Source organism: Streptomyces sp. NPDC001796, from assembly GCF_042892355.1.
GTDB lineage: Bacteria > Actinomycetota > Actinomycetes > Streptomycetales > Streptomycetaceae > Streptomyces.
Genome location: NZ_JBIAUC010000011.1, coordinates 110399 through 164746 on the forward strand (window position 1 = coordinate 110399; position 54348 = coordinate 164746).

Genomic DNA, 54348 nt, shown 5'->3' on the forward strand with positions numbered 1-54348 from the left:
AGTTCGACGCCGTCGCGGACGACGTACGTGCCGTTCTCGGCGACGAACACCATGCCGTCGGCGGCGTCGGCGAACTGGCGGGCGAGCGTGGCGTACTGGCGGCCGCTGGCGGGGCTGAACAGCACACCGCGGCGGCGCAGCTCGGCGAGGAGGGGCCACAGACCGTCGGGGATGCGTCCGCTGCCGTCGAGGAGCGTGCCGTCCATGTCGGTCACGACGAGCCGGATGTCGACGGGGTCGCTCGGCAGCTCGGGGGCGGTGAGGAGGCAAGCGGGCGTGGCGGACATGTCCTGCTTTCTGTGTGAGGCCGAAGGAGGGGACTCGGCCGGGGTCTGCTGTCCTCGGCGCCATTGCCTCGTCGGCACCCGATGATAGTCGGCGCTCTTCTTCGAGGTGGTCGAGGGTGCTCCAGGGGGCCGGGAGCCCGATGCGACCTCGGCCGGGATACCGAACGGGCCAGGCTCTAGGCTCGGGCGCGCAGGACGTCCCTCTCACACGGCTTCACACGACCGCCGTTTTTCCGGAAGACTTCTGCAAAGTTTCGAGAGTGCGTCCCGGAGCAACGGAGGTGGGGCAAGTGGCAGCGCACGAGGCCGACGCGGAGGAGGCACACGAGGAGCGCGGCAAGGTCACGATCACGGAGATCGCCCGGCAGGCGGGCGTCTCGGTGCCCACCGTGTCCCGTGTCGTCAACGGACGCTCCGACGTGGCCCCGGGGACCCGTGCCCGGGTCGAGGACCTGCTGCGCCGGCACGGCTACCGCAAGCGCGCCTCGGCTGCCGGCACCCGCGCCGCCCTGCTCGACCTGGTCTTCAACGACCTCGACAGCCCCTGGGCGGTGGAGATCATCCGGGGGGTCGAGGAGGTGGCCCACGCCGCCGGGGTGGGCACGGTGGTGTCGGCGATCCACGGGCGCTCCGGCGACGCCCGGGAGTGGATGCAGAACCTGCGGGCGCGGGCCTCCGACGGGGTCATCCTCGTCACCTCGGTGCTCGAGCCGGTCCTGCACGAGGAGCTGCGCATCCTGGGCGTGCCGATCGTGGTCGTGGACCCGGCCGGCTCCCCCGCCCTGGACGCGCCCACCATCGGCGCGGCCAACTGGTCGGGCGGCATGGCGGCCACCGAGCATCTGCTGAGCCTCGGGCACCGCCGCATCGGACTGGTCGCGGGCCCGCCCCGGCTGCTGTGCTCGCGGGCCCGGCTGGACGGCTACCGGGCGGCGCTGGAGGGCGCCGGGATCGCCGTGGACGAGTCCCTCATCGTGCCCGGCGACTTCTACCACGAGTCCGGGTTCACCGGCTGCAACACCCTTCTCGACCTGCCCGGGCCGCCGACCGCGATCTTCGCGGCGAGCGACCAGATGGCGCTGGGCGTGATCGAGGCGCTGCGGCGGCGCGGGCTGCGGGTGCCGGAGGACATGAGCGTGGTGGGTTTCGACGACCTTCCGGAAGTCCGCTGGTCGGCTCCGCCGCTGACCACCGTGCGCCAGCCGCTGGCGGAGATGGGCAAGTTGGCCGTGCGTACGGTGCTGCGGCTGGCCCGCGACGAGCAGCCGGACTCGCCGCGCGTGGAGCTGGGCACGGAACTGGTGGTGCGGGCCAGCACGGCGCCGCCGCGGAAGGTGGGCTGACACGTGTGGCCCGGCGGTGCGGACACCGCCGGGCCACGGCGCGGTACGCCCCTATTTCCCTCCCAGCTCCTCCCGGAGCGCGAAGTACGCCGGCTTGGGCCGCAGTTGCTCGTCCCACGGCAGGGCGGCCCCCTCGCCGGGGAAGAACGCCGGGATCCACGAGTACTTGTCCGTGTAGTCCCACACCGTGATCCCGACGCAGCGGCGCACCGCCAGGCACGCCTTGGTCAGGTCGCGGTACCAGTTCGCCTGCTGGGCCAGCTTCTCGTCGGTGGCGGGCAGTTGCATACGGACGTCGACCTCGGTGAGCGCGGTGTCCAGACCGAGCCGCGAGAAGCGGCGAAGGTTGTCCTCCAGCGTGGACGGATAGCCGTACTGCAGGGCGAGATGGGCCTGGAAGCCGATGCCGTCGAGCGGGACGCCCCGCGCCTTGAGGTCCTGGGCGAGCCGGTGGTAGGCGTCGCTCTTCGGGCCGGTGCCCTCGATGTTGTAGTCGTTGAGGTACAGCTTGGCGTGCGGGTCGGCCTGGTGGGCCCAGCGCAGCGCGTCGGCGATGTAGCCGGGCCCGAGCGTCTTGTACCAGATGGTCTCGCGGTAGGTGCCGTCCTCGTTGAACGCCTCGTTGACGACGTCCCAGGAGTAGACCTTGCCGCGGTAGTGCCGTACCTCGGTGGTGATGTGCTTCTTCAGCACGGCGCGCAGTTCGCCGGGCGTCCAGTCGCGCGAGGTGAGCCAGTCCGGCAACTGGCTGTGCCAGACCAGGGTGTGGGCGCGGACACGCTGGTGGTTCCTCCGGGCGAGGTTCACGATCTCGTCGCCCTTGGTCCAGTCGAAGACGCCCTGCTCGGGCTCGGTGGCGTACCACTTCATGCCGTTGCCGGGAGTGATCATGTCGAACTCGCTGCCGAGGAGCGCGGTGTAGGCGCCGTCGGTCAGTTCCGGGTTGTCCGTCGCGCTGCCGAAGTAGCGGCCCTGCCGCTGGGCGAGTTCGGCCAGGGTCGGCGGCTTCTCCTTCGCCTGGGCCGCCGGGCCGGTGGCGAGGCCGACGCCCACCAGGAGCGCGGCGAGGGAGCCGGCCAGTCCGAGCCGGGTGCGGGACGGGGTGGTGGTGCGCATGGTGCGACTCCTCACAGTCAGGTGTGTGCTTGAGCCGTACGTTCGCGGGACGGGTGCCTCATCCCTTGGTGGCGCCAGTGGCGAGGCCGCCGACGAGCTGGCGTTCGGCGACCGCGTAGAAGGCGAGGGCGGGGACCATGGCCAGGACGAGGTACGCGAAGACGCGCGCGGTGTCCGAGGCGTACTGGCCCTGGAACTGCTGGACGCCGACAGGGATGGTCCACCACGTGGGCTCGTTGAAGACGAGCAGCGGCAGCAGGAAGTTGTTCCAGCTGCCGACCACGGCGAGGACGGAGACGGTGCCGAGCGCGGGTCGCGCCATCGGCAGCAGCACCCGCCAGAAGAAGCCGAACGGGCCGCAGCCGTCGAGGGTGGCCGCCTCCTCCAGTTCGCCGGGGATCTCCCGGAAGAAGCCGCGCAGGATGACGATCGTCATCGGCAGTCCGAAGGCCGCCTGCGGGAGGATCACGCCCAGTGGGTTGTCCAGCAGGTCCATGGAGCGCAGCAGCAGGAACAGGGGCAGGACCGCCACCGCGAAGGGGAACATCAGCCCCACCGTGAACAGCGTGAACAGCACCTCGCGACCGCGGAAGGCGAACCGCGCGAAGGAGAAGGCGGCGAGCGCGGAGACCGCGACGACGAGGACGGTCGTCGCCACCGCGATGAACGTACTGCTGCCGACCATCCGCCAGAACGCGCCCGAGCCGAGGATGCCGGTGTAGTTGGACGTCACCCAGGGGGCGGGCAGCCCGATCGGGTTGCGGGAGAGCTGGTCGGTGGACTTGAAGCCGGACAGCAGGGCGTACAGCACGGGCACGGCCATCACCGCGCCGACGACGACCAGCACGGCGTGCACCGGCAGGGTGCGCGCCCGGGTGGCGCCCTTGCGCGGTGGCCGGGTGGTGGAACCGGCCTTGGTCAGCGTCATGCGCCGTCTCCTCGCATCGTGGTGGTGGCTCCCTCCAGGTCTCGGCGGAGGACGAAACGCTGGTAGGCGACGGCGAAGACGAGGCTGATGCCGAACATGACCACGCTGATCGCGCTGGCGTAGCCGACCTGGTACCGCTTGAAGCCGTACTGGAACATGGTCACGGCCATCGTCTCCGAGTGATGGTCGGGGCCGCCCGTGGTGACCACCCACACCAGGTCGAAGAGCTGGATCGAGCCGATGACCGACAAGAACGCGCTGATGCGCAGTGTGGGGGCGAGCAGCGGCAGGGTGACCATGCGGAACCGCTGCCAGGGGCCCGCGCCGTCGATGAGCGCCGCCTCGGTCAACTCGGCCGGGATGGACTGCAGTCCGGCCAGGTAGAGCATCATGTGGAAGCCGAAGTACTTCCAGGTCATGACGAGGAACAGGGTCGCCATGACGGTGGAGGGGTCGGAGAACCACTTCCCGCCGAGGCTGCCGAGGCCGATGTCGCTCAACAGGTGGTCGGCGAGGCCGTCGTCCGGGGCGAAGAGCATGCTGAACAGCACGCCGGTGATGGCCTCGGACAGCACGTAGGGGGCGAAGAACAGCATCCGGTAGACGGCCCGGCCGCGCAGGCTCTGGTTGAGCAGGACGGCCATGGCGAGCGCGAACGGCAGCTGCAGCGCGAGCGACAGGACCACCAGCATCAGGCAGCGCCACAGGTCGCCGAGGAACAACGGGTCCTGGAAGAGCCTGGTGAAGTTGTCGACGCCGACGTAGTCGGAGGGCATGCCGAAGCCGCCCCAGCGGAAGAACGCGGCGTACACGGCGAACAGCAGCGGCAGCAGGACCAGTACGCCGAACAGCACCAGGGCCGGCAGCTGGAAGGAGACCGCGGTGAGCCAGTGCAGCGCGCGCCGCCGGGCCCGCCCGCGGGCCGCGGCGGCGGCCGGGGGCGGGACGACGACACCGGGGCCGGACCGCTTGTCCGGGAGATAGGTGGAGGTCATCGGCGGCTACTGCTCTTCCTTCGCGACCTTGGTGATCGACTGCGCGACCTGTTCGGGCGACTTGGAGCCGGCGATGAGGGCGGCGACGCTGTCGTTGACCTCCTGGCCGACGGCGGGCGCGTAGGCCTGGTCGAGGTAGAGCTGGAAGCCGGTCGCGTTCTTCAACTGCTGGTTCACCGCCTTGAGGTTGGGATCGGCCAGGGCGTCCCCGGCCGCGGTGACCACCGGTATGACCCCGGTCTTGGTGACCAGGGTGCGGTCGGTGGTTGCGGAGGCGAAGAACTTCAGGAAGTCGATCGCGGCCTGTGGGGCGCCCTTGCGCACGGCGTGGCCGCCGCCTCCGCCGAAGACCTCGGTGAGGGAGCCCTTGCCGCCCTCGACCGTGGGGAAGGGGAAGAAGCCGAGATCCTTGCCGATGCCCTTGCCTTCGCTCTTCTCCGTCTGGGGCGCCCACTGGCCCATCAGTTCCATGGCTGCTCTGCCGTTGCCGACGGCCGCGGCCTGGCCGGTGGGGGTGGAGTAGGCGGCGCCCAGGAAGCCCGTCTGGAACGGCTGGAGTTGGACGAGGTCCTTCAGGTGCTGCCCGGCCTCGACGAACCCGGCTCCGGTGAAGTCCTTGCTGTCACTGGCCTTCCGGAGCGCGTCGAGGCCGGCGGTACGCATGGCCAGGTAGGCCCAGTAGTACATGCCGGGCCACTTCTCCTTGCCCGCCAGGGCGATGGGGGTGATGCCGGCGGACTTCAGCTTGCGCACGGCGTCGAGGAAGGCGCTCCACGTGGTCGGCGGCGCGCTGATGCCCGCCCGCTCGAAGAGCGCCTTGTTGTACCAGAAGCCGACCATGCCCATGTCGAACGGGATGCCGTAGGCCTTGTCGTCCAGCAGGTACGGCTGCCGCGCGACCTGCAACAGCGAGCCGCTCCACGCCTTGGTGCCGTCGGTGAGGTCCTCGACCAGTCCGGCGTCGACCTGCTGCTTGAGGACACCGCCGCCCCAGGTGTGGAAGATGTCCGGCAGCTTCCCGGACGCGGTCAGCGCGGTCATCTTCGACTTGTACGCCTCGTTCTCCAGCGCGACGATCTTGATTTTCACCTTGGGGTTCTGCGCCTCGAACTGCCGGGCGAGGGAGGCCCAGACGCCCTTCGCGGGGTCTGTGGTGGTGATGTTCCACCACTCGATCGTGGTCGTCCCCGACGACCCTCCGTCCGAGCCGCCGCCTCCGCAGGCGCTCAGTGCCGTCATTCCGAGACCGGCGGCGGAGGCGGCCAGGAAGCCGCGGCGGGACAGAGCCGGGTCGCCCATCATGAGCTCCTTGGGGTACGGGACGGAACGTCCACATCCGTCCGATGATGTGATCACGACAGCCAGGACTGAAAAGTTTCCGAAACGCTCCGGAAATGGGACTGCTGCCGCACCCTAGAGACAGCCCACGAAACGTGGCAACCCCCTGTACCCCGCGAATTCCCACCCAACTGAGAACGCTCGCCGGAGCGTTGACAGCCCCCTGGGCGCCCCGTAACTTCCGAGCACATCCGTCCGAGAATTTCTGACGGATTCCGGAAACCCCCCTGGGATCAAGGAGTTCCATGGTCCAGCCCTGGCAGGACACGACGCTGCCCGCTCCCGTACGCGCGGCCCATCTGCTGGCCCGGATGACCCTGGAGGAGAGACTGGCCCAGCTGTACAGCGTCTGGCTCGGCACCTCCGCCGACGGCGAGGATGTGGCGCCGCTGCAGCACGAGGTGGCCGAGGACGTTGATCTGGATGCTCTGCTCCCCCATGGACTCGGCCAGCTGACCCGCCCGTTCGGCACCGCCCCGGTGGCGCCGGAGAAGGGTGCCGTGCGTCTGGCGAATCTCCAGCGCAGGGTCGCGGCGGCCAACCGCTTCGGCATCCCCGCGCTGGCCCACGAGGAGTGCCTCACCGGCTTCACCGCCTGGCGCGCCACGGTCTTCCCGACGCCGCTCGCGTGGGGCGCGTGCTTCGATCCGGCGCTCATCGCGGAGATGGCGGCAGGCATCGGCGACGGCATGCGCGAGGCCGGCATCCACCAGGGGCTCGCGCCCGTGCTCGACGTGGTGCGTGATCCCCGCTGGGGCCGTACCGAGGAGTCGATCGGCGAGGACCCGTATCTGGTCGGAACCATCGGCACGGCCTATGTACGCGGCCTGCAGTCGGCCGGTGTCATCGCCACCCTGAAGCACTTCGCGGGCTACTCCGCCTCACGCGGCGCCCGCAACCACGCGCCCGTGTCGATCGGTCCTCGGGAGCTCGCGGACGTGATCCTTCCGCCGTTCGAGATGGCGGTGCGCGACGGCGGGGCACGGTCGGTGATGCCCGCCTACAACGACCTGGACGGGCTGCCCGCCCACGCCCACACCCCTCTGCTGACCGAACTGCTGCGGGAGGCGTGGGGGTTCGAGGGCACGGTCGTCTCCGACTACTTCGGCGTGTCCTTCCTCGAGTCCGCCCATCGCGTGGCGGACTCGCCGGGCGCGGCCGCCGCGCTGGCCCTGACCGCGGGCGTCGACGTGGAACTGCCCGCCGTACGCTGCTTCGGCACCCCCCTGCTCGAGGCGGTCCGCTCCGGAGAGGCGCCGGAGCCGGCGGTCGACCGGGCCGTGCTGCGCGTGCTGACCCAGAAATGCGAACTCGGGCTCCTGGACCCCGACTGGGAGCCGCAGCCGCCGCCGGTCCTCGACCTGGACCCGCCGCGGCTGCGCGAGTTGGCGGCGCGGGTCGCCGAGGAGTCGGTGGTGCTGCTCGCGAACGCCGGCGGTGTGCTGCCGCTCGGCGACGGGGGGCGGATCGCCGTCGTGGGCCCGCTCGCCGACGATCCGGCCGGGATGATGGGTTGCTACGCCTTCCCGCGCCATGTCGGCGTGGAACACCCGGACGTGCCGATGGGGGTGACGGTGCCGACGGTACGGGAGGCGCTGGCGGCCGAGTTCCCGGACGCCCGGCTCGTCGACGACCCCGCCGGGGCGGATCTGTGCGTCGCGGTGCTCGGGGACCGCTCCGGACTGTTCGGGCGCGGCACCTCGGGCGAGGGCTGTGACGCACCCGACCTGCGACTTCCGGACGGTCAGGGCGAGTTGCTCGACGCCCTGCTGGAGGCCGGGACCCCGGTGGTCCTGGTCCTGCTCACGGGGCGGCCCTACGCGCTGGGCCGCTGGGCCGACCGGCTGGCCGCCGTGGTGCAGGCGTTCTTCCCCGGGCAGGAGGGCGGCCGGGCCGTCGCGGGGGTGCTGTCCGGACGGGTCAACCCGTCCGGGCGGCTGCCGGTGAGCGTGCCGCGGGACCCCGGTGGGCAGCCGTGGACGTATCTGACCCCGCCGCTGGGACAGGTGAGTGGTGCCAGTTCCATCGACCCCACGCCGCTGTTCCCGTTCGGGCACGGGCTGTCGTACACGCGGTTCGACTGGGAGGCGCCGCAGGTCGACGATCCGGCTCCGGCCACGGACGGCGAGACGTCGCTGCGGCTCACGGTCCGTAACGCGGGGGACCGGGCCGGCACGGAGGTCGTGCAGATCTATCTGCGCACCCCCGTGGCCCGGGTGGCGCGTCCGGTGACTCGGCTGATCGGTTACGCGCGGGTGCCGCTGCGGCCGCAGGAGTCCGCGGTGGTCCACGTCACGGTCCCGGCCGACGCGGCGGCGTACACGGGCCCCGACGGCTCACGAATCCTCGAGCCGGGGCCCCTGTTCGTCGATCTGGCCACCTCCAGCACGGACACCCGCCACACGGTCGAGCTGACGCTGACGGGCGAGAAGCGGGTGGTCGGGCACGACCGCCGGTTCGGGTGCGAGGTGAGCGTGAAATAGCCGGGCCCTTCCGGCCACTTGGGTGGAACGATGGCCGCGGGGCCACATCGTCGGCAAAAACGGGAGGTGCCCTCGTGAAGTTCGTCCTCGAGGTCGACATGGGCGACAGCGGCTGGGACGGGAACGCCGCCGAGGAGCTGGGGCGGATCCTGCGGTACTGGGGCGGGAACCTGAAGCACTACGGGATGAAGCCCGGAGACGAGTCGTCCGTATACGACTCCGCCTACCGGGAGGTGGGGCGCTGGGCCGTCGAGGCCGAGTGATTCCGGGGGCCGGCCGGCAGCCCCACTCTGTCCGGCCGGCCCCCGGCGGGGGATCGCGTGGCGTGTCGCGACAGGGCTCGCACTCCCCAGTCACGAGCCTTGGATCCATGCTCGCGTCAGTCCGCGCGACCCCGGTCTGTCAGAACTCGAAGACGGCGGTCCCGTACGAGTTCTTCACACACTCGTTGGCGAAGGTGCGCTGGTAGTCGACGCGCTTGCCCTGCCAGACGCCCTGCACGGTGACGACCACCGGGTTGTACAGCTTGGTGCACATGACGCCCTCCTGGTACGGCAGGGCGTCCAAGTCGCCGCCGACGGCGCGTAGTTCGGCGCAGGCATCGGGGGCATCGGGATGACTGCCGGAGGCGGTCGGGGCGCAGTTCAAGGTGACGGCGCGCTCAGGGGTGGCGGTGGCGGCCTGCTGACCGTGGCCCATGGTCAGCACGAGCGCCGACGGGGCGTAGAGGGTCGCGGGGGCGGCGGTCGGGGCGGCGAGCGCGGACCCCGTGAGGGGGCCGCAGACGGCGGTGGCCGTCAGGGTGAGGGTCGCTGCCCAGCGCGCGGTGTTCGGCATTGTGTGCATCCTTCCGCTCGGGTCGGGTCGCCGGCACGGCCCCGATGGAGCCTGTGCCGGAGCCGTCCGGTCGGGTGCCGGTTCGGCGAGCGCGAGTCTGCCGACTCCTGACACGAAACTCACATCGACCCCTCACATTTCAGTAACTTTGAGTGTTGAATCAGTGGCGTGATGTCACAGAAATCGAACGCTCCAGGCCGGAAACTGAGCGGGTGAGGGTCGCGGGAATCGGTCGGATGGCTGGATTCCCCCGCCTCGGCAATCGGCCTGAAACATTCCGCTTATCGGCTTGAGCAAGCGCTGTCATCTGACCGGCGAACGGCCGGTCGGCCCGGAAAGGGGCCGAACCCCCGGGTCCGGCCCCCTCCTGAACGGAACTCCCGCGTCACCCAGCGGCGGGATCGCCCCGTTCGCTGCCGGCCCGCTCCCCGGCGCTCTCCTCGTCGACCCGGGTCGCGCCGGACGGCGGCGGTCCCGCGACGGTCACGCGCGCCGGGCGCAGCAGGCGGTCGCCGACCCGGTAGCCGGGCGTCAGGATCTCCGTGCACATCAGGCGGTCGGCGTCGGGGACGACCACATGCGTGACCGCCTCGTGCCACTCCGGGTCGAAAGGCTCGCCCTCCTCCCCGAACGGCTGCAGGCCGACCGAACCCAGCTGGGTCCGGAGGACCTCCGCGACGGCTTTGAGGCCCGGCGTCATCGCCTCCTGCCTGCGGGCGGCCTCGACGGCGTCCAGCACGGGCAGCAGTGCGCGCAGGACGTTCTCCACGGCGATCTCGCGCACCGCCATGCGGTCGCGCCGCACCTGCTTGCGGTAGTTGTCGTACTCGGCCTTCACCCGCTGCAGGTCGGCGGTGCGCTCGTCGAGCAGACGCCGCAGCTCCGTGCTCTGCGGCCGGCTCCGGTCCATGGTCAGCCCGCCCGTGACGTGTCGTCGTCGTCCACGATCTCGGCGTCCACGACCTCCTCCTCCGCCTTGGCACCGCCGCCCGCCGCGGCACCCTGCTCCGATGTCGTGCCGCCCTCGGCGCGCGCCTTTTCGTACATGGCACTGCCGATCTTCTGGGCCGCGGCGGCGGCCTTGTCGATGGCCTGCCGGATCGCCGCGGTGTTGTCGCCCTTGAGCTGCTCCTTCAGTTCCGCGACGGCACTCTCCGTCTCGCTCCTGGCGTCGGCGGGGATCCGGTCCGCGTTGTCGGCGATGAGCCGCTCCGTCTGGTAGACGAGTTGCTCGCCCTGGTTGCGGGTCTCGGCGGCCTCCCGCCGCTTGCGGTCCTCCTCGGCGTGCTGCTCGGCCTCGCGGACCATGCGGTCGATGTCGTCCTTCGGCAGGGCGGAGCCGCCGGTGACGGTCATCTTCTGCTCCTTGCCGGTGCCGAGGTCCTTCGCCGTGACGTGCATGATGCCGTTGGCGTCGATGTCGAAGGACACCTCGATCTGCGGCACTCCGCGCGGCGCCGGCGGCAGACCGGTCAGCTCGAACATGCCGAGCTTCTTGTTGTACGCCGCGATCTCGCGCTCGCCCTGGAAGACCTGGATCTGCACGGACGGCTGGTTGTCCTCCGCCGTCGTGAAGATCTCGGACCGCTTCGTCGGGATCGTGGTGTTGCGCTCGATCAGCTTGGTCATGATGCCGCCCTTGGTCTCGATGCCCAGCGACAGCGGCGTGACGTCCAGCAGCAGGACGTCCTTGACCTCGCCCTTGAGCACACCCGCCTGCAGCGACGCGCCCACGGCCACGACCTCGTCCGGGTTGACACCCTTGTGCGGCTCCTTGCCGGTCAGCTCCCGCACCAGGTCGGTCACCGCGGGCATCCGGGTGGAACCGCCCACGAGGATCACGTGGTCGATGTCGGACACCTTGATTCCGGCGTCCTTGATCGCCTGGTGGAACGGCCCCTTGCACCGCTCCAGCAGATCGGCGGTCAGCTGCTGGAACTGGGCGCGTGTCAGCTTCTCGTCCAGGTGCAGCGGTCCCTCCGAAGAGGCCGTGATGTAGGGCAGGTTGATGGTGGTCTCGGAGGAACTCGACAGCTCGATCTTGGCCTTCTCCGCGGCCTCGCGCAGCCGCTGCACCGCCATCTTGTCCTTGGACAGATCGACGCCGTACGCGTTCTTGAACCGCTTGACCAGGTGGTCGACGATCCGCTGGTCCCAGTCGTCGCCGCCCAGGCGTGTGTCGCCGTTGGTGGCCTTGACCTCGATGACGCCTTCGCCCATCTCCAGCAGGGACACGTCGAAGGTGCCGCCGCCGAGGTCGAAGACGAGGACGGTCTGGTCGTTCTCCTTGTCGAGTCCGTAGGCCAGCGCAGCCGCCGTCGGCTCGTTGATGATCCGCAGGACGTTCATCCCCGCGATCTCCCCGGCCTCCTTGGTGGCCTGCCGCTGGGTGTCGTCGAAGTACGCGGGGACGGTGATCACGGCGTCGGTGACGTCCTCACCGAGGTAGGCCTCCGCGTCCCGCTTCAGCTTCTGCAGCACGCGCGCGGAGATCTCCTGGGCCCGGTACTGCTTGCCGTCGATGGTGCCGCTCTCCGGGAAGCGCCAGCTCTGGTCGTCCATGTGGCGTTTGACGGAGCGCGCGGTGCGCTCGACGTTGGTCACCGCCTGCCGCTTGGCCACCTCGCCGACCAGCACCTCGCCGTTCTTGGCGAAGGCCACGACCGACGGTGTGGTCCGGGCGCCCTCGGTGTTGGTGATGACGGTGGGCTCGCCGCCCTCGAGGACCGCGACCACCGAGTTCGTGGTGCCGAGGTCGATACCGACCGGACGTGCCATGGGGCTTCCCTCCTCGTCGTCCGTCTTCCTCCAGCGGGTCAGAGGGGCCGTTCCACCCGGACCGGGCCCGCGCGCAGGAGGGGCGCCCGTGCCGGGATCCGGCCCGTGGCCGTCGTCACGACGGCCGTGACACCACGCACCGGCGCGGGGGCTGCAGCGGGCGCGGCGCGCCGCCGGCGGTCCAGGGCCGCGCGTGCGGCGGGGTCACGGAGCGTCTCGTAGGCGGCGAGCACCCGCGCGAGCGCCTCCTCGGTCACCTCGTCCGACCGGGTGTCGGGGTGCAGTCGGCGCACCAGGCGCCGGTAGGCCGAGGTGATCCGCTCGGGCGAGGCCGAGGGATCCACCCCGAGGACGTCGTAGGGGTCCGGCGCGTCGCCGGCCCCCCTCCGCGTGTCCACCGTCCCACCTCCTCGCCCACTGCGAGCGGCCCGACGGGTGCCCCTCCGGGCTGCGGGTTTGCACCTACTTCTTCACTAGTCTGGATAAAACTTGAGTCGCCTGTTGTCAAGCCTGGTCTGCCGAGGCGCGGGGTGTCCGCGGCCACCGGGGAGCGCCCACCGGAGCGGGGGTTCTTTCATCGTCCGCTTCGATGCGCCGGGCGTCGATCCGGAGTCCGTCGACGTGAACGTGGAGCGCGATCCTGACCGCAGGCGCCGGGTGTCCCGCCGCCGACGTCTCGGAAATCGCCACGTGACCGAAACCGGGCGCGGCACGCCATCCCGTGCCGCTGCCCGGCAGCTCCGACGCTCCGCGCAGCCCGGCGCCCGGGGACGGCAGCCACCGCCCGGAGCGGCACGACGCGCCGCTGCCGGCCGACTCGCACCCTCAGCCGGAGGCGGCTCCAGGCCTCTCGTCCGGGTGACCGTCGGCCCGGCTCCGGTCCCCGGGCGGGGCGGCCGCGGCGCGCGCGGCGGCCAGGTGCTCCTCCAGGACCCCCACCCGCTCGCGCAGTGTCAGGACGCGCCGCACCCCGGCGAGGGTGACCCCTTCCGCGGCCAGGTCCATCACCTCGGCCACCCGGTCGATCTCCCGCCGGGAGTAGCGGCGCTGGCCGCCCGTGGAGCGGGCCGGGACCACGATGCCGTGGGCGTCCAGCCGCCGCAGGAATGCGGGCTGGACGCCCAGCATCTCGGCGACCTGGCCGATCGTGTACAGCGCGGCATCGGCATCGTCGATGGAGAGGGCCATCCTCGACTCCTCGGTCCGACGGACCAGACCTCCACCTCAGGTTACAGATTTCCTGTCTGCACCAGAACAGGTGGAAGGCCGTCGGGTCGCACGGCCCGTGTACGGCCCGAAGTGGATGAATCATCCACCGAGCGCTCCCGGATTGGATGAAGAATCCTCTGGTGCGGGCCGAGTCCGCGGATCTAGCGTCAGCGAATCCCCATGGGACGGCTTCCTCGCGCACCGCACACCCCTGCGTGGCCCGGAGCCGTCCGGCCCCGCAGCGCCACGAACGCGCTCCACCGTCCCTCCCCCGCTGGAGCCCCGTTGCCCGAGAATTCCGCTCCCTCCCCCTCCGCCTCCGCCGCCGCGCCGCCCTCCCTCACCGAGGTCGAGGCGTACGGCGTGGAGCGCATCCCGGACGCCGACCGCACCGCCACTCCGCTCGACCTGTTCCGGGTCGCCTTCGGCGGCGCGAACACCTTCTCGACCTGCGTCCTCGGTGCCTTCCCGATCCTGTTCGGCCTCTCCTTCTGGCAAGGACTCGCAGCGACGGTGCTCGGCGTGGTCGCCGGTGCGCTGATCCTGTGCCCGATGGCGGTGTTCGGCCCGGTCAACGGCACGAACAACGCGGTCTCCTCGTCCGCGCACCTCGGGGTGCACGGCCGTGTGGTCGGCTCTTTCCTGTCCTTGCTCACGGCCATCGCGTTCTTCTCGATCTCGGTGTGGAGCTCCGGCGACGCCCTGGTCGGCGGCGCGCACCGGCTGTTCGGGCTCGAACGCGGTACACCGTCGTACGTCGTCGCCTACGCGCTGTTCGCGGGCCTGGTGCTCGCGGTGTGCGTGTACGGCTTCCGGTTCATGCTGTTCGTCAACAAGATTGCGGTGACGTCGGCGACCGTACTGTTCCTGCTCGGCGCCATCGCGTTCGCCGGGGACTTCGACCCGTCGTACGCGGGTGCCTTCACCGCTTCGGCCGATCCGTCGACCAAGGCGCTGTTCTGGCCGTCCTTCATCGGCGCCGCGCTGATCGTGCTGTCGAACCCGGTGTCGTTCGGCGCGTTCCTCGGCGACTGGTCGCGTTACATCCCCGCGGACACGCGGCGCCGGAAGGTGGTCGGGGCCGCGTTCCTGTCGCAGATCGCGACGCTGCTGCCGTTCGTGTTCGGACTCGCCACCGCGAGCATCATCGCCAAGCAGGCGCCGAAGTACGTCGACCCTTCGGCCCCGGACTTCGTGGGCGGACTGCTGGCGATCTCACCGACCTGGTTCTTCCTGCCGGTGTGCCTGCTCGCGCTGATCGGGGGCATGTCGACGGGCACGACGTCGCTGTACGGGACGGGCCTGGACTTCTCGTCCGTCTTCCCACGGCTCACCCGAGTGCAGGCGACGCTGGTGGTGGGCGTGCTGTCGATCGCGTTCATCTTCATCGGCCGTTTCGGGCTGAACCTGGTGCAGTCGATCTCCACGTTCGCCACGATGATCATCACCTGTACCACTCCTTGGATGGTCGTGATGATGCTCGGCTTCTGCACCCGGCGCGGCTGGTACGACCCGGACGCGCTCCAGGTCTTCAACCGCCGTCAGCGCGGCGGCCGTTACTGGTTCGCGCACGGCTGGAACTGGCGGGGCATGACCGCCTGGTGGGTGGCGGCGGTGATCGGCGTGCTGTTCACGAACATCCCGGGCCAGTTCGTCGGCCCGCTCGGAAACCTGGCGAACGGCGTCGACATCAGCCTGCCCCTGTCACTGGCCGTCGCCGCGGTCCTGTACCTGGCGCTGCTGTGGCTGTTCCCCGAGCCCCGGGCGGTCTACGGGCCCGAGGGTGCGCGGCTGGCCCGTACCGCCGAGGTGCCCGTGCCGCCGATCACCGGTCCGGGCGCGCCGCAGGGCGACTCCGCTCCGGCACTCGCGGCCGAGGGGCCCTGATGGAGTCCTGGCTCGACCTGTCGGTGCCCGTGGTCACCGGGATGCCCGTGTATCCCGGTGACCCGCAGGTCGAGGTGGAGCGGGCGCTGCGGGTGGCCACGGACGGGGTCAACGTGCTGGCGCTGCACCTGGGTTCGCAGTCCGGCACGCATGTCGACGCGCCGTACCACGTGGACTCGGCGTGGCCCGCGCTGGACGCGCTGCCGCTGGAGCGGTTCGCGGGCCCGGCGGTGGTGGCGGACGTGAGGGGCCTGCCGGCCCGGACGCCGATCACACCCGAGCTGCTCGCGCCCGCGCTGAGCCTGCTGCGGCTGCGCCCCGGGGCGATCCTGCTGGTGGCCACGGGCTGGTCGGCGTACTGGGGCACGGACGCCTACCTGGCCCATCCCTGGCTGACGCCGGAGGCGATGGAGGCGGTGGTGGGCGCGAGCGTCCGCACGGTCGGCGTGGATGCGCTGAGCGTGGACGCCACCGGCGATCCGGACCTGCCCGCGCACCGGGTGCTGTGCGGGGTGGGCGGCGTGATCGCCGAGAACCTGAGGGGCCTGGACCAGGTCGTCGCCGCGCAGGCGGCGGGCCGCCCGGTGGACGTGTTCTTGTTCCCGCTGCATCTGCCGGGCGCGGACGGCGCGCCGGTCCGGGCGGTGGCCCGTGTCGGTGCCGGGGCCGGGGCGTGAGGCCCGTCAGGGTCTGAGCGTACGGGCGATGTCCAGGGTCAGGCGCTGCCAGGGGTCGCGTGGGTCACGGGACGTCAGGGTGTGCACGCGGCGCAGGCGGTAGCGCAGGGACTGGGGGTGGAGGTGGAGGGTGCGGGCCGCGGCGGTGGCCGAGCCCGCGTCGATGTACGCCGTCAGGGCCTGGAGCAGGTGGCGTTGCCCCGGGTCGGTGAGCGGGCCGAGGACGAGACGGGCGATGTGGTCCGGGGCGGCCGCCGGGTGGCCGGCGAGCAGGGCCAGCACGTGTGCGTCGGCGTCGTCGAGGACGCGGCCGGGCCGGTGGGCGTGGGCGGGGGCCGTGTCGAGGGCGTCGGCAGCCAGTCGGTGCGCGACGGCGACCCGGTCCAGGCCCTCGCCCGTGATCGCGCAGGCACGCCACGCCCGGGCGTCCAGGAGGGCCGGTGCCCGGCCGACGGCCGTGGCGGGCAGCAGCAGGACCGCGCGGGAGCCGCGCACCGTCGACAGCGCCCCGGGGCCGCCGCCGAGCGCACCGAGCAGTCCGGCGGCGGCCTCGTACGGCATGTCGGGGCCGCCACCCGTCGCGGGCTCGGCCACCAGCAGGCAGTACGGGTCGGGGAGTTGGACGCCCAGCCGGGCCGAGCGGTCCGTCAGCGCGCCCACCGAGGCGTGCCGTCCGGCGATCAGGTCGTCGAGCAGCAGTCGCAGCGCGCGGTCCCGGTCCCCGGCCAGGTCCTCGGTGGTTGCCGCGTACGCCGTGGCCATCTCCTCCGACAGGGTGTCCAGGGCCGTCAGCAGGACCCGGGCCAGTGCGAGGCCGTCCGCCGCCGTGAGAGCGCGCCCACGGGCGGCGACCTCGTCGGTGAGGACGGCCGCGGCCACCCGGTAGGCGCGCAGCACGGCCTGCACGGGGCGGCCGTCAGCCGCGCGGGCCGCCGCGATCCCGCGGAAGCGGCGCAGATCGGCCGGTCCCAGGGTGGCGTCGGTGGCCCACAGGTGCAGCAGCCGGTCCACGCCCCAGGCCGCGATGGCCCGCACCTCAGGCAGCCGGCTGTCGTCGAGCGCGGCGTACACCGGCACCGTCGCGTGGACGGCGGCGACGACCGCCTCCACGACCAGCGGGTCGGCGGCGATCTCCGCCCGGACGGCGCTGCGGGCCTTCAGCGGCTGGTTTGTCACAGGGTGATGATTCCAGCAGTGCGATGTGCGCAGCACGGTGGACGGACGTTGTCACGGTCGCCAGGATCATCGGCGTACAGCGTGGTCGTACCGCGCGGTCTCAAGGACGAGAGGCGGGACGTACGGGATGGCGAGGCACTGGGCGGACTTCCAGTACGAGATCTATCTCAACGGCATGACGGGCGCCGTACCACGGCTGCCCACCGATCTGACCCGGCTGGAGGCGCTGACCGAGCAGCGGCTCGGTCCCGGCCCGGTCGGCTATGTGGCGGGCGGCGCGGGCACCGGCAGCACCGCCCGGGCGAACCGGGCCGCGCTCGAGCGGCGCCGGATCGTGCCGCGCATGCTGCGGGACGTGCACGACCGCGACCTGTCCGTGGAGGTGCTGGGGCTGCGGCTGCCCGCACCGCTGGCCCTGGCTCCGATCGGCGTGCTGTCGATCATGCATCCGGACGCCGAATCGGCGGCGGCGCGGGCCGCGGCCGCGCAGGGCGTGCCGTTCGTCCTGTCGTCGGCCTCCAGCACGCCGATGGAGCAGGTCGCGGAGGCGTCGGGTGACGGTGAGCGGTGGTTCCAGCTGTACTGGGCCAAGGACCGCGAGGTCACCCGCAGTTTCCTCGCCCGGGCGAAGGCGGCCGGGTTCACGGCGCTGTTCGTCACGCTGGACACCCCGCTGCTGGCCTGGCGGCCCCGCGACCTCGACCAGGCGTATCTGCCGTTCCTGCACGGGGTGGGCACTGCCAACTACTTCACCGACCCGGCGTTCCAGGCGGGTCTGGCGAAGCCGGTGCACGAGGATCCCGACGCGGCCGTGCTGCACTTCGTGAACATGTTCGCGGACCCCGGGAAGACATGGCCGGACCTGGCGTTCCTGCGGAAGCACTGGGACGGTCCGATCGTCCTGAAGGGCATCCTGCATCCCGACGACGCCCGCGCGGCCGCCGACGCCGGGATGGACGGGGTGGTGGTCTCCAACCACGGCGGCCGGCAGGTGGCCGGTTCCGTGGCCGCCGCGGACGCGCTGCCGCGGGTGGTGGAGGCGGCCGGGGACCGGCTGACCGTGCTGTTCGACAGCGGGATCCGCACCGGCGACGACATGTTCAAGGCGCTCGCGCTGGGCGCGCGGGCGGTGCTCGTGGGACGGCCGTACGCCTACGGTCTCGGGCTCGACGGCCGGGCGGGCGTCGAGCACGTGATCCGCTGTCTGCTCGCCGAGTTCGACCTCACCCTCGCCCTGTCCGGGCACGCCCGCCCCGCCACGCTCGGCCCCGCCGACCTGATCGAGGAAACCCGATGACCCACACGACCGGCACCACCGACGCCGACAACGCCACCGACGTCCTCGCCGTCGTCTCACCGCACGTCGGCGGGCGGCAGGCGGGTGCCGCGCTCGCCACCGTCTTCCCCGGCGAGGCCCGGGTGACCGTGGTGGAGAGGACCGACGAGGATCCGGCGGCGCTGCGCGAGGCCCACGTCATCGTCACCGGGCTCGGCCCGGTCACCGCTGAACACATCGCCGCCGCACCGGAGTTGAGGCTGATCCAGTGCGCGAGTCACGGCTTCGACTACGTCGACCTGGACGCGGCTCGCGCCCGGAACATCCCGGTCTGCAACATCGGCTCGAGCGGCGCCGAGAAGCAGAACGTGGCCGAGCAGACCTTCGCGCTCATGCTCGTCCTGGCCAAGCAGCTGGTCCCGGCGCACACCGCGCTCGTCGACGCCGACTGGGCGCTGCCCCGGCTGCAGCAGTCGATCACGGAGCTGTCCGGAAAGACCCTCGGCATCGTCGGGCTCGGCCACATCGGCCAGGAGGTGGCGCGTCGGGCGGTCGCCTTCGACATGTCGATCGTGTACACGGGCCCGGAGCCGTTGGACGCGCAGACGGAGGCCCGGCTCGGGGCCCGGTACGTGGGCCTCGACGAACTGCTGCGCACCTCCGACTACGTGACGCTGCACGCGCCCCTCACCGATGCGACCCGGCATCTGCTGAACGCCGAGCGCCTCGCACTGCTGAAGCCCACCGCGTTCGTGATCAACACGGCGCGGGGCGCTCTGATCGACCAGGACGCGCTGGCGGACGCGCTGGAGACCGGCACGCTGGCCGGGGCGGGGATCGACGTCTTCGACCCCGAACCGCCCACCCCGGCCCTCAGGTTGCTGAAGGCGCCGAACGTGGTGCTGTCGCCGCATGTCGCCGGTGTCACCCGGGAGACGCTGGTACGGATCGCGCTGGCGGCGGTCCGCAACGCGGCGGACTTCCTGTCGAGCGGGGAACTTCACGACGTCGTTTCCTGACATAACGTCAGGAGACCGACTCGCCCTGGGTGTGGCGCACGCACTCCAGGACGACGTCACGCAGGCTACCGGTCCGCTCCATGAGTTCCCGCTGCACCCGGGCACCGTTTCCCCGCTCCAGCAGCCCGGTCACGGCCTGGTCCGCCCGGTCGAGGTCACCGGTGCCGGCCAGCGCGTCACCGACGTGGTCGAGCAGGTCCCGCACCACCGACTCCGCCGGCATGCGGCGCATCGTCCTCGGGTGCAGCAGCTCACGCGCAAGGCCGGCCCTGGCCGCCTGCCAGGCGGCCAGCCGCAGCAGACTCACGCTGTGGTCCACCGGCTCCCGGCCGGCCCGCCACTCGCGCGCCGCGGTCTCCACCAGCCCGCGGGCGAGGGTGGCGATCAACTGTGCGGTGTCCGCGTGCAGGCAGACGTCGGGGACCCGGATCTCCACCGTCGGGTACCGCTCGGACAGACGCGCGTCGAAGTAGACCATCGCCTCGTCGAGGATGACTCCGGTGGCGACCATGTCGGCCACCCGCCGGTGGTACCGCTCGGGCGACCCGAACAGCTCGGTCGGCCCCGCGGAGGGCCAGCGCCCCCACACCCGGCTGCGGTAGCTGTCGTAACCGGAGTCCCTGCCCTGCCAGAACGGGGAGTTGGCGCTCAGGGCGACCAGTACGGGGAGCCAGGGCCGCACGCGGTCGACCACCGCGACGGCCTCCTCGTCCGACTCGACCGAGACGTGCACGTGACAGCCGCAGACGAGCTGTTCCCGCGTGGCGATGCCGTACTGCTCGGCCATCCACTGGTAACGGCGGTTCATGCTGATGGACGGGCTCACCGGCAGCGGTGAGGTGGCCAGCGCGGCCACGCCGCAGCCGATCCCCCCGGCGTGTTCGGCCGCCTCCCGGCGGCAGCGGACGATCTCGGCGCCGAGTTCCGCCATGTCCGTCTGCGGATGCGTGGCGAACTCCAGCATCTGACCGTAGAGCTCCTTCTCGAACAGGCCCTCGTCCGCCTCGTCCTGCGCGGCGCGGGCGAGCACCGCGGCCGACAACGCCTTCGGCTCACCGGTCTCCGGGTCGACCAGGAGGAGTTCCTCTTCCACTCCGACGGTCCGCACGTGATGCCGCCTCTCTGTCCGTCTGCCGCGACCACTGGTGATCACGAGGTCATCCGCCCACCCCGACTACCCTCCCGGACGGACGGTAGTCGGGCATGAGGACGCGGCCCTCGGGTCGCCGGTGTGTCGCCCGGAGCGGAGCGGTGGCTCAGACGGGATCAAGGGTGGGTCCGTCCGCGGCCGCCCGCTGCCCGTACGAGCGGGGGTCGGTCGCCCACCGCTGGGCGTCGGAACCGTCGCGGTCCTTGACGACGACGTCGGCGTCCGAGTCGGGGCTCGCGGGCGTGACGGCGAGGCCCGCGCCCCACCGCGGGAGCAACTCGCCCCCCACGGTCAGGTCGTAGCGGACGTCGTCGGCGTGCGCCCGGCCCGCCTCGACGCACGGGGCGAGCGTGACAGCTCCGTCGATGGCGTGGGAGTCGAGGCACAGGCCCGGGTCGGCGACACTGCGCAGCAGGCCGTCGCTCTCGTACGACCACACCTGGGTCCACGCCGACGAGCAGGTCGCGAGGCGGGTGCCCGCACCGGCCCTGACCGTGCCGCGGATGTCGAGGCAGAGGCCGGCGGCGACGGCGCGCAGCCGGGTCTCCTGCGGGGCCGCGGGCAGCCCGGCCGTGTCGGACGGCGCTTGGGCGCCGGAGCGGGGCGAGGGGGAGTTCGGGCCGCCGGTCGCGCTCGTGGAGGCGACCGGGTCGGCGCCGCTTCCGTCGTCGGTCCAGACCCCGGTGACCAGCAGGGTCAGCAGGACGGCGACGGTGGCGAAGCCGACGCCGGTCAGCAGCGTCCTCGACCGCCGCTCCCCCGCGGTGATCCTGCGGCCCGCCGCGGGGATCCGGGTGAGCAGCCGGTGGCGTCCGCCGCCGCCCGGGCGCCGGCCCCGGGAGCCGGTGCGCGCGGGTTGCGGGGTGCGGCCGTGCCGTGAGTCGAGGTAGCGCCGGGCGCCCCAGCCGAGGATCGCCTCGGCCAGCAGTGCGCCGAGGCCGTCCTCGCACCGGCGCAGTTGTTCGGCGGCGGCACGGCAGTGGTGGCACTGGAGGACATGCTGGTACACCTCGGGCAGCAGGTCGCCGCCGCGGCGGAGGGGGATGTCGAGCAGCCGGTTGTGGAAGCGGCATTCGGCGCTCGGCGCGAGTTCCCGGTGGGCGCGTACACAGCCCGCCCGGAATTCCTCGCGTGCCTGTTCCAGTGCGGCCGCCGCGGTCTCGGAGTCCATGCCGAGCAGAACGGCAGGGACGGATATGTGTTCGGCTTCGACCTCGGTGTGCCACAGCAGAGACTGGGCGAATGGGGACAGAGCGCGGAAAGCGTGTTCGGCGAGGGCACTGTTTTCGGGTGTCAGGAACTTCGCGGCGCGCATACCGCGACCCCCCGCGGGTTTCCTCAACTCCGGCAGAACACCGGATATCCGCTCCTCCGCCGCCCATTCCGCGACCGTGTCCCGGACCGCGACGAGAAGCCCCGGACGCAGCGCCACCGCGGAACGGGAGCGGGTGAGGTCGCCGAGGACCCGGTGGAAGGCGGCGGCGGTGACCATCGCGGCGACGTTGCGCGAGGAGGCGAGGCAGATGACCGCGTAGTCGTACGCCGCCTGCCAGTGTCTGGCCATCAGCAACGCGACCGGCAGGGTGGTCTCGCCCACGGGCCGGCCCCTGAGTCGGGCGGCCAGGTTCTCGTTGGATTCTTCCGGTGCCGCTCCGGGACGGGGCGGGTAGGGCGGACGCGGGGGTGGGGTGTGCACTGAGCGGGTTCCTTCCAAGGCACAAGGTCGCACACGAAGTTCTGCTGCCCGAAAGGACCCGGCCTTTGGGCCTTTTCGGCGCCGCGCCGGGAATAGGTCACGGGTAACGGCTGCACGGCGATCGTCCGGTGGATGAGCCTTTTGAGCTCGCCGACGGCCCGGAATAGCGGGCACGATGCCGCCCCTGGCCATTGCCCCTGCGCAGACAGGTCACCTTTGCACAGGTCACTGATGGCCAACAAGGCACTTGAACAACATCCGCACCAGGAATAGGACGGTGGGAGCCCTCGGCGCCAACTCCCCGTTTGTGCAACCGTTTTCCCCGGTCCCACGTGCCCCGTGTGAACCGCGCGCCCACGCCGGCGCCGCTCGCACGCTCCCGCCGCGGCGGGGCTCCGTAGTCCACTGGAGCCGGCCTTCTCTTCGGCCCCGCGCGGCACGGCGGCACTGCCGCGCGCAACGGGCCGCCGACCCTGATCTCCCGCCCTCGGTCGGCGGCCCAGAAGGCGGGCGGGACGGGGGATGCGGGCGGCCTCAGATCTGCCAGGACCGCAGTCGGTCCGCGGCACCGTAGACGTCGGCCTTGCCGGAGATCAGGTCACGGGTGAGGTCGACGAGGGCGCCGTAGGGCGGGTCGATGCCGACGCCGCTGACGAACATGTACGCGACCGCGGTGGCGCAGGCGAAGCGGGCGTTCGCCGACGGCAGCGGCTTGAGCAGCGCGAGGGTGTGCAGCAGGGCGGCGGCGCGCCAGGCCGGGTCGGAGTCCACGCCGAGGCGGGGCGGGTCCACGCGGTGCCGGGCGACCGCGGCGACCAGCGCGGAGAAGTCGTTGACGACGGGCTGGTCCGGCAGGACCTCTTCGTGGCGCTGGAGCAGCCAGGGCACGTCGATGTGGATGACGGAGGTCATCGGTCAGGCGTCCTGCCCCTCGACCTTCACGGGTGGCTCGTCGTCGGGGAAGGCCGCAGCGAACTCGTCGGCGTGCGTGGCGAAGAACCGGCGGAAGGCCTCGGCGCCCTCCTGAAGGGCCCGGTGCCGCGCGATGTCGGCCGCGGCGGCCTCACGCACCAGGGCCTTCATCGACGTACCGCGCTCCTTGGCGATCTGCCGCAGGTCCTCTAGCTCCCGATCACTGAACTCCACGTTGAGGGCTGGCATGCCGTAACGGTACAGCGAGGGTACCCAATCGTAAATACCCCCAGGTCAGCGTGGGGCGCCCACGGTACCGGCGGCAGTGCCGCCGGTACCTTCCGGGCCCCGGCTCAGCCGGCCGGGACCTCCAGTCGGCTGATGCGGACCGCGCCGTCGGCGGCGCCCGGGCGGGCACTGGTCATCGTCAGGCGCAGGCGGGAGCCGCGGACCGCGTCGAACGTGATCACGGTCGGGGTGTCGGAGGCGGTGGCCCGGTCCACGGCGGCGCCGGTCACGGGCACGTACCGCTCGCCGTCCCAGACGGAGACCGCGAGGGAGGCGGGCTGCGCGTGGGTCGCGTCGACGGTGAAGGAGACCTCTACGCGGTCCATGGTCCGCCGGCGTCCGAAGTCGACCGAAACCCAGTCCTTCGGCCGGGCGCCGTTGAAGGCGGGCAGCAGGGCGGTGGCCGACTTGTAGAAGGCGTTGGACCACCCGGTGGCCGGATCGCCGTCGAGCATGGCGGCGGGAAGGGTGTCGGGGCGGCCGGAGTAACCGGCGTCGGCCTGGGGGTAGGTGGGGGCTGCCGGAAGGTCGGGCTCGAACACCGGCGCCGGTGTGAGCGCGGTGGACCGTGCGGGAGTGGTGCGGACGGTCGCGGTGGCGGTGCGCAGCCCGTCCGCCCGGGCCGTCACCTTCAGGGCGCCCGCCCTGGTGCCCGAGCGCACGATGGCGAGTGCCTTCCCGTGGAAGGCGGTCCGGGTGGTGGCCTGGTAGCGCTCGGCGCTCTCCTCCCGGCCGTTGTCCAGCCCGGCGAGGGAGCCGCCCTTCACGTCGAAGGTGATCAGGTCCTCGGCGTCGGGCACCACCACGCTGTGGGCGTCGACGACTTCGGCGGTCACGAAGAGGAGGGAGCGGCCGTCGGCGGCCAGGGAGGTGCGGTCCGGAGTGAGACGCAGGGCGTGCGCGGGCCCGGCGGTGCGCAGGACGTCGGTCGCGACCACCTTGCCGTCCCGTCGCGCGACCGCCTTCAACTCGCCCGGTTCGAAAGGCACCTTCCAGGTGAGGTGGAGCTTGCCCGCGCTGCCGTTCGGGCTCGTGTAGCTGCCGGGGTAGGGGCCCGAGGTGAACGTCTTGTCGTCGCCGGTCGCTTCGGTTGTCTCCAGATAGGTACGCCCGTCCGTCGTCTTCTTGGTGTCGAACTTCCTTGTCCCGAGGGACTTGCCGTTGAGGAAGAGCTCTACGGTGTCGACGTTGGCGTACGCCCAGACCTCGACCGTGTCCCCCTTGTCGTGGTTCCAGGTCATGGGCACCAGATGGACCATGGGCTCGTCGGCCCACTGGCTCCTGAACAGGTGGTACATGTCCTTGGGGAAGCCTGCCGTGTCGACGGCGCCGAAGAAGGACGCCTTCACCGGGAAGACGTCGTACGGCGTGGGCTCCCCGATGTAGTCGATGCCCGACCACAGGAACTGCCCGGCGAACCACTTCCGGTCGCGGTCCTTCTTGTGCCCGTACTCGCCGCTCATGGTCCAGGAGGCGAGGTTGTTGTCGTACGAGGAGGTGGCGCGTCGGCCGGGGGTGTGGTTCTCGCCGGTGTTGAGGTGCTCGGGCTCCTGGTAGGTGCCGCGCGTCGAGGTCTCGGACGACGACTCGGACTCGAAGAGGAACAGGTGCGGGTAGGCGGAGTGCAGGGCGTCCACCGACTTGGCGGTGTTGTAGTTCAGCCCGAGGCCGTCGAGCTTGGCGAGCATGAGGTCCGCCGCCGAGCCCTTCTTCGGGACACTGCGGTATTTGTCCGAGCCGATGACGAGCGGGCGGGTGTCGTCGGCGGCCTTGATCGCGCCTATGATCCGGTCCGCCATGGCCAGCCCGGCGGTGGACGTGGAGTCGGGGATCTCGTTGCCGATGGACCACAGGACCACAGCCGGTGAGTTGCGGGCCGCGAGGACCATCTCGGTGGCGTCCTTCTCGCACCAGTCGTCGAAGAACCGGTGGTAGTCGTACGTGGTCTTGCCGGTGTGCCAGCAGTCGAACGCCTCCACCATCATCACGATGCCCAGCTCCTCGCAGATCTGGATCATCTGCGGCGAGGGCGGGTTGTGCGAGGTGCGGAAGGCGTTGACTCCCATCGACTTCATGATCGTCATCTGCCGGCGTACGGCGTCGATGCTGATCGCCGCCCCGAGCGCGCCCTGGTCGTGGTGCAGGTCGACACCCTTGATCTTGGCGTGGGTGCCGTTGAGGGAGAACCCCTCGTCCGGGTCGAAGCGGAAGGACCGGATGCCGAAGGTGGTGTCGTAGCCGTCGACGGTCTCGCCGCCCACCCGTAGTTCGGTGTGCAGGGTGTACCGGTGGTCCGGGGTCGCGAAGTCCCACAACCGGGGCCTGGGGGCGATGAGCTCATGGGTCTCGGTCCTGGTGCCGGCGACGGTGACCGTGGAGGACGTCCGGGCGACGGTCCGGCCGTCGGGGTCCGTGACCGTCGAGCGGATCTCCACGTCCGCCGTGGCCCCCGACTCGTTCACCACCGAGGTCCGCACCCGGACGACGGCACGCGCATCGGTGATGTCCGGCGTGGTGACGTGGGTGCCCCAGCGCGCCACGTGCACCGGCTCGGTGATCACCAGCCGGGCCTCGCGGTAGATGCCACTGCCCGAGTACCAGCGGCTGCTCGGGAGCTGGTTCTGGACCTTGACCGCGAGGACGTTCTCGGTGGTGCCGTCGGTGTGCAGCAGATCGGTGAGGTCGAAGGCGAAACCGGTGTAGCCGTAGGGGTGGCGGCCTACCTCGGTGCCGTTGCAGTAGACGTACGAGTCCATGTAGACGCCGTCGAACTCCACCGATATCCGCTTCCCGGCGAGCGCCGACGGCAGGGTGAAGGCGGTGCGGTACCAGCCGAGACCGCCGGGGAAGAAGCCGGTGCCGCTGGTGGTGCCGTGCTCGGTGGTGGGGGTCTGCTCGATGCTCCAGTCATGGGGCACCGCGACCTCGCGCCAGCCGGAGTCGTCGTACCCGGGCGCGGCGGCTTCGCCATACGCACCCCTCGGGTCGGTGATGCCGCCCGGGTTGACCAGCGCGAACCGCCAGCCGTCGCGGAGGGCCACCGTCCGGCGTCCCGGAGCCCGGGCGGCTGCCGCCGCCGGGGCACTCCCGGCGCCGAGGAGTGCGCCGGCGGCCGGGGCTGCCGTGCCGGCGATCAGGACCGATCTGCGCGTGACCGTCATGGGCGGCTCTCCCTCATCAGGGCCCAGAAGTACTCACAACTGATCGTGAACAAACAGATTCTGACGGTGCGGCACACGCGCCCGTCAAGGGTGCGACAGCTTCCTTCTGCCCCACCGGCCACCTCCAGCCGGACCTGCTCCCTTCTTCCGGTGGGGTCCGCGGGTTCCCGGAGCACCCGTTGGCACTACGCTGGAACACCAGTGACGCGCTCTGCTCACTGTGCGTGTGCGCGATGGAGTGGCGACGATGAGCTCCGGCTATCCGTTCGACGACGCCGACACGGCACGGGCGCTCATCGACGACGAGGGCGTCCTCGTCGAGTGGAACGAGGGCGCGCGCAGGCCCCAGCTCACCGAACGGTCGGGCAGCCGCCACACCGCCGACGGCAAGACGATCTGGGCGGAGCTGAACCTGGTCCAGGAGTGACGCACGGCCGCCCGCCCGGTCAGGGCCGGCCGCTCCCGCCGCCGTAGGGTCCCAAGCTCCCGTATCCGCCGTATCCACCCCAACCGCCGTACCTGCCCTGGCCGTTCGGAGCGCAGTACGGGGAGGAGCACGTTCCCCGTCCCTGGGAGGAGGGCCGACTCGTCCCCGAGGAGGGTCGGGTGGGCGTGGGATCCGGCTTCGGGGCGCTGTGAGTCGTGGGGGTGGTCGTACGCGAGGGTGCGGCGCTCTGGGAGGCAGGGTTGGCCGTCTCGGCGCCGGTGCCCCAGTTGACCGACTGCATCCGGAGCGAGTTCGGCGTGTCGGTGAGCCAGCGCTGGGTGCCGTCCTCCGTGCGCGGCTTGACCACGAGCCCCGCACCGGTGGCCGACGAGGCCGGGGTCAGGGCCAGGTCCTGGTTCCAGCGCGGGACGATCGCGCCCTGCACGGTGAAGTCGTAGCGGACGTTCCTCGACTCGGGCCGGGACTGTTCCGCGCACGGGGCGAGCTGCACCGAGTAGCCGAGGTGGGAGTCGAGACACAGTCCGGGTGCGGCGACACTGCGGAGCAGTCCGCCCGTCTCGTACGCCCATTGCTGGGTCGCGGACGAGGCGCACGAGACGAGTACCGCCTCGGTGCCGGCCACCGCCCGCTCGCGGTCCAGGCCGATGCACAGCCCGCTGTCCTGGTTGCGCAGCCGGCCGCGGAAGGCGCCGGTGGGCACCTCGGCGGCGGCGCCGACCCACGAGGGCGATCCGGAGGCGCTCGCCCGTGCTCCGGGGCTCGGCTCATCGGACGGCGCGGCGGTGCCGGCCGGGGCTCCCCCGCCGGAGTGGGCGACGGACCACATCACCAGCGGCAGCAGGATGAGCGCACTCACCGTCGCCACGGCGAGGACGAGTTGTCGGCGCTGCGGGGATCGGCGTGGGGCCTTGTGCGCGGCGCAGCGGGGGCCGGGCCCGGCGGAGGCGGCCCGGGTGGCACGGCCGGGCCCGCTGCCCGGCGCGTCCGTGGTGGGCCGGTACTCGGCGTCGGCAGGCGGCTCGGGCGCGGGGGCGAACCACCGGTACGCGTCGGCGGGATCGGCCGGCGGCTCGGCTGCTGCGAACCGCCGGTCCGCGTCGGCCGGGTCGACCAGCGGCTCTCCGCCCACGGGCGCTGCCGGGACCGGTTCGGCCGCCCGGCTGCGTGCGGCCGCGTCCTCCAGATAGGCCTGTGCGCCCCAGCCGAGCACGCCCTCGGCGAGGAGGAGCGGGAGCCGGGCGCGGAAGCCCTCCAGTTGCTCGGCGGCGTGGTGGCAGTGCGCGCAGCCGTCCATGTGCAGGCGCAGGTCGGGGTCGAGGACGGGGTTCTCCCGGCGCAGCGAGACGTCCAGCAGGCGGACGTAGCGGCGGCACTCCTCGTCGGGCGCGGACTCGCGGTGGACCTGCAGGCATGCCTCGCGCAGCTGTTCGCGCGCCCGCTCGAGCCGCACCTCGGCGTCGCCTGTGTCGATCCCCAACAGGGCTGCGGGAACGGCGAGTTGCTCATGCTCCACCTCGACGTGCCACAGCAGACAGCGGGCCTGCTCGGCGAGCCTCGGGAAGGCGCGGGAGACCAGCCGCCGGTTCCCGGGCGGGAGCAGCCGTGCTGCCGCGTGCTCGCCCAGGGCGGGGTCCGGGCGGAGGACTGGGTGCAGCAGCTCGCGCCGGTGGTCGGCGCCCCATTCGGCCGCCAGGCGCCGTACGGCCACCAGCAATTGGGGCCGCCAGGCCGCCGTGGGTCCGCCCTGGCGCGCGGAATCCTCGAAGAGCCGGGTGAATGCGGCGGTGGTCAGCATTCCCGCGGGATGCGCACCGTCCGCGCACAGACGGGCGTAGGAGAAGGCGGCTTCCCAGTGCCGGTCGAGCAGTTCACCCACCGGATGGTGCACGGGCCTCTTCCCGGCGGACTTCTTCAGTTCTGCGGCGAGTTGTTCGTCGGTGACGCCGTACGACGGAACGGGGTCGGGGGAATGGTTCAGGCCCCCACCTTTCACGTCCACGTTCCTCCAAAAAAGCCACGCGAGGTTATTAGTACATACCAATGGAGGCACGGCCCGGCCGACAGCACGCGGGGTGTCCTTTGGGAGGGTTGTCCGGCAGGCCGAACTCCGCCCAAGGCAGCTCTGGTGGAGCGGGCGGGGACCGACGGCGCCTGCGTGCGTCACGGTGAAGGCAATGGTCCGCGCGCTGACGGGGAACACCCTTGCACAGGTCACCGAGCCCCAACAAGAGAGTCCCTCACTTTTCCATTTGACCTCTCCCATTCGATCTGTTGACCAAATGTCAGTCAACTGCGGAGCAGTAACCGTGAATTCTCTGCCGTCGGCCCGTCCGCGCCCGGAATTCAGCCCGAGCCACCCCGTTGTGCGGCCCGGTAGGCGCCCGGCGATGTTCCATAGCGCCGACGGAAGAGCCGGTTGAAGTGGAACGGGCTGACGAAACCGGATGCGACGGCCACCCGTTCGACCGAGAGTTCGGTCGCTTCCAGGAGACGGGAGGCATGGCGCAATCGGGCTTCGCGCAAGGCGGTCATCGGGGAGTGACCCAGTTGCTCGGTGAAAAGATGTGCGAATCGGGACGGGGAGAGGGAGACGCCCTCGGCCAGGGACCGCACGGTGTGCGGCGCGGCCGGGTCGGCGGCGATCAACGCATCGGCGAGGCGGATCCGTTCGTCGATTCCGGAGGGGGACGGGCCCACCCGGGCGGTGGCGAGCAGCACGATCTCCTCGAGACAGCACAGGGCCAACTCGCGGGCGACGGCACCGTGAGCGACAGCGACCTCGCCGTCGGCCGGCGGCACCGGCTCGGGCGGTGTGCCGAGCCCGCCCCAGCGGGCGTCGGCCAGCATGCGCCTGAAGGCCGTCTCGATGCGCTCCCGCCCGTGTCCGGCGCCGACCGTGTAGAGACGGTCACCCACCTCATGGGGCCCGAGCCGGCCGACCCATGAGCTCCGCGCCTGGCAGTGCACCCACCAGAACGCCCAGTGCCGGGAACCGGGCGCGATCCCGTACCGGTGGGGCACGCCGGGCCCGAGCACCACCAGGTCCCCGTCACCGGCCGTCACCCGGGTGGCGCCCTGGCCAAGTGTGCCCCGCCCGCCGGTCGTCCAGGTGAACAGCCAGCTGTCGGCCCCCCGTGGCCGGTTGATGCCGTATCCCGGCGGCTGGTCGAAGCATCCGACCGTCACCAGGCCGGGTGGCGGGGCCGGGACAGCAGTCCCGGGCAAGTCGTCAGCACACACAGGCATCCTCCCCGCAGGCACTCCCGCCTAGCGTGCGGCACACACCGGACCGTTGAGAAGGGAAGGCCCATGGCAGTAAGAGATATGGAGGGGTTCGAGAAGGACGGGTTCGCGGTCGTGCGCGGGCTGTTCTCCCGGGCCGAGATCGACGCACTGTGCGCCGAGTTCACGGCGCTGAAGGACGCGGGCCCCGTGCCGGGGCACTTCGAGCCCCGTGCGTCCGCGGGGGACGAGGCCGCCGATCCGCTGCTCGTCCACCCCCGTGTCATGCACCCGCACCGCATCAGCGAGCTGTCGCTGCGCTTCCTGCTGGACCCGAGGCTCGGGCAGGTTCTCGAGACGCTGCTGGGCGAAGAGGTGCTGGCCGCGCAGAGCATGTTCTACTTCAAGCCGCCGGGCGCCCGGGGGCAGGCGCTGCATCAGGACAACTTCTATCTGCGGGTGGAGCCGGGCACCTGTGTGGCCGCATGGATCGCCTGCGACGTGATCGACCGGGAGAACGGCGGCCTGGAGGTGGTGCCGGGCACGCACCGCATGGACCTGTTCTGCCCGGAGGAGGCGGACATCGAGCTGTCGTTCGCCCGTGAGTACGTGCCGCCACCGCCCGGCCTGGAGCCGGTGCCCGTCGTGATGGAGCCCGGCGACGTACTGTTCTTCAACGGCAGCCTGGTGCACGGCTCACAGCCCAACCGCAGCGCCGACCGCTTCCGCCGCTCCTTCATCGGCCACTACGTCGGCCGCTCCGCGGAGCGCATCGGCGCCTACTACGACACCCTGATGATGGACGGCACGCCCGTCGCGCTGCCCGAGAGCGAGGGCGCGGGCCCCTGCGGCACCGAGTTCGCCGCCGTCGGTCCGCACTGAGCACCACGGTCAGGACGTGAAGGCGAGGATGGCGTCCGCGACCGCGCGCGGGTTCTCCAGCAGCATGACGTGCGTGCCGTCGATCGGGGCGACGGTCACATTGGGCCGCTCCTCGGCGAGAGCGGCCAGGTCGCGGGCGAGCCCCCTGGCGTAGGCGAGCGTCATCGGATCGAACCAGTCCAGGCGGGGGACGGAGGGCACCTGCCGCTGGGCCCGGCCGAGCAGCAGCGGCGCGGTCATCCTGCCGAACAGGGCGAAGAGGTCCAGCGAGTCGATGACCTCGAGCATCTGCAGCGCCTGTTCCCGTCCCGGCCGCAGCTCCAGAGCCCCGTCGTCCCGCTCCCGCACGGACCGCCGGACGCCGGCCTCCAGCAGTTCGTAGGGGATGCCGAGGCACTCGGAGATCGCGCGCTGTTCGGCGAGGAGGTCCTTGAGCCCGTCCGGGGGCAGCTTCCTGCCCTGGCCGGCCGCGTTCAACTCCCGTACCTGGGCGAGGTGCTGGGCCACATAGTCCGGGTCCAGGCCGACGTACTGGTCCGGGCGCCCCCAGCCGAACCCGTCGAGGTTCACGGCTCCGGGGGTGACGTCCTGGTGCTCCAGCGCGTACAGCACGGCGAGGATGCCGCCGAAGGAGTGCCCGACGGGAACAGCGCCCGGGATGCCGTGCGCCGTCAGGACCTCCTCGAGGTCGCCGAGCACCTCGGGCAGGCGCCAGGGTCCGTCCGGCGAGAGGCCGTGGCCGCGCAGGTCGACGGCGAGCACGCGGTGCCGGGCCACGAGGAGGGGGGCCACGGCCGCCCAGTCGGCGAGCGTGCGCCCGGCGCCGTGCAGGAGCAGCAGGGGCGGTCCGTCGCCCCCGTGGTCGTGCACGGCCAGCACGATACGGTCTGCGGTCATGGCACGACAGTAGAGCGTCGGGTCGGCGTAGGCCCTGGTGAACGGGCCCCCGTCAGGCGTGCGGCCCCAGGAGGTCCAGGGCCCGCTCCCAGCGGAAGCGCGGGCGGGTGCCTTCCTCGGCCGCCTCCCCGGCGTACGGGTCACCGAAGCGCACCCCCATGCCGGTGAGCCGTTCGAGGCTCGCGCGGTAGGCGGGGTGGGCCGCCAGCGCCTCGCTCACGCAGGGCAGGACGGCGATCGGGACACCGAGCCCGTACGCCTCGCACAGGGTGCCGAGGGCCAGGGTGTCGGCTGTGCCGGCGGCCCACTTGTTGATCGTGTTGAAGGTGGCGGGTGCCACGACGACCGCGTCGGGGTCCGGGAACGGCCGGGGGTCGCCGGGGGCGCGCCACGCTGACCGGATGGGGCGGCCGGTCTGCTCCTCGACGGCGGCCGTGTCGAAGAACCGGAGGGCGAGCGGGGTGGCGATGACGCCCACCTCCCAGTCTCCTTCCTGCGCGGCCGTGATCAGTTCGGGGACGTCCTGTGCGACGCCGGCGGCGCAGACGACGACGTAGAGGAAGGGTTTGCTGTCGTGTCGGGTCACGCCCGCACCCTAGTGATCACGGCGGGCGGCAGGTGGTCTGTTCGGTCTGTCCGACCGGTTCGGTCTGTCCGACCGGTTCGGTCTGTTCGGTCTCTTCAACCGGCTCGGTCCGTTCGGCCGGTTCCTCCGGGGCCCGCCGGGGGTCGGCCTCCTTCAGCTTCCCTTCTCGGAGACGGTGATGGCGCCCACCGGGCAGGCGCGCGCCGCCTCCCGCACCAGTGGGTCGCCGTCGCCGTTCTCCTTGCCGGGCAGCACCTGGCTGAAGCCGTCGTCGTCCTGGGTGAAGACTCCCGGGGCGGTCAGGGCGCACTGGCCGGCGCCGATGCAGACGTCCGGGTCGATGGAGATGGAGATGTCGGTCATGGTCGCAGCCTCCTACCAGCTCACGGGGAGTTCCAGCATCCCCTGGACCGTGTCGCCCGGTTTGAAGGGAATCTCTTCCGCCGGGGCGGCGAGCCGCAGTCCGGGCAGCCTCTCGAAGAGCGTGCGCAGAGCGATCTCCAGCTCGGCCCGCGCCAGGTTCTGGCCGAGGCACTGGTGGATGCCGAACCCGAAGGCGACGTGGTGACGGGCAGGGCGGTGCCAGTCGAGTGTGTCCGGCTCGGGGAAGGCGGCGGTGTCGCGGTTGATGACGGACGTGGAGAACAGGACGCCCTCGTCGGCCCGGATCGTCGTACCCGCGATCTCGATGTCCTCGGTGGCCACCCGCACCAGCCCGTCGGCGATGGACAGGAAACGCAGCAACTCCTCCACCGCGGCTGACATCAGACCCGGGTCGGCGCGCAGTTCTGCCAGCTGTTCGGGGTGGTGCAGCAGGGTGAAGGTGCCGAGGGAGATCATGTTGGCGGTCGTCTCGTGCCCGGCGACCAGCAGGAGCGTGGCCAGGGAGACCAGCTCCTCCCGGTCGAGGGCGCCCTCCCGCAGTTGCTCCTGGATCAGTTCGTCGAGCAGTCCGTCCCCCGGTTCCCCACGCTTGCGGTCGATCAGCTCCTCGAAGTAGGCGTTCAGCCGGTCGCGGGCGTCCTGGGTGTCGGCCACGGACGGACCGCGCAGCAGCCTGCGCGACTGCTCCTCGAAGAAGTCGTGGTCGGCGTACGGCACACCGAGCAGCGCGCAGATCACCATCGACGGCAGCGGCAGCGCGAAGGCGCTCACCAGTTCGACCGGCGGGCCCGCGGCCTCCATGGCGTCCAGGAGCCCGTCGACGATGGCCTGGATGCGCGGGCGCAGTGCCGCGGCCCGCTTGAGCGTGAAGCTCGGCACCAGCATGCGGCGCTGGGTGCGGTGCTCGGGGTCGTCCACGCCGAGCAGGGCGAGCCTGCGGTTGCGGGCGGCGGCGAAACGTGCGGTGACGGCGGGGAACGCGGACCGGGTCCGGTCGGAGGACAGGCGCGGATCGGCGAGCAGCGCACGCGCGGTGGCGTGTCCGGTGACGACCCACACGTCGCGGCCGTCGTAGAGGGTGACCCGGGTCAGGGGTCGGGCCGAGCGGAGCGGCTCGTAGGCGGTGGGCGGGTGGTAGGGGCAGGTGCGGTCCTGGGGAAAGGCCACGGGTTCTGACATGGTCGTACCGGTTTTCGTCATGAATGACCTCGCACGAAGATTCCCTTTGCCGATCATCATTAGATGCCTCGGGCATCTACAGGGCCACTCGAAGTTCGGCCAGATGCGCCGCCCCGCGCATATGGCCAAAGTAATTCGCTTGCCCGTGCGGCGCCGCTCGTCCAGGCTCTGCGCATGCCGATCGCCGTAGCCTCCTTGCCGCCGTCCTCCGCCGCCGTTCACGGGGTCGGGGCGCGACAGCAGCGGTGCGGCCGACCGCGGAGGCCCGTGACTTACCTGCCATGACCGCCGCACTCGTCGCCGGCCTGGTCGCGGGCTACGGCATCGCGGTGCCCGTGGGTGCGGTCGGGACCTACCTGGTGTCCCTGACGGCCCGTACGTCCCTGCGGACCGGAGCGTGCGCCGCGCTCGGTGTCGCCACCGCCGACGGGCTCTACGCCCTGGTGGCGACCGCCGGCGGCAGCGCCCTCGCCGCGGCGCTCCAGCCGGTGCTGGTCCCCCTGCGCTGGGCGGCGGCGCTGGTGCTGGCGGCGCTCGCCGTGCACGGCGGCGTCCGCGCCGTGCACCGGTACCGCTCGTCCGGGACCGCCGCGACGGCCGATGCGGTGCCGCCGGGCCCCGGACGGGCGTACCTCGGTCTGCTGGGCGTCACGCTGCTCAACCCGACCACCGTCGTCTACTTCGCCGCGCTGGTGGTCGGCAGCCGCACCACGGAGACCGTACGGCTCCTGGACCAGGGTGTGTTCGTGCTCGCGGCGTTCGCCGCGTCCGCGAGCTGGCAGCTGCTCCTGGCCGGCGGCGGTGCGCTGCTCGGCAGGGCACTGACCGGCCGGCGCGGCCGACTGGTGACGGCGCTGGTCTCCTGCGCGGTCGTCACGGCACTGGCGGTCCGGATGCCGACCGGCGCGTGGTGAGGATGAATCCGCCGGCGGCTGGTGTTGAATCGTGAACCGTGTGCTCCGCGGCCCAGGCATGGGTCCGCGGCACCACGGACGAGACAGCAGTCGTACACGACGATGGGACGGATGCCATGCCTCTTGAGGGCGAGTACGAGCCCAGCCCGGAGCAGTGGGTGCGTGATCAGGTCGAGCTGTACGAGAGTTCGGGCGGCACCAAGGGCACGACACTGCTCGACACGGGGCTTCCGGTGGTCATCCTCACCACCCTCGGCGCCAAGTCCGGCAAGATCCGCAAGACTCCCGTGATGCGTGTCGAACACGAGGGCCGCTACGCCGTCGTGGCCTCGCTGGGCGGCGCGCCCAAGCACCCCGTCTGGTACTACAACCTGAAGCAGCATCCCACGGTCGAGCTTCAGGACGGGCCGCAGCGGCAGGAGATGACGGCCCGTGAGGTGACGGGCGACGAGAAGGCGGCGTGGTGGGAGCGGGCGGTCGCCGCGTATCCGCCGTACGCCGACTACCAGAAGAAGACCGACCGGGCGATCCCCGTCTTCGTGCTGGAGCCGACCGGGAAGTGACGCCCCCCTAGCCGAGCCGCACGGGCCGCCCGCCCGCCCGTGCGGCTCGGCGACGTGCGGGCCGCCGGTCAGTCCGGCAGCGGCTGTTCGGCCCAGATCGTCTTTCCCTCGCTGGTCTGCCGGCTGCCCCAGCGCTGGGTGAGCTGGGCGACCAGAAGCAGGCCGCGGCCACCCTCGTCGTAGGCGTGCGCGCGACGCAGATGCGGTGAGGTCGAACTGCCGTCGGAGACCTCGCAGATCAGTGAGCGGTCCCGGATCAGCCGCAGCTGGATGGGAGGCCCGCCGTAGCGGATCGCGTTGGTCACCAGTTCACTGACGACGAGTTCCGTGACGAAGCCGGCCTCGTCCAGACCCCAGTCGGCGAGCCGGTCGAGGGCGTACTGCCGGGCCGTGGCCACGGACGCGGGGTCCGGAGGAACGTCCCAGGTGCCCACCCGGTCGGCGCCCAGGGCCCGGGTGCGTGCCAGCAGCAGCGCCACGTCGTCGCCGGGCTCCTCGGACAGCACCGACTTCAGGACCGCGTCGCACAGCGCGTCGAGGGAGCCGCTCGGGGTCGCCAAGGCACGGCACAGCTCGGTGGTGCCGTGGTCCAGGTCTCGCTCGCGACCCTCACCGATCAGCCCGTCCGTGTACAGGGCGATCAGCGACCCCTCCGGCAGGTCGAGCTCCCTCGCCTCGAAGGGGAGGCCACCGACGCCGAGCGGCGGACCCGCTGACATCGTGACGAGCCGGGCGGCGCCGTCGGGGGCGAGGACGGCCGGCGCGGGGTGTCCCGCGGCGGCCAGGGCCAGGCGGCGGGTGACGGGGTCGTAGACCGCGTACAGGCAGGTCGCCCCGAGCTCGCCCACCTCGTCACCGCCCTCACCCGTGGCCAGGTGGATGACCAGGTCGTCCAGGTGGGTCAGGAGTTCGTCGGGCGGCAGGTCCACGTCGGCCAGAGTCCGCACGGCCGTGCGCAGCCGGCCCATGGTGGCCGAGGAGCGGATGCCGTGCCCGACGACGTCACCGACGACGAGGGCGACCCTGCTGCCGGACAGCGGGATCACATCGAACCAGTCACCGCCGATACCGGCCAGCGATCCGGACGGCAGATAGCGGTGGGCCACCTCCACCGCCGCCTGTCCCGGCAGGCCGCGCGGCAGCAGGCTGTGCTGGAGGGCTAGCGCGGTCGCGCGTTCGCGGGCGAAGCGGCGGGCGTTGTCGACGCAGACGGCCGCCCGGCTCGCCAGTTCCTCGGCGAGCACGGCGTCGTCCGCGGCGTAGGGGCCCGGGCTGACGATACGCACGAACACCGCGACGCCCAGGGTGGTGCCGCGGGCCCGCAGCGGCACCGCCACCAAAGAGTGGGCGCCCCTGCGGTACGCGGGGTCGCCCACTCCTCGGGCGTCGCGGTCCTGCACCCAGCGGTCGAAGTCGGGCTCGCCGGCCCGGCGCAGCACGGCGCGGCCTTCGCGCAGGGCCCGCGCGGGCGGCGAGAAGGGAGGGTGGGTGTCGACGTCTCCGAGCCGGACGGCCGCCTCGGGCGTGTCCTCGGTGACCGACCGGTGGGCGATGCGGCGCAGGACGACGTCTCCGTCCGCCTCGACGGGTGGTTCCTCCGCGCCGAGAACCCAGTCGAGCAGGTCCACACTGGCGAAGTCGGCGAACCCGGGGACGACCACCTCCAGCAGCTCCCCGGCGGTGCGCTGCACGTCCAGCGTGGTGCCGATGACGGTGGAGGCCTCGTTGAGCATGACCAGGCGCCGGCGCGCCCAGTACTGCTCGCTGTTGTCCACGGCCGAGATGGCGACGGCGGTCATCTCGCCGGGTGCGCCGCACACCGGCCACATGTCGATGGTCCAGGCGTGCTCCCGGCGCTCCGACGGGGCGCGTGTGCAGCTCTCGTAGTGCAGCGGGAGCCCGGTCTCGGCGACCCGGCGCAGCTGGCGGTGGAAGCGCCGGCCGGACTCGTCGTCGGCCACCGTGTCGAGCAAGTACCGCCCGGTCAACGTGTCCGCGTCGACCTGCAGGATCTCACCGGCCCTGTCGTTGGCACGGATGTAGCGCTGCCCCAGGTCGAAGACGGACATCGCCACCGGCGCCTGCTGGAAAGCCCTGGCCACCAGCACCGCGTCCGCCGTGGCGGGCGCGGTGGTGACCACGAATCCCTGCGGGGAGCCGTCCGCCCCCGTCACCGGGTGCACGCTCAGGCACAGCGGGACGGGGTGGCCGTCGCGGTGGCGCAGGACGGCGGTGCCGGTCAGGGCGGTCAGCCCCGGCTGCGGCACGTCCTCGGCGAGCAGCTCCTGCGCGGCGCGTCCCACGACCTCCTCGGCCGTGTATCCCGTCAGCCGCCGGGCACCCTCGCTCCATCCCGTCAGCGTGCCCCGGGCATCGACGATCGCCGCAGCGGCGGCTTGCTCCATATCCTCAGAATGATCCCTGGGGTGCGCGGCCTCAACCGGGCGCCGGCGCGGCGGGCCCGGTCGTACGGTGCACGCGCGGCCCGTCGGAACCGACCTGCATGACGCGTTCCGCGCGGGGCAACCGTGCCTCAGGCCCCGCCGTGCTCCCCCGTCGCGGCGGGGCTCTTCATGTGCGTGTCCGGCCGCCGGGACGCCGCGCGGGTCGGGGCGTCCGTGATGTCGAGGAAGATCTGGTCGGCCTGGGGGACCTCCCGGGTGAGCGAGCGCTTGATGCGCACCGCGACGTCCTCGACCTCCTCGCTGTCCAGGCCGGGGACGAGGTCGATCCGGGCGGCGACGAGGATGGACTCCAGGCCCAGCTGCATGGTCTGCAGCGCCTCCACGCTGTCGATCTCCGACTGTGCCTGCAGCAGCTCCTGGATGCGGCGGCTGAGGTCGGGATCGGCGGCCTGGCCGATCAGCTGGTCGCGGGCGTCACGGCCGAGCCGGTAGGCGACGTACACGAGCAGCGCGCCGATCGCCAGGGAAGCGGACGCCTCCCACACGACCTGCCCGGTGACCATGTGCAGCGCCATTCCGACGATCGCGAGGACCACGCCCAGCACCGCCGTGCTGTCCTCGGCTAGGACCGTCCGCAGCGCCGGGTCCCGCAGCGCCCGCAGTGACGTGCCGTGCTGCCGGCGCACCTGGTGCAGGGCCCGCACCAGGGAGACGCCCTCCGACACCAGCGCCACCCCGAGCACCACGAGCCCGGCGACATAGCCGCTGTGCGACTCCTCCGCGCCGCTCTTCAGCGCCTCGAAGCCCTGGAAGAAGGAGAAGCAGCCGCCCATGACGAAGATGCCGACGGCCGCGAGGAGCGACCAGAAGAACCGTTCCTTGCCGTAACCGAAGGGGTGGCGCCGGTCGGCCGGGCGGCGGCTGCGGCGCAGCGCGGCCAGCAGGAAGATCTCGTTCAGGCTGTCCGCGACGGAGTGCGCCGCCTCCGACAGCAGCGCCGGCGAGCCGGCGAGGAGTCCCCCGACGGCCTTGGCCACGGCGATCAGCAGGTTGGCGCCAAGCGCCACGAGCACCGTGACACGCGTGCTGCCGTCCGAGGATCCGTCGCGCCGCTCCGGCTCGGGTCGCGGCGGCCCGTCGTCCGAGGGCGCCCGTGTGACTGCCGTCCTGTCCCGTTCCCTGTTCGAGGATGTCCCGCTCACCTCGCCCGATTGCCCCCATCCGCGCCTCTCACACGGTGTCGGGACGCAAATCGGGGAACCCGAGCGGCGTGCGACGGACGCCGGATGCGAGGAGGGGCCGCATGACCGACGGCAACAGCGAGTACAGCAACAGCGCGTACGGGAAGAAGCAGTTCAAGCGGTCCAGGAGCCACTTCGCCGACCGCATCACCGCTGATGGGCGCGACGGCTGGCCGGTGGAGGCCGGCCGCTACCGGCTGGTGGCCAGCCGGGCCTGCCCCTGGGCGAGCCGAGCCGTGATCTCTCGGCGGCTGCTCGGGCTGGAGGACGCCCTGTCGCTGGCCATCGCCGATCCCATCCAGGACGACCGCAGCTGGCGGTTCACCCTCGACCCCGACGGCCGCGATCCCGTCCTCGGCATCCGCTACCTCAGCGAGGCCTACGACGCCCGTGAGACCGGATACCCCGGCGGGGTCAGCGTGCCCGCGGTCGTGGACGTGCCGAGCGGCCGGCTGGTCACGAACGCCTACCAGCAGATCACCCTGGACCTGGCCACCGAGTGGACGTCCCTGCACCGCAGCGGCGCGCCCGACCTCTACCCGGAGCGGCTGCGCGACGAGATCGACGAGGTGATGCGCCTCGTGTACGAGGACGTCAACAACGGGGTGTACCGGGCCGGTTTCGCCCACCAGCAGAAGGAGTACGAGGAGGCGTGCACGGACGTGTTCGGCCGGCTGGAGTGGCTGTCCGAGCGCCTGGCCGGACAGCGCTACCTGGTCGGTGACACGATCACCGAGGCCGACATCCGGCTGTTCACGACGCTGGTCCGTTTCGACGCCGTCTACCACGGTCACTTCAAGTGCAACCGCTGGAAGCTGGCGGAGGACCGGGTGCTGTGGGCGTACGCCCGCGATCTGTTCCAGACGCCCGGCTTCGGCGACACGGTCGACTTCGACCACATCAAGCGGCACTACTACCAGGTGCACACGGGCATCAATCCCACCGGGATCGTGCCGCTCGGACCGGACCTGGCCGGCTGGCTCACGCCGCACGGCCGGGAGGACCTCGGCGGGCGCCCGTTCGGTGACGGGACGCCGCCGGCGCCGGTGCGCGCGGCCGAGCGGGTTCCGGCCGAGGGGCGGCCCTGAAGGCGCCTGGGAACGGACGCACAAGGCAGGGACACACAAGGAGGGAAACGTGGCCCACGACAAGAGGAAACCGAAGCTTCCGCTCGTCTACCGGCCTGTCGGGTTCGCCCTCGGCTGGGCGAGCGGGGCCCTGGCGGGATACGCCTTCCGGGCGACGTGGAAGGCGATACGTCACGAGGACGACGCGCCCGACGCGCTCGACCGGGACCGCGGCTGGGGCGAGGTGCTGCTCGCCGCGGCGCTCCAGGGCGCCCTGTTCGCGGTCGCGCGCAGCCTGGCGGACCGCACGGGGGCGAAGGCGATCGAACGGTCGACGGGCGTGTGGCCGGGCGGCGACAAGGGCGGCCGGGACTGAGCCTCCACGCACGGGCCCAGACGCGCCTCGCTCCGGCGCCGGGACCAAACGGGGCACGCCCGGTTTCCGGGGCCGGGGCCGGGGCAGCGCTTCCCGTCCCCGGTCGCCGGGACCGAGCACCATTCCCGCCCCCGCCCCCGGCGGCCAGTACCGAACACCGCACCCGGCCCGAGCGCCCCGGACCGAAGCACCGCCCCCGAGCGCCGGGACCGGGACCGCTTCCTCTCTCCGGCCCCCGCGCCGGTCCTGTGCGTCGCACGCCCGGTGAGGTCGGCCCTGCCTCGCGGGCTCGCGGAAGTCGTCGACTCACCCCTGTTTCGGCGCCGTGGCCCTCGTGCGCCGCACGGTGAAGGAGTGGCCGGCGGGGTCCGCGTAGCCGCGTTCCTCGAAGGGGCCCGGCGCCTCCTTGGCCTCCAGCGGGCGCCCGCCCAGGGAGACCACCCTGCGCTCGGTCTCGTCGATGTCCTGTGCCAGGAAGTCGAGGTGGACCTGGAGGGAGTTCTCGGGCCGGGGCCAGCTGGGCGGGGTGGCGTTGACGTCGCGGCGGAACGCCATCCGGAACCCGTCGGCGCTGCGGATCTCCACCCGGTTCGCGGTGGCGTCGGTCTCCTCCGCGCCGAGCAGTTCCTTGTAGAACGCGGCGAGTTTCTCGGGCTCGGCGCAGTCCAGGACCACGACGCCCGCCAGTACCGTGGGCATGCTTCCTCCTTCGGGCGCGGGAGGGCGCTGTGCCCGCCCGCATACGCTCCCCGGGTATCCGCCGCCCCCGTTTTCAGTCCGTCACGACCCGCTCACCGCCCGGCGCCGGTGGGCCCCCGACCTCCGCCAGCCGCGCCGCCGCCGCGGACAGCAACAGGCCGAGCGCCACCGGATAGGAGCCGTGCCCCGTGTCGGCGACGAGATGGCGGGCCGTCGCCGCGATGTTCGGATGCGTCTCGGCGGGCAGCAGGGCGTACGTGGTGCGCCACACCTCCGTCTCCGCCTCGCGGGCCGTGCGCGGAAGGGACGCGTTCGCCGCGTCGAGGGCGGCGAGGCCAGGGCCTGGTCGACGAACGCGTGGTAGATCCGCACGGCCTCGCGGTCCGGGAACCCGACCGCGACCCGTACGCCGGGCCGCCCGGGGCGATCGGCGAGACACGGGTGGCGCTCACCTATGTCGGGGGGGCGCGCGTGTACGCGGCGCCGGACGCCTGAGGACCCGGGGCTTCACGTGTCGGCGGCCGGCGGGAACGTCCGCCGTGGACGTTCCCGCCGGCCGGTGCCGCCGAGGCGCGCCCGCTCGCGGCACCGGCCGGACCACGAGCGCGCTGGAGCTGCTCGTGGGCTGACGGCGCTCGCTCAGAAGGTGAGCACGGGCTTGATCGTCTTGCCCGCGCTCATGTCCCGCACCGCCTGGTCGATCTCCGCGAACGGATAGGTGCCGATCAGGCGGTCCAGCGGGAGCCGCCCCTCCTTGACCAGCTGGACGAGGGCCGGGATGAAGGTCTGGGTCTCGCTGTCCCCCAGGGTGATGCCCACGATCTGCCTGCCGGGCAGCAAGCCGTTGACGTCCAGGGCGACTTCGGTGCCGAAGGGCGGGGCGCCGACGACGACCAGGGTGCCGCGGGCGGCCAGCGCGTCGGCGCCCTGGCGCAGCACGGCCACGCTGCCGGTGGTCTCGACGACACCGTCGGCTCCCTGGCCGTCGGTCAGCAGCGCGAGCGCATCGGCGAGGTCGGCCTCGGCCGCGTCGACGGTGTGCGTGGCGCCCAACTCCGCGGCCAGGGCGAGGCGTTCGGCGACCCGGTCGACGGCGATGATCCTGGCGGCGGGGGTGAGGGCGGCCGCCATCACCGCCGACAGGCCCACCGCTCCGGCGCCCAGGACGACGAGCGTGCTGCCGGCGCGGGGCCTGAGCACGTTCCACACGGCGCCGACCCCGGTCTGCACTCCGCAGCCGAGCGGGGCGATGGAGGCGAGCGGCACCTCCGGGTCGACCTTGACCAGGCTGCGCTCGTCCACCAGGGCTCGTTCGGCGAAGGAGGACTGGCCGAAGAAGTGGCCGCCCAGGGGGGTGCCGTCGCGGCTGACGGTGCTGGTGCCGTCGGCGCGGCGACCGCCGATCAGGTTCAGCGGCAACCAGGTGGCGCAGTACGCCGGGTGCCCGTCGCGGCAGTTGCGGCAGCCGCCGCACGATGTGAAGGACAGCACCACGTGGTCACCGGGCTCGACGCCCGTCACATCCGGTCCGACGACCTCGACGATTCCGGCCCCCTCGTGGCCGAGGACGCCGGGCAGCGGGAACGGCAGACCTCCGCTCGCCACGCCGAGGTCGGTGTGGCACAGGCCGGTGGCGACCATGCGAACCAGGGCCTCGCCCGGGCCCGGGTCGTCGAGTTCCACCTCGGAGAGCGTGAAGGGCGCTCCCGCGGACTCGACCACGGCGGCGCGTGTGGTGGTGGTCATGCGGTGAACTCCTTTACGCGGGCGCTCAGTCGAGCGAGACGAGGACGGACTTGACCTTGGTGTACGCGGCGAGGGCCTCGGGCCCGTACTCGCGGCCGAAGCCGGAGTCCTTGACGCCGCCGAAGGGCAGCGCGGGGTCGAGCATGGCCCAGTCGTTGATCCAGACGATGCCGGCCTGCAGCCGCCCGGCGACGCGGTGGGCGCGGGCCAGGTTGGTGGTCTGCACGCCCGAAGCCAGGCCGTACGGCGTGGAGTTGGCGAGTGTCACCGCCTCGTCCTCGGAGTCGAAGGGCTGTACGGTGAGGACGGGGCCGAAGATCTCCTCCTGGACGACTCGGGAGTCGTTGGACAGGCCGGTGATCACGGTGGGCTTGTAGTAGTAGCCGCCGCCCAGGTCGAGCCGTTCACCGCCGACGACGACCCGGGCGCCCTCCTTGCGGGCCAGTTCGACGTACTCCTCGACCTTCTTCAGGTGCTTCTCCCCCGCCATCGGCCCGACGACGGTGCCCGGATCGCTCGGGTCGCCGACGGGCACCCCGGCGACCGCCTCCGCGAGGATGCCGACCACGGTGTCGTGCACCGGCCGGGCGACCAGGAGCCGGGGTCCGGCCATGCAGAACTGGCCGGTGTTGAAGACGAAGCCCTTGATGATCGCGCCGACCGCCTTCTCGAGGTCGGCGTCCTCGAAGACGACGTGCGCGGCGTTGCCGCCCAGCTCCATCATCACGGTCTTGAGCCCTTCGCCCGCCACGCTCGCCACGTGCCGGCCGACCGCGGTGGAACCGGTGAAGGCGACCTTGTCGACGCCGGGGTTGCGCAGCAGCGCCTCGCCCGCCACCGGGCCCGTGCCGGTGACGACGTTGACCACGCCATCGGGGACACCGGCCTCCGCCAGCAGGTGGGCCATGTACAGGGCGCTGAGCGGGGTCTCCTCGGCGGGCTTGTGCACCACGGTGTTGCCGGCCGCGAGGGCGGGAGCGAGCTTGGAACCGGAGAGGATCAGCGGGAAGTTGAAGGGCGTGATGGCCGCGACCACGCCGAGCGGCTCGCGCCGGGTGTAGGCGAAGGCGCCCAGGGGGGTGTCGCGGGTAGCGCCGTCCTGGCTCTGCGCGAGGCAGGCGTAGTACTCGTAGTCGTTGGCCGCGTTCGTGACGTCCACGGCGCCGCACAGCGAGATCGGCTTGCCGACGTCCAGGCTCTCCAGGGCGGCGATCTCTTCGGCGTTGGCGCGGATCAGCTCCGCGACGCGGTGCAGCACGCGTCCGCGCTCACGGCCGCTCATCCGGGGCCACGGCCCGGAGTCGAAGGCCTCCCGGGCGGCGCGTACGGCGGCGTCGACGTCGGAGGCGGCCGCCTCGGCGACGGTCGTGATCACCTGGCCGGTGGACGGGTCGATGACATCCATGCGGGCGCCGTCCGCGGCCTCGCGCCACTGGCCGCCGATGAACAGCTGCCCGGGCTCGGTGTCGAAGGTGGTGGTCATGGCCCACTCCCCAGCGTAGTGATCGCCGAAAGTTCAATCAACAGGATTCCTGTTGGTCCGCAGTCTGATTACGGACAGGTTTCCTGTCAATGGTCTAGGGTGCACGCATGGTCGGTACACAGACACGCCCGTCGTTGCTCTACATGGTCAAGCAGGTGGAACTCGTGGTGCGCTCGCACCTGGACGAGCTGGTCAGGCCCGAGGGGATCACGGCCCTGCAGTACACGGCCCTCACCGTCCTGGAGCGCCACGACGGGCTGTCGGCGGCACAGCTGGCCCGGGACTCGTTCGTCACCGCGCAGTCCATGGCCGATCTCGTACGGTCACTGGAGAGCCGGGGCCTGGTGCGGCGGGAGCGCAACCCGCGCAACCGCCGGGAACTGCTGATCCTGCTGACCGACACCGGACGCGAGCTGCTGGCGAGGGTCGCCCCTCCGGTGCGGGAGCTGGAGGAGCGGATGGTCCGCGACCTCACGTCGCACCAGGCCGACCAGTTCCGTCAGGCACTGGCGAAGGCCTGGCACGCGTTGTCGTAGCTCTGCCGCGGCCGAACGAGGCTCCGCCGCGACCTTCACCGGCGACTCACCCTCAATTCGAAGACATATGTCAATCGAACATGCTCAAATTCACTCTACCGAGGGTAAGTTGCAGGCTGGTGCGAGGAGTTGGCGGGGGAGGCGATGTCGACGTGGGGCAGGATCCCGCACCGCTGACCCGGCATCTGCGCATCCACCGGGACCGCGGTCACACGGTGCTGGAGTTCCACGGTGAGATCGACATCCTCGCCGCGGTGGAGATCATCCCGTTCCTGGACTCCGCGACGATCCGGCGTGCCCCGCGCATCGTCATCGACCTGCGTCCGGTCGAGTTCTTCGACTGCTCCGGGCTGCGCCTGCTGTACCGGGCCCGGCGCCGCGTGCTCGCGCAGGGCGGCACACTGCATCTGGTGTGCACCCATCCGCTGACCCTGCGGATCCTGCGCCTGACCGGGCTGGCTGCCGTGCTGCCGCCCGCGGCGTCGCTCGAGGAGGTGCTGGGCGAGTCGGAGTCCGCCGGATCCTTGTAGCCCGTTCGGGACGCGGAAACGGAGAGCGGCGGGACCTGTCCGATCCGGGCAGGTCCCGCCGCTCTTCCAGGCGGCGCGAAAGCGCGTCAGAAGGACCTGCGTGCGCTCCTGCGCAGCACCACCAGACCCGCGATCACCAGGACCGCTCCGGCCGCGGCCGGCCACAGGTGCGCACCGGTCTCGGCCAGCCCGCCACCCGAGACCGACTGAGGCGCGATCCCCGGCGCGGTGGTGGAGGGCGCAGCGGCCGGGTCCGTGGAGGAGAGGGCGGACGGAGCGGCGGAGGTCGCCTCACCGATGGCGGGCGAGGTCTCCGCGGGACGCGTGGCCGCGCCGGTGGGGTGCCCTTCCGAGGCGCTGCGCGGCTCGGCGACCGCGCCACCGCCGGCCACCGACGGGGACGCGGGAACCCCGGGCGTCGCACCGCCGCCGGTGCCACCCGCGCCTGCGGCCGGTGCCGTGGAGCCCGGCGCGGTCGTCGAGGGCTGCGCCGGTTGCGGGCCGGGGGTGCCGGGGCCGTTTCCGGCGCCGTCACCGGGTGTGGCGGCCGGGGTGGATGCCGTCCCGCCGCCGGGTGCGGTGGTCGAGCCCGACCCGGCGTTGCCGCCGCCGGAGGGGGCGTCGGCGGACGGTGACGGCGTGTTCTGCGGCTGGTCGCCGGCGTCGCCACCGCACCGCTTGCCCGTGTTGACGCAGTCGACCACCTGGTTCATCAGCTCGTCGGTCATGACGTTGATGAAGTCGTCGTGGTCGGTGATCGGCTTGTGCAGCTGCTCGGGGAAGCCGTCCACCGCGTAGGCGTTCCTCACCCGGCCGTTCTCGACGACCGGCTGCGGCACGTCGTACACCAGACGCATCGTCAGCTGCGGGATCGCCTTGAAGCCGTTCGGGCAGGTGCCGCTCCCGTCGGCGAAGGCCACATGGGTACGGTGGTTGGCGCTGTCGATGTTCTGGCCGTCCCAGCAGCTCTGGAACGCGAACGACCGCACCACCTCGCTGCCCTGCGGGCAGATCGGGTACTTGTCCGTCAGCTGCACCTTGTCCTCGAAGCCGGTGCAGCTCCAGTGCGCGTTGGCGTTCTTGGGGCCGTTGGTGAAGGCCTTGGCGTCACCGGTGATGATCCGCAGGAACCGGGGCATGGCCACGACCTTGCTCGTCGGACTGCCGGCGAACCTGATCTCGGCCTGCCGGGCCACCAGGATCCGGCCGACGTTGCCTTCCTTGCCGCCGCCGTCGGCGTTCTGGTCGAAGTCCTGCGTGCCGTCCTGCACACGGAGCACCGGCCAGTAGTACGACGACTTGTCCTGCTGGTTCTGGCAGCTGGTCTGCGCCGCTGCGAAGGTGTCGTTGGTGGCGAAGGCGTCGTTCGACTGGTTGCCGACGTAGTCGTGAAGGTGGTGCGCGCCGTTCTTCACGCCGGGCGCAACGATCACGTTGTCGGTGTTGTGGTTCTTGTTCTCGTTGACACCGCACTTGGTCTCGAACGAACCGGTGGAGCCACCGGCCTGCTGAACGGGCTTGACCACGTTCGGCTGCACGGTCCGGATGTCCACGAAGTCGGAGGCGACGGGCCCGCCCGTGCCCGTCTGACCGCCGTTGCCCTGCCGGCCGCCGTCGTTCTGACCGTTGCCGCTCTGCTGCCCGCCGCTGTTCTGGGCGTTGCCGTCGTTGCTCTGCTGTCCGCCGTTCTCACTCTGGCCGCCGGCCGAGGGCTGCGCCCGGTCGGCCGGTACCCCCGTGCACGCGGCCATGCCGTCGATCGCGCCGGGGGCGGTGCCGCCCGCCCGCTGGTAGTCGGTCCTGATCCGGTCGATCACCGCGGCGCGCTGGTCCTTGAGCGGGCCGAGGATGGAGTTCTGGACGTAGTCGGTGTCGTCCGCCTGCGCCTGGCGCGTCGCCCCCAACCGGTCGTAGGCCTCGGTGATCTGCTGGTCCAGGGTCGCGAGTTCCGCGTCGACCTGCGGCTTCGCCGCGCCCGGCACGTCGGTCAGCTTCTGGCCGACGTCCGGGCAGTCGATGGTGACGGTTCCGGCGGCAAGGACCCGGTCGCCGCCGCCCTGTTCCGAGCCGCCCCAGCCGCCCTCGGTCGCCGAGGCGTAGACGTTCGCCGCCACCAGCCCCCCTCCGCCCAATATCAGCGCGACCGCTGCAAAGGTCGCGCGTCGTGCGCCCGTCGGACGTCTACGCGAATTGCGTCTCAAGGCAGTGCTCCTACACGTCATGGCCGGCTCGGCATGGTAAGCCCCCTCCCGGTACGTGGCTAAACCCGGCTGTGTTCAACCGCACCGGAAATTCACAGCGACCTCATGGCCGCGCCGTTCGCCTCCCCAGCCGCGCAACCCCGCGTTCGACCAAGGCATCTGGCGGGCAACCGCTTGTCAGAAGGGAGGACTGTCGAAATGACGACGTCCACGAAGCAGGCACCCTCATCGGTGGCCGCGAGGCGGCGGATGCCCGGCTGGGGCAAGGCCGTCGTCGCGCTCGTCGCCCTGCTCGCGGTGTTCTTCGCCGGGCTGCGGCTGAGCGTGTTCCCGGGGCTGCGCGACCTGTTCGGCACGGACACGCACGACCGGTCCGGACCCGCACTGCTGAAGTCCATCCAGGACATGAGCCGTTACCAGGCCGCCTCGGGGAACTTCCAGGTGGTCGTGGACCTGGAGAAGGACTCCAGGTTCCTGCCGTCGGCGATCCGCGGCACCCGCACCCTGTACGTCGGCGCGGGCACCGTCGACGCCTACGTCGACCTCGGCAAGGTCGGCGAGCAGGACGTCAAGGTCAACGGCGACCGCACGTCCGCCTCCATCCGGCTCCCTCACGCCGCCCTGGGCAAACCCGCGCTCGACCCCGACCGCTCGTACGCCGTCTCCAAACAGCGCGGTCTGCTCGACCGCATCGGCGACTTCTTCTCGGACAACCCCGGCAGTGAGCAGGCCGTGCAGAAACTGGCCGTCCAGCACATCGCCGAGGCCGCGAAGGAGAGCGAACTGACCGGCCGCGCCGAGACGAACACCGCCGGCATGCTCGACGGACTGCTCAAGTCCCTCGGGTTCAAGGAGGTGAAGGTCTCCTACGGCACCTGAGCCCCCACCCTCTGTCCGGGGCTCTCAGCCGGACAGGACGGCCGGCAGGGCGAGCAGCCCGAGCAGGGCCGTCCCCATCAGGACCCAGGCCACGTAGTCCCCGATGTGCCCGGACTGCAGCCGGCGCAGCGGCAGCGTCCACGCCCGGGCGGCGAGCAGTCCGGGACGGACGACGGCGAGTGCGGCCAGGGTGAGGGCGAGGACCGTGGAGGCGAGCCCCAGAAGGACGCCGGCCACGGTCCAGTGGACCGAGACGACCGCACCGCCCGAGCCGGCCTCGTTCACGGAGCGCGCCACGGTCTGCGCGAAGCCCGGGACGACGCCCACCGCGAGCGACGCGGCGAGCAGCACGGCGGGCACGGCCGTCATGGTGTCCGGGATGCGGCGCAGCCGGTGCCGGGTCTCGGGTTCCTCTCCGGTGCCGGTGGTCTCGTACGACGCGTCGAGCCGTGGCTGAGGGCCTAGCCCGTAGAAGACGCGGGCGGCGACCCGCAGGACCGCGCCTCCCGTCACCGCGGACACGCCGACGTAGAGGACGGTCAGCGGCCCGCCCGCCTCCTCCAGGACCGCCTTGCCGAGGGAGGTGCCGAACGGGGGCAGCCCGGCGAGTGCGAGTCCTCCGAGCACGAACATCACCGCGACGCCGCGCAGCGGACGGCCGCTGCCGTGCAGCGCCGCCTCGTCGACGCAGCCGAACCGGTCGAGCAGGAGGCCGGTGCAGGCGAACAGGGCGGCCTTGGCTCCGGCGTGGCCCAGGATGTACAGGGCGACCCCGTCGTCCGCCTCGGGCACGAGTGTGCCGACACCGACGAGGAACAGCCCCATGTGGGCGATGGTCGAGCAGGCGAGGAGACGTTTGATGTGCCGCTGGTGCCAGCACATGACCGCGCCGACGACGCCGGTCAGGATGCCGAGGACGACCAGGGCCCGCTCCAGGTCGGCCGCGGGAATCCCGCCGGGCCCCGAGAAGACGGTGGTGTAGACGCGCCAGACCCCGTACAGGCCGAGTTCGACCATGACGCCGGACAGCAGCATGCACACCGGGGTGGGTGCGACGGCGTGCGCGTCGGGCAGCCAGAAGTGGAACGGCGCCGCGGCGGCCTTGACCAGCAGCCCGGTCAGGACGAGGACGAAGGCGGCGAGGGTCAGCGCGTCGGGTCCGCCGTGGGCGTCGAGCCCGCGTCCCAGCTTGGTCATGGCGAGTTCGCCGGTGCGCGCGTAGAGCAGTCCGATGCCCATGAGCATGGCGTACGCGCCCAGGGAGTTGATGACGCCGAAGGTCAGGCCGCCCTGGACGGCCTTGGCCTCCTCCACCCGGTAGCCGGTCAGGGCGTAGGCCGCGGCGCCCATCAGCTCGAAGAACACGAACGCGTTGAACAGGTCGCCGGTGATCGAGAAGCCGCACATGCCGCCCTGGAACAGCAGCAACAGGGCGGGGTAGGAACCGGCGTGCCCGCGGGGCGGTTCCTCGAAGTAGCGCCAGGAGTACACGAGGGCGGCCAGCGTCAGCGCGGAGGCGAGAGCGGCCATCCCGAGCCCGGGGCCGTCCCCGACGAGGACGATGCCGACGCTCTCCCCGCCCACGGGCGTCCAGCCGCCGACCCATTCGGTGAGCGGCGGCGAGGAGTTGAGGAGCAGCCAGACGCCGAGTGAGGCGGTGCCGGCCGCCACGGCGCACCCGGCGCTCTCGGCGACGACGCGGGGCAGCCGGCGTCCGCAGGCGACCAGCGCTCCGGCACCGAGCAGCGGGACTGCGACGAGCAGCGGCAGCAGGTGGTTCATCAGCCGCGCAACTCCCGCAGTTCGTCGGGGTCGACCGTGCCGTGACGCTTGGCGACCTGCATGACGAGAGCGAGCAGCAGGGCGGTGACGGTGGCGCCGACGACGATGTCGGTGAGGGTGAGCGCCTGTACGACCGGATCCACGACCGGCCGTGAGCCGGGCTTGAGGTCGGAGAAGACGGGCGCGGTGCCGCCGTCGCGGTAGCCGACGGCGAGCAGCAGGACGTAGGTGGCGGACTGGCAGACGGCGAGGCAGCCGACCGCGTGGATCAGGTTGCGGCTGGTCGCGAGGCCGTAGCAGCCGGACAGAAAGATCCAGACGGCCACGAGGTACGGCAGTACGCTCATCGGTTCCCCTCCTCCTCGATTTCGACGGCCTGGTCCAGGAAGCGTGCGAGCAGGACGACGATCGCGCAGGTCACCTCCATGCCGATGGCGGCGTTCAGCACCGGTACGGTGCCGCCGGAGGACAGCGTGTTGAACGTGCCGTACGGCAGCAGGGTGTTGGCGAGGAACGCCGTGCCGGCGAGAACGCCCGCGAACCCCGTCACGAGGTAGCCCGAGGCGGAGAGCGCGTCACCGATCTCGTACAGGCCGATCGGCCGGATGCGTTCCAGGGCGTGGTAGTCGGCGCCGAGGTAGAGCAGGTGCAGGCCGGTCGCTGCGACGACTCCGCCCTGGAAGCCGCCGCCGGGGCTGAGCTGGCCGTGCGCGATGACGTACAGGCCGGTGAGGACGGCGACCGGCAGCACGATCAGCGCGTAACGGCGGACGGGTGACGCGACCGCCTCCGGTTCGGGCGTGGCGCGTTTCTCGTCGCGGGTCTGGCGGAGCAGGACGACCGTGCCGAGGACGGACGCGAACAGGATGCTCATCTCTCCGAGCGTGTCGAAGGCGCGCAGGTCGAAGTTGACGGAGGCGATGGTGTTTGCGGTCTGCCGGGACAGAGAGGCGTGGACGGCCCGGTCGCCATAGGGGTGCCAGGAGCCGCCGAAGGAGGGCAGGCCGAGGCAGGCGGCGACGAGGAGGGCCGCGAGGCAGGCGCCGCCGAGAACCAGCACGATCATGCGGGCGCGCCGCGTCACCGCTCATCCCCCTTCCCGTCCTTGGGTTTCCTCCTGACCTTGCGCACCGAGAGCATGATCAGCAGCGGGGTCACCGCGGACCCCACCGCGAGTTGCGACAGGCCCACGTCGGGCGCCTGCACCACCGTGAACAGCACGGCCAGACACAGGCCGAGCAGTGCGAGGACGAGGGCCTGGCGGGCGGGGTCGCGGGTGGCGACGGCCGCGGTCGCCGAGGCGGCGACGAGCAGCAGGGCGACGACGATCAGCGGGTCATCCACGGTGACTCCCGAATCCGCCCGCGAGCGCTCGGGAGGCGATGAGGTTGCCGCTGATCAGCAGTGCCCCGACGACCAGCAGCTTGACCATCGCCCGCCCGGGTCCGGTGACGGCGCACAGCACCAGCACCACCACGGCCCCGTATCCCGCGACGGCGAGGGTGATGCCCCAGGCCTGCGGCGGGTCCTCGGCCAGTTCCCCGGCGAGCAGCCGGGCGAAGACGAGGGTGCCGACCGGCCCCAGCAGGGCCAGCAGAAGCGCGAGGTCGACGTACGACGTGCGCCCGAACCCCTGGGACAGCAGCAGCAGTCCGGGGCAGGCGACCGCGCTGGAGAGGTTCTGGGCGACGACCCGGCGGCGCAGCGGTCCGGTCGAGACACCCCACACCGTGGCACCGACGCCCGCGCCGAGAGCGATCGTTGCCGTGAGCGTCCAGCCGTTCACCGGGCGCCCACCGCCCGTCGTGCGGCGCGCGCGGCGACGGCGCCCACGAGTGCGGCCGACGCGCCGACGGCCCACTCCAGGGTGTCGACCGAGCTGATGAGAACGATCCAGAGCACGGTGAGGCCGCCCCACCAGAGGACGATCTCCAGGGCGGCCCGGAATGTCGTACGCGCGTCCATGCACCGCCTCCGTCCACCGTCGCCATGGAATGTCCGGAATGTCATCCAAGCACCGTGCGTGCCCCGGGAGGTGGCGGCGCGCGCGAGTGGCTGCTGCTCGGAGTGCCCCACGAACGGGCGGGGAAACCGATGGCGGTATGCCTCAGGCTCATCAGTGGTGAACGGCTGTCCCGGCTTGCGCACCGCCGGGCTTCGATGGCACGGCAGCGGGTAATCAGCTTCGCCTGGAACGTAGTTGACACGGGAGGACGCGATGGCACATCCGGCGTTGCGCGCACTGGCCGCCAGGTCCGGTCTCCGCCGGGCCCCGGCGGCGCCTGAGCGGGAACGGCGGCCGCTGCCGCTTCCCCTGCGGCTGCTGGCCATGGCCCTGGCCTTCGTGGCGATGGTGGCGTTCGCCGCCGCGCTGGCCCGGCTCACGCTGGAGCCGTCGCCCGCGTCGCGGGCGCTGGTCCACAGCAATCTGCATCCGGGGCGGTCCCTGCGCGCCTATCTGGAGCAGTCCGGGGCGCGCGACGCCGTGCGGCAGATCGGCGGAAACGTACTGCTCGGCGTGCCGTTCGGGATCCTGCTGCCGGTACTGGCCCCCGGGGCGCGGGGCATCCTGCGCGTGGGCTTCGTCACCGCGTGCGTGATGCTGCTGGTCGAACTCGTGCAGGGCGCGGTCGTCACGGGGCGGGCCTTCGACATCGACGACGTCATCCTCAACACCGCGGGCGCGCTGCTCGGCCATCTGCTGGTGGGGCGCCGGCTGGGGCGGGCCGTGCATGCGCGCAGGCCGCGCAGGCCGCGCAAGGCCTGAGACGGCGGCCTCACGCCGAGTCGTCGCAGTGGGTCGTCTTACCGGCTAGTGCGGCGTCCAGTGGAACTTGCCGCCGCCCACCCAGCGGACCAGATCCGGGTCGTCGCAGTCGTGGACCAGGACGCCCGCCTGCGCGGCGAGCGCCAGCACGTCGGTGATCGAGTGCGCCGAGCCGACCACCTCGCCGTCGACCTCCACGATCCGGAACGGCGGGTCGCCCGGCTGCACCCCGAGCACCACGATCCGCGGACGGGAGATGTGGGGACTCGCGATTTCGGTCATGCAATCGAGGGTAGAGCGGTCCGGGCGCCGGGGCGGCCGGACGCGCCCGTCGTGCGGGCCGCACCCGGCTGGGCAACGCTTGAGGAGGAAGGTGCCGATGGACCCCGTGACAGCGCTGGACCGGATCGCGTTCCTGCTGGAGCGGGCCCAGGCCCCCACCTATCGCGTACGGGCCTTCCGCACCGCGGCCGCCGTGGTGGCCGCCCTGCCCGGGGACGAGGTCGCCGAGCGCGCGGCCGCCGGGACGCTGGAGTCGCTCAAGGGCATCGGGCCCACCACCGCCCAGGTGGTGCGGGAGGCGGTGGCCGGGCAGGTCCCCGGCTACCTGGAGAAGCTGGAGCAGGAGGGCGGGGCCGCGCCGAAGCGGGGCGGCGAGCGGCTGCGGGCGCTGTTGCGCGGCGACTGCCATCTGCACTCGGACTGGTCGGACGGCGGCAGCCCGATCGAGGAGATGGGCCGCACGGCGGCGCGGCTCGGACACGAGTGGGCGGCGCTCACCGACCACTCCCCCAGACTCACCGTCGCCCGCGGGCTGTCCGCGGAGCGGCTGCGTGAGCAGCTGGACGTGGTCGCCGCGCTGAACGAGGAGTGGGCGCCCTTCCGGCTGCTGACCGGCATCGAGTGCGACATCCTCGAGGACGGCTCACTGGACCAGGACCCGGAACTGCTGGACCGGCTCGACGTCGTGGTCGTGTCGGTGCACTCCAAGCTGCGCATGGACGC

General features: G+C 71.9%; 55 protein-coding genes (2 of these 55 only partly in view). 19 read left to right on the top strand and 36 right to left on the bottom strand.

The features are described 5' to 3' along the window. Positions 1–287: the 5' end (the start) of a Cof-type HAD-IIB family hydrolase gene (locus tag ACFYZE_RS22825; protein WP_388996962.1), read on the bottom strand. Its footprint begins 577 nt before the window's first position; 287 of the gene's 864 nt are visible here — the first part of the coding sequence; its start codon is at positions 285–287; its stop codon lies beyond the left edge, outside the window. A gap of 290 nt (positions 288–577) precedes the next feature. Between ACFYZE_RS22825 and ACFYZE_RS22830 the strand changes: the two genes are divergently transcribed. Then, positions 578–1630, top strand: coding sequence for a LacI family DNA-binding transcriptional regulator (locus ACFYZE_RS22830; RefSeq protein ID WP_388996964.1), 1053 nt, complete (start codon positions 578–580; stop codon positions 1628–1630). Between the two features lie 51 nt (positions 1631–1681). Here the strand turns inward: ACFYZE_RS22830 and ACFYZE_RS22835 are convergent, their stop codons facing one another. Genes ACFYZE_RS22835 through ACFYZE_RS22850 form a run of 4 tightly spaced genes read right to left on the bottom strand, consistent with a single transcriptional unit; the run spans position 1682 to position 5968 of the window. Further along, positions 1682–2746: an endo-1,4-beta-xylanase gene (locus tag ACFYZE_RS22835; protein WP_388996967.1), complete on the bottom strand. Its 1065-nt coding sequence runs from the start codon at positions 2744–2746 to the stop codon at positions 1682–1684. Between the two features lie 58 nt (positions 2747–2804). Then, the gene (locus tag ACFYZE_RS22840) at positions 2805–3674 is read right to left on the bottom strand and encodes a carbohydrate ABC transporter permease (protein WP_388996970.1); all 870 of its coding nucleotides are present in this window, start codon (positions 3672–3674) and stop codon (positions 2805–2807) included. Beyond that, entirely contained in the window at positions 3671–4669 is a 999-nt protein-coding gene (locus tag ACFYZE_RS22845; protein WP_388996973.1) for a carbohydrate ABC transporter permease, read from the bottom strand. The genes ACFYZE_RS22840 and ACFYZE_RS22845 overlap by 4 nt, the downstream gene beginning before the upstream one ends. A 6-nt stretch (positions 4670–4675) precedes the next feature. Continuing rightward, the gene (locus ACFYZE_RS22850; protein ID WP_388996975.1) at positions 4676–5968 is read right to left on the bottom strand and encodes an extracellular solute-binding protein; all 1293 of its coding nucleotides are present in this window, start codon (positions 5966–5968) and stop codon (positions 4676–4678) included. 284 nt (positions 5969–6252) lie between these two features. Between ACFYZE_RS22850 and ACFYZE_RS22855 the strand changes: the two genes are divergently transcribed. Together ACFYZE_RS22855 and ACFYZE_RS22860 are read left to right on the top strand one after the other, a co-directional pair. Next, on the top strand, positions 6253–8490 hold the full coding sequence (locus ACFYZE_RS22855; protein WP_388996978.1) for a glycoside hydrolase family 3 N-terminal domain-containing protein: 2238 nt from the start codon (positions 6253–6255) through the stop codon (positions 8488–8490). A 74-nt stretch (positions 8491–8564) separates the two neighbouring features. Further along, positions 8565–8753 (top strand): hypothetical protein, encoded by a 189-nt coding sequence (locus tag ACFYZE_RS22860; protein WP_388996981.1) that lies wholly within the window; start codon positions 8565–8567, stop codon positions 8751–8753. A gap of 139 nt (positions 8754–8892) precedes the next feature. Here ACFYZE_RS22860 and ACFYZE_RS22865 read toward each other — a convergent pair whose 3' ends face one another. The 5 genes from ACFYZE_RS22865 to ACFYZE_RS22885 form a co-directional block, all read right to left on the bottom strand. After that, entirely contained in the window at positions 8893–9327 is a 435-nt protein-coding gene (locus ACFYZE_RS22865) for a protease inhibitor (RefSeq protein ID WP_388996984.1), read from the bottom strand. Between the two features lie 385 nt (positions 9328–9712). Beyond that, on the bottom strand, positions 9713–10237 hold the full coding sequence (grpE, locus tag ACFYZE_RS22870) for a nucleotide exchange factor GrpE (RefSeq protein WP_388996987.1): 525 nt from the start codon (positions 10235–10237) through the stop codon (positions 9713–9715). Positions 10238–10239: 2 nt separating this feature from the next. Further along, complete coding sequence (dnaK, locus tag ACFYZE_RS22875) at positions 10240–12105, bottom strand: molecular chaperone DnaK (RefSeq protein ID WP_388996991.1); 1866 nt, start codon at positions 12103–12105, stop codon at positions 10240–10242. A gap of 38 nt (positions 12106–12143) precedes the next feature. Further along, positions 12144–12503, bottom strand: coding sequence for a J domain-containing protein (locus ACFYZE_RS22880; protein ID WP_388996994.1), 360 nt, complete (start codon positions 12501–12503; stop codon positions 12144–12146). A gap of 427 nt (positions 12504–12930) precedes the next feature. Beyond that, positions 12931–13293, bottom strand: a complete 363-nt coding sequence (locus tag ACFYZE_RS22885) for a MerR family transcriptional regulator (protein ID WP_388996996.1) — start codon at positions 13291–13293, stop codon at positions 12931–12933. A 306-nt stretch (positions 13294–13599) separates the two neighbouring features. Here ACFYZE_RS22885 and ACFYZE_RS22890 point away from each other — a divergent pair, with 306 nt between their 5' ends. After that, entirely contained in the window at positions 13600–15201 is a 1602-nt protein-coding gene (locus ACFYZE_RS22890) for a purine-cytosine permease family protein (protein WP_388996999.1), read from the top strand. Then, positions 15201–15878, top strand: coding sequence for a cyclase family protein (locus ACFYZE_RS22895; RefSeq protein ID WP_388997002.1), 678 nt, complete (start codon positions 15201–15203; stop codon positions 15876–15878). Before ACFYZE_RS22890 ends, ACFYZE_RS22895 begins: the two co-directional genes overlap by 1 nt. A gap of 6 nt (positions 15879–15884) precedes the next feature. On the opposite strand, the gene ACFYZE_RS22900 is transcribed toward ACFYZE_RS22895, so the two are convergent. Next, the gene (locus ACFYZE_RS22900) at positions 15885–17054 is read right to left on the bottom strand and encodes a PucR family transcriptional regulator (protein ID WP_388997005.1); all 1170 of its coding nucleotides are present in this window, start codon (positions 17052–17054) and stop codon (positions 15885–15887) included. Positions 17055–17181: 127 nt separating this feature from the next. On the opposite strand from ACFYZE_RS22900, the gene ACFYZE_RS22905 reads away from it, so the two are divergent. Next, positions 17182–18351 (top strand): lactate 2-monooxygenase, encoded by a 1170-nt coding sequence (locus tag ACFYZE_RS22905; protein WP_388997008.1) that lies wholly within the window; start codon positions 17182–17184, stop codon positions 18349–18351. Beyond that, positions 18348–19349, top strand: a complete 1002-nt coding sequence (locus ACFYZE_RS22910; protein WP_388997011.1) for a 2-hydroxyacid dehydrogenase — start codon at positions 18348–18350, stop codon at positions 19347–19349. The genes ACFYZE_RS22905 and ACFYZE_RS22910 overlap by 4 nt, the downstream gene beginning before the upstream one ends. Positions 19350–19356: 7 nt before the next feature. On the opposite strand, the gene ACFYZE_RS22915 is transcribed toward ACFYZE_RS22910, so the two are convergent. The 5 genes from ACFYZE_RS22915 to ACFYZE_RS22935 all read right to left on the bottom strand — a co-directional run bounded on the left by ACFYZE_RS22915 (position 19357) and on the right by ACFYZE_RS22935 (position 26556). Beyond that, positions 19357–20457, bottom strand: a complete 1101-nt coding sequence (locus ACFYZE_RS22915) for a glutamate--cysteine ligase (RefSeq protein ID WP_388997014.1) — start codon at positions 20455–20457, stop codon at positions 19357–19359. Between the two features lie 148 nt (positions 20458–20605). Further along, positions 20606–22195 (bottom strand): RICIN domain-containing protein, encoded by a 1590-nt coding sequence (locus ACFYZE_RS22920; RefSeq protein ID WP_388997016.1) that lies wholly within the window; start codon positions 22193–22195, stop codon positions 20606–20608. A 534-nt stretch (positions 22196–22729) separates the two neighbouring features. Next, the gene (locus ACFYZE_RS22925) at positions 22730–23107 is read right to left on the bottom strand and encodes a toxin Doc (protein WP_388997019.1); all 378 of its coding nucleotides are present in this window, start codon (positions 23105–23107) and stop codon (positions 22730–22732) included. A gap of 3 nt (positions 23108–23110) precedes the next feature. Further along, entirely contained in the window at positions 23111–23356 is a 246-nt protein-coding gene (locus ACFYZE_RS22930; protein ID WP_388997022.1) for a hypothetical protein, read from the bottom strand. 104 nt (positions 23357–23460) lie between these two features. After that, on the bottom strand, positions 23461–26556 hold the full coding sequence (locus ACFYZE_RS22935) for a glycoside hydrolase family 2 TIM barrel-domain containing protein (protein WP_388997025.1): 3096 nt from the start codon (positions 26554–26556) through the stop codon (positions 23461–23463). Positions 26557–26803: 247 nt separating this feature from the next. On the opposite strand from ACFYZE_RS22935, the gene ACFYZE_RS22940 reads away from it, so the two are divergent. Continuing rightward, entirely contained in the window at positions 26804–26983 is a 180-nt protein-coding gene (locus tag ACFYZE_RS22940; RefSeq protein WP_388997028.1) for a hypothetical protein, read from the top strand. 19 nt (positions 26984–27002) lie between these two features. On the opposite strand, the gene ACFYZE_RS22945 is transcribed toward ACFYZE_RS22940, so the two are convergent. After that, positions 27003–28997, bottom strand: coding sequence for a ricin-type beta-trefoil lectin domain protein (locus ACFYZE_RS22945; RefSeq protein ID WP_388997031.1), 1995 nt, complete (start codon positions 28995–28997; stop codon positions 27003–27005). 350 nt (positions 28998–29347) lie between these two features. Continuing rightward, positions 29348–30250 (bottom strand): helix-turn-helix domain-containing protein, encoded by a 903-nt coding sequence (locus ACFYZE_RS22950; protein ID WP_388997034.1) that lies wholly within the window; start codon positions 30248–30250, stop codon positions 29348–29350. Between the two features lie 63 nt (positions 30251–30313). On the opposite strand from ACFYZE_RS22950, the gene ACFYZE_RS22955 reads away from it, so the two are divergent. Beyond that, positions 30314–31108, top strand: a complete 795-nt coding sequence (locus ACFYZE_RS22955) for a phytanoyl-CoA dioxygenase family protein (protein WP_388997037.1) — start codon at positions 30314–30316, stop codon at positions 31106–31108. A 9-nt stretch (positions 31109–31117) separates the two neighbouring features. Here the strand turns inward: ACFYZE_RS22955 and ACFYZE_RS22960 are convergent, their stop codons facing one another. The 4 genes from ACFYZE_RS22960 to ACFYZE_RS22975 all read right to left on the bottom strand — a co-directional run bounded on the left by ACFYZE_RS22960 (position 31118) and on the right by ACFYZE_RS22975 (position 34175). Beyond that, a complete protein-coding gene (locus ACFYZE_RS22960) occupies positions 31118–32005 on the bottom strand; it encodes an alpha/beta fold hydrolase (RefSeq protein ID WP_388997040.1) in 888 nt (295 codons plus the stop codon). A gap of 52 nt (positions 32006–32057) precedes the next feature. Then, on the bottom strand, positions 32058–32591 hold the full coding sequence (locus ACFYZE_RS22965) for a flavoprotein (RefSeq protein WP_388997043.1): 534 nt from the start codon (positions 32589–32591) through the stop codon (positions 32058–32060). Between the two features lie 153 nt (positions 32592–32744). Next, the gene (locus ACFYZE_RS22970; protein ID WP_388997278.1) at positions 32745–32945 is read right to left on the bottom strand and encodes a ferredoxin; all 201 of its coding nucleotides are present in this window, start codon (positions 32943–32945) and stop codon (positions 32745–32747) included. 21 nt (positions 32946–32966) lie between these two features. Beyond that, the gene (locus ACFYZE_RS22975) at positions 32967–34175 is read right to left on the bottom strand and encodes a cytochrome P450 (RefSeq protein ID WP_388997046.1); all 1209 of its coding nucleotides are present in this window, start codon (positions 34173–34175) and stop codon (positions 32967–32969) included. A 260-nt stretch (positions 34176–34435) separates the two neighbouring features. Here ACFYZE_RS22975 and ACFYZE_RS22980 point away from each other — a divergent pair, with 260 nt between their 5' ends. Further along, entirely contained in the window at positions 34436–35068 is a 633-nt protein-coding gene (locus ACFYZE_RS22980; RefSeq protein WP_388997049.1) for a LysE family transporter, read from the top strand. Between the two features lie 116 nt (positions 35069–35184). After that, on the top strand, positions 35185–35631 hold the full coding sequence (locus ACFYZE_RS22985; protein ID WP_388997052.1) for a nitroreductase family deazaflavin-dependent oxidoreductase: 447 nt from the start codon (positions 35185–35187) through the stop codon (positions 35629–35631). A gap of 68 nt (positions 35632–35699) precedes the next feature. Here ACFYZE_RS22985 and ACFYZE_RS22990 read toward each other — a convergent pair whose 3' ends face one another. Continuing rightward, complete coding sequence (locus tag ACFYZE_RS22990) at positions 35700–38036, bottom strand: SpoIIE family protein phosphatase (RefSeq protein WP_388997055.1); 2337 nt, start codon at positions 38034–38036, stop codon at positions 35700–35702. Between the two features lie 128 nt (positions 38037–38164). Next, the gene (locus ACFYZE_RS22995; protein ID WP_388997058.1) at positions 38165–39109 is read right to left on the bottom strand and encodes a cation diffusion facilitator family transporter; all 945 of its coding nucleotides are present in this window, start codon (positions 39107–39109) and stop codon (positions 38165–38167) included. Between the two features lie 230 nt (positions 39110–39339). Here ACFYZE_RS22995 and ACFYZE_RS23000 point away from each other — a divergent pair, with 230 nt between their 5' ends. After that, a complete protein-coding gene (locus ACFYZE_RS23000) occupies positions 39340–40365 on the top strand; it encodes a glutathione S-transferase family protein (RefSeq protein WP_388997061.1) in 1026 nt (341 codons plus the stop codon). A 49-nt stretch (positions 40366–40414) separates the two neighbouring features. Further along, positions 40415–40720: a DUF4235 domain-containing protein gene (locus tag ACFYZE_RS23005; protein WP_388997064.1), complete on the top strand. Its 306-nt coding sequence runs from the start codon at positions 40415–40417 to the stop codon at positions 40718–40720. 306 nt (positions 40721–41026) lie between these two features. Here the strand turns inward: ACFYZE_RS23005 and ACFYZE_RS23010 are convergent, their stop codons facing one another. After that, positions 41027–41419 (bottom strand): VOC family protein, encoded by a 393-nt coding sequence (locus ACFYZE_RS23010; RefSeq protein WP_388997067.1) that lies wholly within the window; start codon positions 41417–41419, stop codon positions 41027–41029. A gap of 73 nt (positions 41420–41492) precedes the next feature. Beyond that, the gene (locus ACFYZE_RS23015) at positions 41493–41690 is read right to left on the bottom strand and encodes a hypothetical protein (protein ID WP_388997070.1); all 198 of its coding nucleotides are present in this window, start codon (positions 41688–41690) and stop codon (positions 41493–41495) included. 86 nt (positions 41691–41776) lie between these two features. Here ACFYZE_RS23015 and ACFYZE_RS23020 point away from each other — a divergent pair, with 86 nt between their 5' ends. After that, entirely contained in the window at positions 41777–41914 is a 138-nt protein-coding gene (locus ACFYZE_RS23020) for a hypothetical protein (RefSeq protein WP_388997073.1), read from the top strand. Between the two features lie 144 nt (positions 41915–42058). Here the strand turns inward: ACFYZE_RS23020 and ACFYZE_RS23025 are convergent, their stop codons facing one another. Together ACFYZE_RS23025 and ACFYZE_RS23030 are read right to left on the bottom strand one after the other, a co-directional pair. Further along, complete coding sequence (locus ACFYZE_RS23025; RefSeq protein WP_388997075.1) at positions 42059–43165, bottom strand: NAD(P)-dependent alcohol dehydrogenase; 1107 nt, start codon at positions 43163–43165, stop codon at positions 42059–42061. 25 nt (positions 43166–43190) lie between these two features. Next, on the bottom strand, positions 43191–44648 hold the full coding sequence (locus tag ACFYZE_RS23030) for an aldehyde dehydrogenase family protein (protein WP_388997078.1): 1458 nt from the start codon (positions 44646–44648) through the stop codon (positions 43191–43193). Positions 44649–44755: 107 nt separating this feature from the next. Here ACFYZE_RS23030 and ACFYZE_RS23035 point away from each other — a divergent pair, with 107 nt between their 5' ends. Both ACFYZE_RS23035 and ACFYZE_RS23040 read left to right on the top strand, forming a co-directional pair. Further along, the gene (locus ACFYZE_RS23035; RefSeq protein ID WP_388997081.1) at positions 44756–45184 is read left to right on the top strand and encodes a MarR family winged helix-turn-helix transcriptional regulator; all 429 of its coding nucleotides are present in this window, start codon (positions 44756–44758) and stop codon (positions 45182–45184) included. Between the two features lie 152 nt (positions 45185–45336). Next, positions 45337–45714 carry an anti-sigma factor antagonist gene (locus ACFYZE_RS23040; protein ID WP_388997083.1) on the top strand — a complete coding sequence of 126 codons (378 nt, stop codon included), beginning with the start codon at positions 45337–45339 and terminating at the stop codon, positions 45712–45714. An 86-nt stretch (positions 45715–45800) separates the two neighbouring features. On the opposite strand, the gene ACFYZE_RS23045 is transcribed toward ACFYZE_RS23040, so the two are convergent. Further along, complete coding sequence (locus ACFYZE_RS23045) at positions 45801–47936, bottom strand: DUF1996 domain-containing protein (RefSeq protein WP_388997086.1); 2136 nt, start codon at positions 47934–47936, stop codon at positions 45801–45803. A 177-nt stretch (positions 47937–48113) separates the two neighbouring features. Between ACFYZE_RS23045 and ACFYZE_RS23050 the strand changes: the two genes are divergently transcribed. Further along, a complete protein-coding gene (locus tag ACFYZE_RS23050) occupies positions 48114–48794 on the top strand; it encodes a DUF4230 domain-containing protein (protein ID WP_388997089.1) in 681 nt (226 codons plus the stop codon). Between the two features lie 24 nt (positions 48795–48818). Here ACFYZE_RS23050 and ACFYZE_RS23055 read toward each other — a convergent pair whose 3' ends face one another. From ACFYZE_RS23055 to ACFYZE_RS23080, 6 genes are read right to left on the bottom strand one after another with little or no spacing between them, the layout of a single operon-like run. Beyond that, on the bottom strand, positions 48819–50576 hold the full coding sequence (locus ACFYZE_RS23055; protein ID WP_388997092.1) for a complex I subunit 5 family protein: 1758 nt from the start codon (positions 50574–50576) through the stop codon (positions 48819–48821). Continuing rightward, positions 50576–50923, bottom strand: a complete 348-nt coding sequence (locus tag ACFYZE_RS23060; protein WP_388997095.1) for a sodium:proton antiporter — start codon at positions 50921–50923, stop codon at positions 50576–50578. Before ACFYZE_RS23060 ends, ACFYZE_RS23055 begins: the two co-directional genes overlap by 1 nt. Next, positions 50920–51660, bottom strand: a complete 741-nt coding sequence (locus ACFYZE_RS23065) for an MnhB domain-containing protein (RefSeq protein ID WP_388997097.1) — start codon at positions 51658–51660, stop codon at positions 50920–50922. Before ACFYZE_RS23065 ends, ACFYZE_RS23060 begins: the two co-directional genes overlap by 4 nt. Then, positions 51657–51920, bottom strand: a complete 264-nt coding sequence (locus ACFYZE_RS23070; protein WP_388997098.1) for a Na(+)/H(+) antiporter subunit B — start codon at positions 51918–51920, stop codon at positions 51657–51659. The genes ACFYZE_RS23065 and ACFYZE_RS23070 overlap by 4 nt, the downstream gene beginning before the upstream one ends. Then, positions 51913–52362 carry an MrpF/PhaF family protein gene (locus tag ACFYZE_RS23075; protein ID WP_388997101.1) on the bottom strand — a complete coding sequence of 150 codons (450 nt, stop codon included), beginning with the start codon at positions 52360–52362 and terminating at the stop codon, positions 51913–51915. Before ACFYZE_RS23075 ends, ACFYZE_RS23070 begins: the two co-directional genes overlap by 8 nt. Next, positions 52359–52541, bottom strand: coding sequence for a hypothetical protein (locus tag ACFYZE_RS23080; RefSeq protein WP_388997104.1), 183 nt, complete (start codon positions 52539–52541; stop codon positions 52359–52361). The genes ACFYZE_RS23075 and ACFYZE_RS23080 overlap by 4 nt, the downstream gene beginning before the upstream one ends. 253 nt (positions 52542–52794) lie before the next feature. Between ACFYZE_RS23080 and ACFYZE_RS23085 the strand changes: the two genes are divergently transcribed. Next, a complete protein-coding gene (locus ACFYZE_RS23085; RefSeq protein WP_388997107.1) occupies positions 52795–53343 on the top strand; it encodes a VanZ family protein in 549 nt (182 codons plus the stop codon). 45 nt (positions 53344–53388) lie between these two features. Here ACFYZE_RS23085 and ACFYZE_RS23090 read toward each other — a convergent pair whose 3' ends face one another. Beyond that, the gene (locus ACFYZE_RS23090; RefSeq protein WP_388997110.1) at positions 53389–53625 is read right to left on the bottom strand and encodes a hypothetical protein; all 237 of its coding nucleotides are present in this window, start codon (positions 53623–53625) and stop codon (positions 53389–53391) included. 97 nt (positions 53626–53722) lie between these two features. Here ACFYZE_RS23090 and ACFYZE_RS23095 point away from each other — a divergent pair, with 97 nt between their 5' ends. After that, positions 53723–54348, top strand: partial view of a PHP domain-containing protein gene (locus ACFYZE_RS23095; RefSeq protein WP_388997113.1) — the 5' portion only. It continues 436 nt past the right edge of the window; only the first 626 of its 1062 coding nucleotides appear in the window; its start codon is at positions 53723–53725; its stop codon lies off the right edge, out of view.

Excerpts from the sequence above, each read along its gene's own strand:
- ACFYZE_RS22910 (WP_388997011.1), top strand. The coding sequence starts at position 18,348 with ATGACCCACACGACCGGCACCACCGACGCCGACAACGCCACCGACGTC.
- ACFYZE_RS22845 (WP_388996973.1), bottom strand. The coding sequence starts at position 4,669 with ATGACCTCCACCTATCTCCCGGACAAGCGGTCCGGCCCCGGTGTCGTC.
- ACFYZE_RS23045 (WP_388997086.1), bottom strand. The coding sequence starts at position 47,936 with ATGACGTGTAGGAGCACTGCCTTGAGACGCAATTCGCGTAGACGTCCG.
- ACFYZE_RS23010 (WP_388997067.1), bottom strand. The coding sequence starts at position 41,419 with ATGCCCACGGTACTGGCGGGCGTCGTGGTCCTGGACTGCGCCGAGCCC.
- ACFYZE_RS22960 (WP_388997040.1), bottom strand. The coding sequence starts at position 32,005 with ATGACCGCAGACCGTATCGTGCTGGCCGTGCACGACCACGGGGGCGAC.
- ACFYZE_RS23090 (WP_388997110.1), bottom strand. The coding sequence starts at position 53,625 with ATGACCGAAATCGCGAGTCCCCACATCTCCCGTCCGCGGATCGTGGTG.
- ACFYZE_RS22955 (WP_388997037.1), top strand. The coding sequence starts at position 30,314 with ATGGCAGTAAGAGATATGGAGGGGTTCGAGAAGGACGGGTTCGCGGTC.
- ACFYZE_RS23025 (WP_388997075.1), bottom strand. The coding sequence starts at position 43,165 with ATGACCACCACCACACGCGCCGCCGTGGTCGAGTCCGCGGGAGCGCCC.
- ACFYZE_RS22905 (WP_388997008.1), top strand. The coding sequence starts at position 17,182 with ATGGCGAGGCACTGGGCGGACTTCCAGTACGAGATCTATCTCAACGGC.
- ACFYZE_RS22985 (WP_388997052.1), top strand. The coding sequence starts at position 35,185 with ATGCCTCTTGAGGGCGAGTACGAGCCCAGCCCGGAGCAGTGGGTGCGT.
- ACFYZE_RS22885 (WP_388996996.1), bottom strand. The coding sequence starts at position 13,293 with ATGGCCCTCTCCATCGACGATGCCGATGCCGCGCTGTACACGATCGGC.
- ACFYZE_RS22980 (WP_388997049.1), top strand. The coding sequence starts at position 34,436 with ATGACCGCCGCACTCGTCGCCGGCCTGGTCGCGGGCTACGGCATCGCG.
- ACFYZE_RS22975 (WP_388997046.1), bottom strand. The coding sequence starts at position 34,175 with ATGACGAAAACCGGTACGACCATGTCAGAACCCGTGGCCTTTCCCCAG.
- ACFYZE_RS23035 (WP_388997081.1), top strand. The coding sequence starts at position 44,756 with ATGGTCGGTACACAGACACGCCCGTCGTTGCTCTACATGGTCAAGCAG.
- ACFYZE_RS22950 (WP_388997034.1), bottom strand. The coding sequence starts at position 30,250 with ATGCCTGTGTGTGCTGACGACTTGCCCGGGACTGCTGTCCCGGCCCCG.
- ACFYZE_RS22865 (WP_388996984.1), bottom strand. The coding sequence starts at position 9,327 with ATGCCGAACACCGCGCGCTGGGCAGCGACCCTCACCCTGACGGCCACC.
- ACFYZE_RS22850 (WP_388996975.1), bottom strand. The coding sequence starts at position 5,968 with ATGGGCGACCCGGCTCTGTCCCGCCGCGGCTTCCTGGCCGCCTCCGCC.
- ACFYZE_RS23080 (WP_388997104.1), bottom strand. The coding sequence starts at position 52,541 with ATGGACGCGCGTACGACATTCCGGGCCGCCCTGGAGATCGTCCTCTGG.
- ACFYZE_RS22935 (WP_388997025.1), bottom strand. The coding sequence starts at position 26,556 with ATGACGGTCACGCGCAGATCGGTCCTGATCGCCGGCACGGCAGCCCCG.
- ACFYZE_RS23030 (WP_388997078.1), bottom strand. The coding sequence starts at position 44,648 with ATGACCACCACCTTCGACACCGAGCCCGGGCAGCTGTTCATCGGCGGC.
- dnaK (WP_388996991.1), bottom strand. The coding sequence starts at position 12,105 with ATGGCACGTCCGGTCGGTATCGACCTCGGCACCACGAACTCGGTGGTC.
- ACFYZE_RS22940 (WP_388997028.1), top strand. The coding sequence starts at position 26,804 with ATGAGCTCCGGCTATCCGTTCGACGACGCCGACACGGCACGGGCGCTC.
- ACFYZE_RS23050 (WP_388997089.1), top strand. The coding sequence starts at position 48,114 with ATGACGACGTCCACGAAGCAGGCACCCTCATCGGTGGCCGCGAGGCGG.
- grpE (WP_388996987.1), bottom strand. The coding sequence starts at position 10,237 with ATGGACCGGAGCCGGCCGCAGAGCACGGAGCTGCGGCGTCTGCTCGAC.
- ACFYZE_RS23000 (WP_388997061.1), top strand. The coding sequence starts at position 39,340 with ATGACCGACGGCAACAGCGAGTACAGCAACAGCGCGTACGGGAAGAAG.
- ACFYZE_RS23055 (WP_388997092.1), bottom strand. The coding sequence starts at position 50,576 with ATGAACCACCTGCTGCCGCTGCTCGTCGCAGTCCCGCTGCTCGGTGCC.
- ACFYZE_RS23060 (WP_388997095.1), bottom strand. The coding sequence starts at position 50,923 with ATGAGCGTACTGCCGTACCTCGTGGCCGTCTGGATCTTTCTGTCCGGC.
- ACFYZE_RS22855 (WP_388996978.1), top strand. The coding sequence starts at position 6,253 with ATGGTCCAGCCCTGGCAGGACACGACGCTGCCCGCTCCCGTACGCGCG.
- ACFYZE_RS22835 (WP_388996967.1), bottom strand. The coding sequence starts at position 2,746 with ATGCGCACCACCACCCCGTCCCGCACCCGGCTCGGACTGGCCGGCTCC.
- ACFYZE_RS22895 (WP_388997002.1), top strand. The coding sequence starts at position 15,201 with ATGGAGTCCTGGCTCGACCTGTCGGTGCCCGTGGTCACCGGGATGCCC.
- ACFYZE_RS22840 (WP_388996970.1), bottom strand. The coding sequence starts at position 3,674 with ATGACGCTGACCAAGGCCGGTTCCACCACCCGGCCACCGCGCAAGGGC.
- ACFYZE_RS23085 (WP_388997107.1), top strand. The coding sequence starts at position 52,795 with ATGGCACATCCGGCGTTGCGCGCACTGGCCGCCAGGTCCGGTCTCCGC.
- ACFYZE_RS22930 (WP_388997022.1), bottom strand. The coding sequence starts at position 23,356 with ATGCCAGCCCTCAACGTGGAGTTCAGTGATCGGGAGCTAGAGGACCTG.
- ACFYZE_RS22925 (WP_388997019.1), bottom strand. The coding sequence starts at position 23,107 with ATGACCTCCGTCATCCACATCGACGTGCCCTGGCTGCTCCAGCGCCAC.
- ACFYZE_RS22990 (WP_388997055.1), bottom strand. The coding sequence starts at position 38,036 with ATGGAGCAAGCCGCCGCTGCGGCGATCGTCGATGCCCGGGGCACGCTG.